The organism is Lacrimispora sp. (genome assembly GCF_032078915.1).
GTDB lineage: Bacteria > Bacillota > Clostridia > Lachnospirales > Lachnospiraceae > Lacrimispora.
Genome location: NZ_DAMAUN010000031.1, coordinates 1 through 57,671 on the forward strand (window position 1 = coordinate 1; position 57,671 = coordinate 57,671).

The 57,671-nt window shown below is 44.4% G+C and carries 52 protein-coding genes, 2 tRNA genes, 1 pseudogene and 1 riboswitch; of the genes and pseudogenes, 42 read left to right on the plus strand and 13 right to left on the minus strand.

The genetic code is table 11. The features are described 5' to 3' along the window. Together RT269_RS13515 and RT269_RS13520 are read right to left on the minus strand one after the other, a co-directional pair. Positions 1-1,175, minus strand: a 1,175-nt coding sequence (locus RT269_RS13515) for an ATP-binding protein (RefSeq protein ID WP_313183341.1), incomplete at its 3' end; no start/stop codon positions are given. A 4-nt stretch (positions 1,176-1,179) separates the two neighbouring features. Next, complete coding sequence (locus RT269_RS13520; RefSeq protein WP_313183342.1) at positions 1,180-1,887, minus strand: LytR/AlgR family response regulator transcription factor; 708 nt, start codon at positions 1,885-1,887, stop codon at positions 1,180-1,182. Between the two features lie 215 nt (positions 1,888-2,102). Here RT269_RS13520 and RT269_RS13525 point away from each other — a divergent pair, with 215 nt between their 5' ends. Next, positions 2,103-3,242, plus strand: coding sequence for a M20/M25/M40 family metallo-hydrolase (locus RT269_RS13525; protein ID WP_313183343.1), 1,140 nt, complete (start codon positions 2,103-2,105; stop codon positions 3,240-3,242). Between the two features lie 120 nt (positions 3,243-3,362). On the opposite strand, the gene rbr is transcribed toward RT269_RS13525, so the two are convergent. From rbr to RT269_RS13550, 5 genes are all read right to left on the minus strand, one after another. Further along, positions 3,363-3,899, minus strand: coding sequence for a rubrerythrin (gene rbr, locus RT269_RS13530; RefSeq protein WP_313183344.1), 537 nt, complete (start codon positions 3,897-3,899; stop codon positions 3,363-3,365). A gap of 89 nt (positions 3,900-3,988) precedes the next feature. Further along, on the minus strand, positions 3,989-4,531 hold the full coding sequence (locus RT269_RS13535; RefSeq protein ID WP_313183345.1) for an NADH peroxidase: 543 nt from the start codon (positions 4,529-4,531) through the stop codon (positions 3,989-3,991). 111 nt (positions 4,532-4,642) lie between these two features. Then, positions 4,643-5,038, minus strand: a complete 396-nt coding sequence (locus tag RT269_RS13540; protein WP_313183347.1) for a Fur family transcriptional regulator — start codon at positions 5,036-5,038, stop codon at positions 4,643-4,645. 97 nt (positions 5,039-5,135) lie between these two features. Next, positions 5,136-6,065 carry a LysR family transcriptional regulator gene (locus tag RT269_RS13545; RefSeq protein WP_313183348.1) on the minus strand — a complete coding sequence of 310 codons (930 nt, stop codon included), beginning with the start codon at positions 6,063-6,065 and terminating at the stop codon, positions 5,136-5,138. Next, complete coding sequence (locus RT269_RS13550) at positions 6,062-6,787, minus strand: phosphatase (protein ID WP_313183349.1); 726 nt, start codon at positions 6,785-6,787, stop codon at positions 6,062-6,064. Before RT269_RS13550 ends, RT269_RS13545 begins: the two co-directional genes overlap by 4 nt. Before the next feature lie 173 nt (positions 6,788-6,960). Here RT269_RS13550 and RT269_RS13555 point away from each other — a divergent pair, with 173 nt between their 5' ends. The 8 genes from RT269_RS13555 (at position 6,961) to RT269_RS13590 (ending at position 15,393) form a co-directional block, all read left to right on the plus strand. Further along, positions 6,961-7,893 (plus strand): S1 RNA-binding domain-containing protein, encoded by a 933-nt coding sequence (locus tag RT269_RS13555; RefSeq protein ID WP_313183350.1) that lies wholly within the window; start codon positions 6,961-6,963, stop codon positions 7,891-7,893. 230 nt (positions 7,894-8,123) lie between these two features. Then, positions 8,124-8,807: a GTP pyrophosphokinase gene (locus RT269_RS13560; protein WP_054790436.1), complete on the plus strand. Its 684-nt coding sequence runs from the start codon at positions 8,124-8,126 to the stop codon at positions 8,805-8,807. 131 nt (positions 8,808-8,938) lie between these two features. Continuing rightward, the gene (locus tag RT269_RS13565) at positions 8,939-10,738 is read left to right on the plus strand and encodes a glycerophosphodiester phosphodiesterase (RefSeq protein ID WP_313183352.1); all 1,800 of its coding nucleotides are present in this window, start codon (positions 8,939-8,941) and stop codon (positions 10,736-10,738) included. A gap of 14 nt (positions 10,739-10,752) precedes the next feature. Next, positions 10,753-11,202, plus strand: coding sequence for a D-aminoacyl-tRNA deacylase (gene dtd / locus RT269_RS13570; RefSeq protein WP_025230377.1), 450 nt, complete (start codon positions 10,753-10,755; stop codon positions 11,200-11,202). 33 nt (positions 11,203-11,235) lie between these two features. Beyond that, entirely contained in the window at positions 11,236-12,630 is a 1,395-nt protein-coding gene (locus RT269_RS13575) for an aminopeptidase (protein ID WP_313183354.1), read from the plus strand. Positions 12,631-12,891: 261 nt separating this feature from the next. Next, positions 12,892-13,986: a trigger factor gene (gene tig, locus RT269_RS13580; protein ID WP_313183357.1), complete on the plus strand. Its 1,095-nt coding sequence runs from the start codon at positions 12,892-12,894 to the stop codon at positions 13,984-13,986. Between the two features lie 28 nt (positions 13,987-14,014). After that, on the plus strand, positions 14,015-14,599 hold the full coding sequence (locus RT269_RS13585) for a xanthine phosphoribosyltransferase (RefSeq protein ID WP_313183359.1): 585 nt from the start codon (positions 14,015-14,017) through the stop codon (positions 14,597-14,599). After that, complete coding sequence (locus RT269_RS13590) at positions 14,596-15,393, plus strand: HAD family hydrolase (protein WP_313183361.1); 798 nt, start codon at positions 14,596-14,598, stop codon at positions 15,391-15,393. The genes RT269_RS13585 and RT269_RS13590 overlap by 4 nt, the downstream gene beginning before the upstream one ends. A gap of 83 nt (positions 15,394-15,476) precedes the next feature. Here RT269_RS13590 and RT269_RS13595 read toward each other — a convergent pair whose 3' ends face one another. Both RT269_RS13595 and RT269_RS13600 read right to left on the minus strand, forming a co-directional pair. After that, on the minus strand, positions 15,477-16,886 hold the full coding sequence (locus RT269_RS13595; RefSeq protein ID WP_313183362.1) for an NAD(P)/FAD-dependent oxidoreductase: 1,410 nt from the start codon (positions 16,884-16,886) through the stop codon (positions 15,477-15,479). 11 nt (positions 16,887-16,897) lie between these two features. Continuing rightward, a riboswitch (purine riboswitch) is annotated at positions 16,898-16,993 on the minus strand. Positions 16,994-17,044: 51 nt separating this feature from the next. Next, positions 17,045-18,697, minus strand: coding sequence for a DUF4091 domain-containing protein (locus RT269_RS13600; protein WP_313183364.1), 1,653 nt, complete (start codon positions 18,695-18,697; stop codon positions 17,045-17,047). A 304-nt stretch (positions 18,698-19,001) separates the two neighbouring features. Here RT269_RS13600 and pth point away from each other — a divergent pair, with 304 nt between their 5' ends. The 5 genes from pth to RT269_RS13625 all read left to right on the plus strand — a co-directional run bounded on the left by pth (position 19,002) and on the right by RT269_RS13625 (position 24,369). Next, a complete protein-coding gene (gene pth / locus RT269_RS13605; RefSeq protein WP_313183366.1) occupies positions 19,002-19,568 on the plus strand; it encodes an aminoacyl-tRNA hydrolase in 567 nt (188 codons plus the stop codon). A 9-nt stretch (positions 19,569-19,577) separates the two neighbouring features. Then, positions 19,578-23,126 carry a transcription-repair coupling factor gene (mfd, locus tag RT269_RS13610; protein WP_313183367.1) on the plus strand — a complete coding sequence of 1,183 codons (3,549 nt, stop codon included), beginning with the start codon at positions 19,578-19,580 and terminating at the stop codon, positions 23,124-23,126. Positions 23,127-23,257: 131 nt separating this feature from the next. Next, a complete protein-coding gene (locus RT269_RS13615) occupies positions 23,258-23,443 on the plus strand; it encodes a hypothetical protein (protein ID WP_313183369.1) in 186 nt (61 codons plus the stop codon). 190 nt (positions 23,444-23,633) lie between these two features. Then, a complete protein-coding gene (spoVT, locus tag RT269_RS13620) occupies positions 23,634-24,182 on the plus strand; it encodes a stage V sporulation protein T (RefSeq protein ID WP_312426211.1) in 549 nt (182 codons plus the stop codon). 43 nt (positions 24,183-24,225) lie between these two features. Then, entirely contained in the window at positions 24,226-24,369 is a 144-nt protein-coding gene (locus RT269_RS13625) for an AE-binding protein (RefSeq protein WP_100306879.1), read from the plus strand. Between the two features lie 133 nt (positions 24,370-24,502). Here the strand turns inward: RT269_RS13625 and RT269_RS13630 are convergent, their stop codons facing one another. After that, positions 24,503-25,483, minus strand: a complete 981-nt coding sequence (locus RT269_RS13630) for a ComEC/Rec2 family competence protein (protein WP_313183371.1) — start codon at positions 25,481-25,483, stop codon at positions 24,503-24,505. A 221-nt stretch (positions 25,484-25,704) separates the two neighbouring features. On the opposite strand from RT269_RS13630, the gene RT269_RS13635 reads away from it, so the two are divergent. The 13 genes and pseudogenes from RT269_RS13635 to RT269_RS13695 all read left to right on the plus strand — a co-directional run bounded on the left by RT269_RS13635 (position 25,705) and on the right by RT269_RS13695 (position 36,077). After that, positions 25,705-26,097: a MazG nucleotide pyrophosphohydrolase domain-containing protein gene (locus tag RT269_RS13635; RefSeq protein ID WP_313183373.1), complete on the plus strand. Its 393-nt coding sequence runs from the start codon at positions 25,705-25,707 to the stop codon at positions 26,095-26,097. Between the two features lie 63 nt (positions 26,098-26,160). After that, positions 26,161-26,463, plus strand: a complete 303-nt coding sequence (locus RT269_RS13640; protein ID WP_268875600.1) for an HU family DNA-binding protein — start codon at positions 26,161-26,163, stop codon at positions 26,461-26,463. A 3-nt stretch (positions 26,464-26,466) separates the two neighbouring features. Continuing rightward, complete coding sequence (locus RT269_RS13645; RefSeq protein WP_100306882.1) at positions 26,467-26,706, plus strand: RNA-binding S4 domain-containing protein; 240 nt, start codon at positions 26,467-26,469, stop codon at positions 26,704-26,706. 89 nt (positions 26,707-26,795) lie between these two features. Continuing rightward, entirely contained in the window at positions 26,796-27,080 is a 285-nt protein-coding gene (yabP, locus tag RT269_RS13650) for a sporulation protein YabP (protein ID WP_054738199.1), read from the plus strand. A 97-nt stretch (positions 27,081-27,177) separates the two neighbouring features. After that, on the plus strand, positions 27,178-27,534 hold the full coding sequence (gene yabQ / locus RT269_RS13655; protein ID WP_313183375.1) for a spore cortex biosynthesis protein YabQ: 357 nt from the start codon (positions 27,178-27,180) through the stop codon (positions 27,532-27,534). A gap of 17 nt (positions 27,535-27,551) precedes the next feature. Then, positions 27,552-27,875: a septum formation initiator family protein gene (locus RT269_RS13660; RefSeq protein ID WP_025230360.1), complete on the plus strand. Its 324-nt coding sequence runs from the start codon at positions 27,552-27,554 to the stop codon at positions 27,873-27,875. A gap of 260 nt (positions 27,876-28,135) precedes the next feature. Then, entirely contained in the window at positions 28,136-29,551 is a 1,416-nt protein-coding gene (locus RT269_RS13665) for a SpoIIE family protein phosphatase (protein WP_331664157.1), read from the plus strand. A 74-nt stretch (positions 29,552-29,625) separates the two neighbouring features. After that, positions 29,626-30,948, plus strand: a pseudogene (gene tilS, locus RT269_RS13670) (tRNA lysidine(34) synthetase TilS); the annotation flags it as partial. 45 nt (positions 30,949-30,993) lie between these two features. After that, entirely contained in the window at positions 30,994-31,521 is a 528-nt protein-coding gene (gene hpt / locus RT269_RS30235) for a hypoxanthine phosphoribosyltransferase (protein ID WP_313183406.1), read from the plus strand. A 12-nt stretch (positions 31,522-31,533) separates the two neighbouring features. Further along, complete coding sequence (gene ftsH, locus RT269_RS13680; RefSeq protein ID WP_313183407.1) at positions 31,534-33,351, plus strand: ATP-dependent zinc metalloprotease FtsH; 1,818 nt, start codon at positions 31,534-31,536, stop codon at positions 33,349-33,351. 372 nt (positions 33,352-33,723) lie between these two features. Then, positions 33,724-35,787 (plus strand): glycoside hydrolase family 13 protein, encoded by a 2,064-nt coding sequence (locus RT269_RS13685; protein WP_313183408.1) that lies wholly within the window; start codon positions 33,724-33,726, stop codon positions 35,785-35,787. A gap of 82 nt (positions 35,788-35,869) precedes the next feature. Then, positions 35,870-35,951: transfer RNA gene (locus RT269_RS13690), tRNA-Tyr, on the plus strand. A 40-nt stretch (positions 35,952-35,991) separates the two neighbouring features. Then, positions 35,992-36,077, plus strand: a tRNA-Leu gene (locus RT269_RS13695). Positions 36,078-36,152: 75 nt separating this feature from the next. Here the strand turns inward: RT269_RS13695 and RT269_RS13700 are convergent. Beyond that, positions 36,153-37,112, minus strand: coding sequence for a LysR family transcriptional regulator (locus RT269_RS13700; protein WP_313183377.1), 960 nt, complete (start codon positions 37,110-37,112; stop codon positions 36,153-36,155). Between the two features lie 147 nt (positions 37,113-37,259). On the opposite strand from RT269_RS13700, the gene RT269_RS13705 reads away from it, so the two are divergent. Next, positions 37,260-38,693, plus strand: coding sequence for an aspartate ammonia-lyase (locus tag RT269_RS13705; protein WP_442913819.1), 1,434 nt, complete (start codon positions 37,260-37,262; stop codon positions 38,691-38,693). Between the two features lie 78 nt (positions 38,694-38,771). Here the strand turns inward: RT269_RS13705 and RT269_RS13710 are convergent, their stop codons facing one another. Both RT269_RS13710 and RT269_RS13715 read right to left on the minus strand, forming a co-directional pair. After that, positions 38,772-40,274 carry a response regulator transcription factor gene (locus RT269_RS13710; protein ID WP_313183379.1) on the minus strand — a complete coding sequence of 501 codons (1,503 nt, stop codon included), beginning with the start codon at positions 40,272-40,274 and terminating at the stop codon, positions 38,772-38,774. Beyond that, a complete protein-coding gene (locus RT269_RS13715) occupies positions 40,264-41,985 on the minus strand; it encodes a sensor histidine kinase (RefSeq protein WP_313183380.1) in 1,722 nt (573 codons plus the stop codon). The genes RT269_RS13710 and RT269_RS13715 overlap by 11 nt, the downstream gene beginning before the upstream one ends. A 256-nt stretch (positions 41,986-42,241) precedes the next feature. Between RT269_RS13715 and RT269_RS13720 the strand changes: the two genes are divergently transcribed. The 14 genes from RT269_RS13720 to RT269_RS13785 all read left to right on the plus strand — a co-directional run bounded on the left by RT269_RS13720 (position 42,242) and on the right by RT269_RS13785 (position 57,604). Then, positions 42,242-43,567: an ABC transporter substrate-binding protein gene (locus RT269_RS13720; protein ID WP_313183381.1), complete on the plus strand. Its 1,326-nt coding sequence runs from the start codon at positions 42,242-42,244 to the stop codon at positions 43,565-43,567. Between the two features lie 66 nt (positions 43,568-43,633). Then, entirely contained in the window at positions 43,634-44,518 is an 885-nt protein-coding gene (locus RT269_RS13725; RefSeq protein ID WP_313183382.1) for a carbohydrate ABC transporter permease, read from the plus strand. 12 nt (positions 44,519-44,530) lie between these two features. After that, entirely contained in the window at positions 44,531-45,370 is an 840-nt protein-coding gene (locus RT269_RS13730) for a carbohydrate ABC transporter permease (RefSeq protein ID WP_313183383.1), read from the plus strand. A 27-nt stretch (positions 45,371-45,397) separates the two neighbouring features. Next, positions 45,398-47,392 (plus strand): alpha-amylase family protein, encoded by a 1,995-nt coding sequence (locus RT269_RS13735; protein WP_313183385.1) that lies wholly within the window; start codon positions 45,398-45,400, stop codon positions 47,390-47,392. Between the two features lie 244 nt (positions 47,393-47,636). Continuing rightward, positions 47,637-48,443 (plus strand): IclR family transcriptional regulator, encoded by an 807-nt coding sequence (locus RT269_RS13740; protein WP_313183387.1) that lies wholly within the window; start codon positions 47,637-47,639, stop codon positions 48,441-48,443. 16 nt (positions 48,444-48,459) lie between these two features. Beyond that, the gene (locus RT269_RS13745) at positions 48,460-49,281 is read left to right on the plus strand and encodes an alpha/beta fold hydrolase (protein ID WP_313183388.1); all 822 of its coding nucleotides are present in this window, start codon (positions 48,460-48,462) and stop codon (positions 49,279-49,281) included. A gap of 12 nt (positions 49,282-49,293) precedes the next feature. After that, entirely contained in the window at positions 49,294-50,073 is a 780-nt protein-coding gene (locus RT269_RS13750) for a 2-keto-4-pentenoate hydratase (protein ID WP_313183390.1), read from the plus strand. A gap of 13 nt (positions 50,074-50,086) precedes the next feature. After that, positions 50,087-50,962, plus strand: coding sequence for an acetaldehyde dehydrogenase (acetylating) (locus tag RT269_RS13755; RefSeq protein WP_288830620.1), 876 nt, complete (start codon positions 50,087-50,089; stop codon positions 50,960-50,962). 1 nt (position 50,963) lies between these two features. After that, positions 50,964-51,977: a 4-hydroxy-2-oxovalerate aldolase gene (gene dmpG, locus RT269_RS13760; RefSeq protein WP_313183391.1), complete on the plus strand. Its 1,014-nt coding sequence runs from the start codon at positions 50,964-50,966 to the stop codon at positions 51,975-51,977. 13 nt (positions 51,978-51,990) lie between these two features. After that, a complete protein-coding gene (locus RT269_RS13765; RefSeq protein ID WP_313183393.1) occupies positions 51,991-52,278 on the plus strand; it encodes a 2Fe-2S iron-sulfur cluster-binding protein in 288 nt (95 codons plus the stop codon). Positions 52,279-52,310: 32 nt separating this feature from the next. Further along, positions 52,311-53,237: a catechol 2,3-dioxygenase gene (locus RT269_RS13770; protein WP_313152630.1), complete on the plus strand. Its 927-nt coding sequence runs from the start codon at positions 52,311-52,313 to the stop codon at positions 53,235-53,237. A 159-nt stretch (positions 53,238-53,396) separates the two neighbouring features. Next, complete coding sequence (locus tag RT269_RS13775; protein ID WP_313183394.1) at positions 53,397-55,367, plus strand: methyl-accepting chemotaxis protein; 1,971 nt, start codon at positions 53,397-53,399, stop codon at positions 55,365-55,367. Between the two features lie 307 nt (positions 55,368-55,674). Next, complete coding sequence (locus RT269_RS13780) at positions 55,675-56,961, plus strand: acyl-CoA thioesterase/bile acid-CoA:amino acid N-acyltransferase family protein (protein ID WP_313183395.1); 1,287 nt, start codon at positions 55,675-55,677, stop codon at positions 56,959-56,961. Between the two features lie 79 nt (positions 56,962-57,040). After that, positions 57,041-57,604, plus strand: a complete 564-nt coding sequence (locus RT269_RS13785) for a MarR family winged helix-turn-helix transcriptional regulator (protein WP_313183396.1) — start codon at positions 57,041-57,043, stop codon at positions 57,602-57,604. Positions 57,605-57,671 lie beyond the last annotated feature (67 nt).

Genomic DNA, 57,671 nt, shown 5'->3' on the forward strand with positions numbered 1-57,671 from the left:
GTGGGAGGAAGGCTGCCGGTCACCATGGCAAGCTGGTTTTCCAGATAATTTTCACACTGGATCATTAAAAAGTGGTTTCGTTTGAATATGGAAAGATTGATCAGCCTTTTTTCGGGATCTCCATACTGGGAAACACATTCGATAGCATTATCAAGAGCATTACCAAAGATGGAACAGATGTCTTTTACATGAAGAAAGGAAATCAGTTTTCCATCGGCCATGCAGGTTAAGGTGATCTTATTTTGGGCGCAGTAGGTACTTTTGGTGGTCAGTACCACATCTAATACCTGATTCCCTGTATTGGCCATAGCCTCTTGGGTAAGAATGGCTTTCTCCATTTCCGATAGGTATTGTTCCCGTTTTTTGGGATCTTTTTCCGCCCGGATGGCAATCATGTAATGCTTTAGATCATGGAATTCCCGTCTTAACAGTTCCATGTTGTCAATAGCCATGCGGTATTGGTCGTACTGACGCTGTAAGACTCCGTTCATTGCATGGTTTTCGCTGCGGACCTGCAGTTCTTTTCTTCTGTTCTGCTGGGCAAATAGCATCAGGAGCCCTCCGAAATCCACCAGGGTCCTTACATAGAGCAGAGAACTGGTGGCACTGGAAAAGGGGGTATTGGGCATGACAAAGCTGATATTGCTGATCAGAAAGGCTCCCAGAGCAATAAAAACAGCGCCAAGAAGCTCCTTCCGTTCCACTTCCATTCCCTCATCCATTGGAATGTGTTCTTTTTCCAGAACATAATATCCCGTATAAATGCAGCCATAGGAAATTACCATGATCAAAACGGAAAGTGTCCTGCTCACCCGTCCGGAGCTTAGGGCCCACCATACATACAGCTGCCACTGGAAAGAGGCAGTAAACTCCGCCAGAACAAAAGCGCGGACGCAAAGGAATCCTGCGTCATAAGGGGAGATCCGGCAGGAGGTATAGATGGAAAAATACATCATCAGGATGGCGGTGATCATTCCAGGAAACCATAAGTACAGCGGAAGTGTGCCGGCGATTAAGTGGAGAAGAAAAAACAAGCCAAGCATGCCCGCAAAAGAAGCGGCCAGCGTCAGTCCCTTAAGCCTTCTTCGGAGCATGAGGATGTAGCTGATGCAGGCACACCATTCGGCAAGAGCAGTAAAGGGGCGGGGCGTATTCATGAGTTCGCCAAAGTTCATCGGTTTAACCTCCTATATATTCAGCCAGGCATTCCATAAATGCTTTTTTCCGGCTCCGGCTGACGGGAATCCGCTCTCCTGAAAACAGCAGCACCTCGCTGGGCAGGCAGCCGGTCACATGTTTTAAATTAACCAGATAGGCATTGTGGCACTTGGTAAATCCAAAGGTTTTTAAGGCCTCTTCCAACCGTTTCATAGGGCCGGAAGCTACAAAGTTTCCTTTGTCCGTATGAATGAGGACATGGTGCAGCTGGCTTTCAATGTAATAGACGGAGTCCGTGCTCAGCCGCATGGTGCCTTCGGGCCTGTCTATACTGATATAGTGTATAGCCTGCCGTTTTAAGATTCTGCCCACAGCTTTATTAAGGATTTGTGAAAAAGAAAGATAGGGCACTGGTTTTAATATATAACCCAGGGCGTCTACCGTATATCCCTCCACTGCAAACTGGGAAGAGGAGGTAATGAAAATAAAGATCACATCCTCATCAAGCTCCCTGATCTTTTGTGCCGTTTTCATGCCATTTAAATATTTCATCTGAATGTCCAGCAAGATGATATCATAGCTGGCAGTATAGTCCGATACAATATCAAGGCCGTCGGTAAAAGCCTGAACTGAAAAGCTGACGGAATGGTCTTTTTCGTACCGGGTAAGGTAGCTTTTCAGCGTTTCTACATATTCTATCTCATCTTCTACAATAGCGATTTTAATCATATCTTTGTCCTCAAACCGGTCATTCATTTCCTACTATAAAAGTATAGCATGAGCATTAAAAAAAATCCAAGGTATTTTACAGGAGCAAGTCTTTGGAAAATAAAGTAGGTGAAAAGGCCGTACATGTGATAAAATATTCTAAGATAAAGGGTTATATGGGAAAAAGAGCGCAATAGGAAGAGTTAATCAATCTATGGAAAAGGAGTAAAGGGAGCATGAATGAACAGCTAAAAGACATGTGGCAGTATATTGAGGATCACAGCGGGGAAGCTTATGATCTGCTTTTAACCCTTGGAAAAATACCGGCACCTTCTAACCATGAGGAAGAAAGAGCCAGGTTCTGCAGGGACTGGCTGGAAAAACAGGGAGCAAAGGGAGTATATATCGATTCTGCATGGAATGTGATATATCCCATAGGCTGTACCGGAGATAATCCGGTGGTCGTGTTTGCAGCACATACGGATATCGTATTCCCGGATACGGAACCCCTTCCGCTGGTGGTGGAAGAAGGAAAGATCAAGGCACCGGGGATCGGTGACGATACGGCGAACCTTTGTGCACTTTTAATGTGTGGAAAGTACATCGCTCAAAAAGAGATCCTGCCTCAAAACGGCGGCATGCTTCTGGCAGCAAATGCCGGGGAAGAGGGGCTTGGAAATCTGAAAGGTTCAAGGCAGATCATAAAGGATTTCGGAAGCCGTATGACAGCGTTTTATTCTCTTGACGGATATATGGATGGAATCATAAATGATGCGGTAGGTTCTAAAAGATATAAGGTGGAGATATTAACGGAGGGAGGCCATTCCTTTGGAAAATTCGGAAACCGGAATGCCATAGCTTACCTGGCGTCTTTGATCAATACCCTTTATAACCTGAAGGTGCCGGAGACAAAGACGAAAACCACTTACAATGTGGGGACGATTTCAGGGGGAACCTCCGTTAATACCATTGCCCAGCAGGCTGAGATGCTTTATGAGTTCCGTTCGGACAGCAGAGAAGACTTGGAATTTATGGACAGGCATTTTCATAGTGTGATCGAAAGTTACAGGGCAAAGATGATAGAAGTAAACACGACTTTGATGGGAGAGCGTCCCTGTACCGGAGTCGTTAATGAGGAACAGGAAAAGAAATTAGTGGAACATGTTTCTGAGGTCATTTATAAACACACGGGGAACAGGCCGAAGAGAAGTCCCGGCTCCACAGACTGCAACATACCCTTATCCATGGGAATCCCAAGCGTATGTTTTGGAGCTGTAAGAGGCGGTTTGGCTCATACGAGACAGGAATGGATCGAAACAGAAAGCTTAAAGGACGGTTACAGGATCGCCTTTGAAGTCATATTATCTTATTTTTAAGCGGAAGGGACCGCTGGGCCCGGATGAAAAAATACGCCTTGACAGGGCTTTTATCAGCCGTTTCAAGGCGTACATTCATGTCTGCTTCAAATCATCTGGCAGCAGCCATAACAGACGGAATTAATAATTTTCCACTTTTCTTTCAAAATAAGCCTTAGGATGAGCACAGGTTGGACAGATTTCCGGAGCTTCCGGTCCTTCATGGATGTAACCGCAGTTGCGGCACTTCCAGCCAAGAGGAGCATCGCCCTTAAAGGTTTTGTCGTTCTTTAAGCTGTCAAGCAGCTTTAAGTAACGTTTTTCATGAGCAGCTTCTACTTTTCCTACGAATTCAAATTTCAGAGCCAGTTCTTGAAAGCCTTCTGCCCTGGCATCCTCTGCCATTTTCTTATACATATCGGTCCACTCGTAATTTTCACCGGCAGCAGCATCTGCTAAGTTTTCTTCCATGGTACCAATGCCATGCAATTCCTTGAACCACATCTTAGCATGCTCTTTTTCCTGGTCAGCAGTTTCTAAGTACAGGGAAGCCATCTGCTCATAGCCTGCCTTTTTGGCAGCAGATGCATAATATGTATACTTGTTTCTTGCCATGGACTCGCCTGCAAAAGCATCCTTTAAGTTCTGTTCTGTTTTTGTTCCCGCATATTTGGACATCGTATAAACCCTCCTGATTTGAATTTTGTATGATCATTACATTGTAATTGGGGAGCGGTTAGTTTCATATGCCGCTCCCTAAAGGTGTATTAACCGAAATATCTTTCTAATAAGCCCTGGAACGCTTTGCCGTGACGAGCCTCATCCTTTGCCATTTCATGTACTGTGTCATGGATTGCATCTAAGTTTAATGCCTTTGCACGTTTTGCAAGATCGAATTTACCGGCAGTTGCGCCATTCTCAGCAGCAACACGTAATTCCAGGTTCTTCTTTGTGCTGGAGGTTACGCATTCGCCTAATAATTCTGCAAATTTAGAAGCATGCTCAGCCTCCTCGAAAGCAGCCTTCTCATAGTATAAGCCGATCTCAGGATAGCCCTCTCTGTGAGCAGCTCTTGACATTGCAAGATACATACCAACCTCAGAACATTCGCCTTCAAAGTTAGCTCTTAAATCCATCATGATGTCTTCTGGAGAACCCTGTGCAACGCCGATTTCATGCTCGCAAGCCCAGGACATATCTCCATCCTGTAACTTGAACTTTTCAGAAGCAGCCTTGCATACTGGACAGACCTCCGGAGCTGTCTCCCCTTCGTGAACGTAACCGCATACAGTACAAACCCATTTCTTCATGATCTCATGTCTCCTTTTTATTTTTAATATTTATAGTTGTTATTGATGGAAATCGATAACAGTAATTATTACTGATATTAATTTACCATAACTTTATCCTGATGTCAAGTGTTATCGAGAATTATTTTCAAAACAATCCTTGCAGGTCCCATAGAAGTAAATCGTGTGACTGTCCACAGTGCCATCCGCATGCTCCTGAGCCATATGGTTAATGTTCTCCATAGGGGCCAGTGGCAGGTCACTGACCTTTCCGCAATGTTTACATACGAAATGGTAGTGGGGCGAAGTGTCCGCATCAAAGCGGTCTGCGCCATCTCCGCATGTCAGCTTTTTGATTTCACCCAGCTCAACCAGAAGGTTTAAGTTGCGGTATACGGTTCCAAGGCTGATGTTGGGATATTCCTCACGGATCAATGTGTATAGTGCATCGGCAGTGGGATGGTCGTGCCTTGCCATTAGACAGGCTTTAATGGATTCCCGTTGACGGCTATACTTTAATGTTTTCATGGCCGCTCCTTTTCTAAAACAATAATTATATTAGTAACTGTTACTATTTAATAATAAAGGATTTCAGCCCTTTTGTCAATCCACAGTTATATTTTAGCTATATGTTTTCCCGAGCGATCCGTATGAACTCTTCCGTGGCCTGGGATAAATATCTGCCTTTGTAGCGGCCGAATGCCAGAACACCGTGGCTGCGCCTGTAATTTAAGGAGAAAAAATGAAGTCCTGCCTTTTTTATCCCGGCATTTGGGCTTCCGGACATGAACATTTTGGGGTAAAAGGTAATTCCCATTCCCTTGGCTGCAAGGGCAAGCACTGTTTCTATATTCTCTGTCTCCAAAAGAATGGAAGGAGTAAGCTGGGAATCTTCAAAGATTTCATCGGCAATGGTACGCACCCGGTTCCCCTTGTTGATGAGAAGGTAAGGGCAGTCCTTTAAAAGCTGTACGTCCGCATTTTCTTCCAGCACCTTTATCATCTCCTCCTGCTGTCCCGGAAAATACCGGTCCAGAATCTGGTCTGGGACCACAAGGAGGATTTCCTCTTCACAAATAGGAACGGTTTCCACATGATCCGCTTTAAAAGGAAGAAGGTCGATCATTAAATCAATGTTTCCATGGATCAGGGCAGTGCTAAGCTCGGAAGAATTTCCCTCTACCAGATGGATCTCAATGTTTGGAAACTTTTCCTTATAAGCGGGAAGGATGGCAGGTAGAAGGAAGCGCCCCCTGGTATGGGAGATTCCGATGGAAAGCTGCCCCGTGGTAAAGTCCTTGATATCGGCAAGCTCCCGATAGGTTTCATCCTTTAGGTCCAGCATCTGCTTTGCCCGGACCTTTAAAGCCCGGCCTGCGTAGGTCAGGGTAAGCGGCATGGTACGGTTGAAAAGCTGGACATCAAACTCCTTTTCCAGATTGGAAATATGGCTGCTTAAAGATTGCTGGGAGATGTACAGCTGCTTGGCAGCACGGGTGATATTTAATTCCTCCGCAACCGCCAGAAAGTATTCCAGGTTCAGGAAGTTGATCATAGATAAGCCTCCAGCTTCGGAATATAGGGAATGAGCTTATTAAGGGAAGTGTTTACAATAAGCTCTTCCGGGAAATTCAATTCTTCAATAAGTTCTAAGGCTCTCACATGGTTTCCCACATCCGCTTCCGTATGGGCGTCGCTGTCAATGATGATGGAAGCCTTATAACGCTTGCAAAGCTCCAGCATGATCCGGTAATTTTCAGCGGCGTTCATTCTTGCGCTTAAGGGATGAAGGGAACTGGAATTAAGCTCCAAAAGGGTATGGTTTTCAGCGGCGGCGGAAACAAGGGTGTCATAATCCACCGGAAAACGGCTGTCATCAGGGTGGCCGATGATGTGGATCAGAGGATTTTCAATGGCTCCGAGATACGCTCTTGTATTTTCAGAGGAAGTTCCGCTTTTGTAGCAGGGTTCATGGAGGCTGGCAATGGAGTAATCCATTTTTTCCAGAAGGCCTTTTCGCAAATCCACACGCCCCGTGTGATCCATAATATTAAGCTCAACGCCCATGAGTATATTTACTCCGTAGATTTTACGGGGGATTACTTTAAAATTTATAAAATAAAACTCGTGGCATGTTCCTGGCATTTTAGGTGCGTGATCCGTAGAGCCCATGAGGGCAAGACCTTTTTCTGAGGCAGATTTAGCCATTTCATATAAAGTGTTGTACGCATGTCCGCTGGCTACGGTGTGGGTATGCAGGTCCATAATGTCGTTCATGATTCTTGTCCTTTCTGTATCTGGCCTGGGGGCATCCCCAGTGGAAAATATTTCATATATATAAATATAACATATTTTTACAGAGAAAACTATAGAAATATCAGGCGGGATGTGATAAATATATAGGTAGATTTTATGCAGTACTGAGTGATTTATGAGCGGAGGAGATATCAATGAGCGAAGAGATGAAGGAAACAGGCGTAAGGGAAGAAGCAGTAGAGACCATGGCTGATTATGCCGCAGAACTGGAAGCATCCTTTAAAAGGGTAAAAGAAGGAGATGTTCTTACAGGGACCGTTATAAGTGTGGATGAGGACAAGGTCACATTGGATCTAAAGTATTTTGCGGAGGGGATCATTGATAAGGAGAATCTAAGCAATGATCCGGAATTTAACTTACTTAGGGAAATCCAGCCTGGGGACGAAATCACGGCAACGGTTATAAACGCCAATGACAGGGAAGGAAACGTGGTCCTTTCCAAAAAACTGGCGGGTGACCAGATGGCCTGGGAAACCCTGGGTGGTTTGTTAAAGGACCGCACCATTGTCAATGTAAAAATCGCTGAGATCGTCAAAGGCGGAGCGGTTGCTTACCTGGAGGGGATCCGGGGATTTATACCGGCTTCCAAGCTTGCGGGGGAATATGTGGAGGACTTAGAGGAATATAATGGAAAGACCATTGAAGTCACAGTCATCACCGCAGACGAGGAAAATAATAAGCTGGTGCTTTCAGGCAAAGAGCCGGCTCTTATGAAACAGAAGGAAGAAACCAACAAAAAGATCGCAAAGTGCGAGGTAGGGTCCATTATGGAGGGAACGGTGGACAATATAAAAGATTACGGTGCGTTTATTAACCTGGAAAACGGGCTTTCCGGCCTTCTTCATATCTCACAGATCAGCACCCAGAGGATCAAGCATCCCGGGGTCGTGTTAAAGGAGGGACAGACGGTAAAGGTGAAGATCATATCCATAGCGGATCATAAGATAAGCTTAAGCATGAAGGCCCTCCAGGATGAAGAGGAAGCGAATGTAGAGGTCTTTGATTACAAGGAAGAAGGTTCAGCATTTACAGGTCTTTCGGCACTCTTAAAGGGATTGAAATTTTAGAAAATCAGGAAAAAGAATATAAAATATCAGGTTTCTATGGTATACTATTCTTGAGGAGCAGGGGCTGCCGGGCGATGGGGCTGCCCCTGTCTCGCTGACTTGCGCGAATAATGAGCCGAAGAAATATGCCTGCTTATTTATTTGGCGAATGCCGCTGAGGCTAAGAAAAACCCGCAAAGCGTGTTTTTTTTAGTTGGAAATGCGGGTGCGAGAGAGAGGGGGAATGTGGAATGAATATTCCCAAATCATTTAATCAGGTCGATCAGTGGAAATCTGTAATGTTTTTGTATGACTCGGCATTAAAGGAAATCAGTACAAAAATCGAAATACTAAATAATGAGTTTGTGCATATCTACAATTACAATCCCATTGAACACATTAAGTCAAGGCTTAAGACCCCTGACAGCATTGTGAAAAAGCTGAAACGGTATGGCTATGACGTGACGATCGACAACATGGTGGAGAAATTAAATGATATTGCAGGGATACGGATTATCTGTTCTTTTACATCGGATATTTACCAGATTGCGGAGATGATAACAAAGCAAAGCGATGTCACGGTTCTTTATGTGAAGGACTATATTAAGTATCCTAAGCCTAACGGTTATAAAAGCTATCATATGGTGATAACCATTCCCATCTATCTGACGGATGGTCCGGTGGACACCAAGGTGGAAATTCAAATCAGGACGATTGCCATGGATTTCTGGGCAAGCCTGGAACATAAGATATATTATAAGTTTGAAGGCAATGCACCTGCGTACTTGCAGCAGGAGCTGAAGGCCTGCGCGGATGTGGTGAATATGCTGGATGGGAAGATGTTTTCCTTAAACCAGGCGATTCTGGAACTGAGTGAGGCTCAGCAGCGGGAGACAGCAGGAGAGGACATGATGGATGAGGATGATTTGACTTAATAAATGCAGCCTTGACGATTCCGCTCGCTGAGGCTGTTTTTTGCGCATATTCATCCGGCGAATACCGCAGCAGCTTAGGGAAACTCCCAAAGCGTATTTCTTAATTCTTTCCGCAAAAAGAAGGTTATGGCATGAGTACATTAACAAAAGACACCTGGAAGATCATAAAGTTCAATCAAAAGAATGCGTTTGTTTTTGAATTGCTGTTTCGGCTGGTCACCACGACCCTGTACCTGCTTCTCTTAAACAAAGGCCTTTTATTTGCGCTGCGCATGGCGGGATACAGCTATCTGACCGCCGGAAACATCGGCTATTTCCTGGCAAAGCCCTGGACGGTCCTTATGATTGTGGTGATGTCGGTTATCGGAATCCTGATTCTTATGCTGGAGACCGGCTGCCTTCTTACGCTGTATGAGGGGGCCTTCTATTCCCGCAAGCTTAAAGTGGGGGAGATCTTAACCGGCGGCTTTTTTAAGCTGGCCCATGAGATCCGCAGAAAAAACTGGCGGCTGGGGCTTCTCATTCTGGCGGATTACGGGCTTGTAAACCTGTATCTTATCTACCGGATGCTGACCCATGTAAAGCCTCTTAATTTTGTTATATCCGAGATTTTGAATAAGCCTGTGGGAAAGGTGTCTGTGGCCCTTTTTGTGGTTTTGCTTCTGGCAGTTGTCATTCCGGGAATCTATGCCATTCACGCCTGCATGGTGGAGCAGAAGAATTTCAGGGATGGGTATTTTAGAAGCTTATGGCTTTTAAGACACCGGATATTAAAGGTTGTAATCCTTTTGACCGTCTATTACGCAGCAGCTGTAATAGGACTTTGGCTTGTCTATGCTTTTTGTGTGCTGATTGCCGCTGTGGGAGTGACCTTGTTTACGGACAACAGTCTGGCCCTGGCCATCCTGCCGGCAGCATGCGGCCGGATCGAACTGGTCCTGATTTTTTTAACCAGTATGTTCCTGGCTGTGGGAAACTGGGGAGCATTGAGCGTCCAGTATTTCGGTTTTACCAGCAGCTTTGCAAAAAGGAGCAAAAGCAGCGATTATTCCGGAAGCAAGTATGGGGATAGGAGGCTTGCGGTCCTGTTCATGGCTGTGGCTGCGGCATTCAGCCTGTTTTCCTTTTATGGAGTAGTGCGGAATGGTTCTGCAATTACCACTGACTTGCTCAGCGTGATTCAGATCACCGCCCACCGGGGCAGCTCAAAGGCAGCCCCTGAAAATACCATGGCCGCCATGGCAAGGGCAGTTGATGACCTGGCGGACTTTGTGGAGATCGATGTCCAGGAGACAAAGGATGGCGTGGTGGTGCTGGGGCATGATATCAGCTTAAAAAGAGTATCAGGAATAAACCGTGTCATAAGCTCCTACACCTTTGAGGAATTACAGCAGCTGGATGTGGGAAAGTGGTTTTCTGCTGATTATGAGGGCGAACGGATCCCTTCGTTAGAGGAAGTCATGGTATTCTGCAAGGGTCGGATCAATATAAATATTGAGATCAAGGATTTAGGAAGCGGCAGTGAGCTTCCGGATAAGGTCAGGGAACTGATTGAGAAATACCAGATGAAGGAACAGTGCGTTGTGACTTCTGTACGCCTGTCCTATTTAAGCAGAATCAAGGAAATGGATCCTGATATCCGCACCGGTTATATTATATCAGCAGCCTATGGAGATTATTATTCCAGCGATTCTATCGACTTTATCAGCCTCCGTTCCAGCTTTGTAAGCGAAAGGCTTGTGGAAGCCGCTCATAAGAAGGGAAAGGCGGTTCATGCCTGGACGGTGAACAACAAAAGCGAAATGGAGCGGATGAAGATGCTGGGAGTGGATAATATTATAACGGATTACCCGGTGCTGGCCAGAGAAATTGTATACCGGGAAGCGGCTACGGAAACCCTTTTGGAATACTTAAGACTGGTATTAAAATAGACAGGAGAATGGATATGAAGATTGTTTTACAGCGGGTTGCCCATGCAAAGGTTACTGTGGATGGGCAGCAGATCGGCGCCATAGGGAAAGGCTTTCTGCTTCTTTTGGGAGTGTCTGATACGGATACGGAAGCCATTGCCGATAAAATGGCAGATAAAATATGCAAGTTAAGGATTTTTCCCGATGAAAATGGGAAAACCAACCTTTCCCTTACAGATGTGGGAGGGGAAATCCTGGTGGTCAGCCAGTTTACCCTTTATGCAGACTGCAGGAAGGGCAACCGCCCAAGCTTTACAAAGGCAGGAGGACCGCAGCTTGCAAACAGCCTCTATGAATACGTGGTGGAGCGGTTAAAGACCTATGGAAACCAGGTAGAGCACGGAAGCTTCGGAGCCGACATGAAGGTAGAGCTTTTAAATGACGGACCGTTTACTCTGGTCCTTGACAGCGATGAAATCTGTTAATTAATTATCATAAGAATATGGAGGAATCACGAAATGGAGAAAACAAAAGGACAACAATTGCAGGAAGAACTGACATTTAAATTTCCGCATATCGCAAAGGAGGCGCCTTATCAGCGTGAAGAGGCGGAGATGTTCTGCGAGGGCTATAAGAGATTTCTGGACAACGGAAAAACTGAACGGGAATGCGTCAGAGAGGCCGTGGCAATGCTTGAGATGCAGGGATACCGTCCCTTTGAAACCGGAAGAAACTATAAGACTGGCGATAAGGTGTACTATGTGAACCGCGGCAAGGCCATCATTGCAACCACCTTCGGCAAAGCGGGAATGGAAGAGGGGCTTCGCATCAACGGCGCTCACATCGATTCCCCAAGGCTTGATTTAAAGCCCAATCCTGTTTTTGAAAAAAATGACCTGGCTTATTTTAAGACCCATTATTACGGCGGAATCAAGAAATACCAGTGGGGAACAGTTCCCTTAGCCATCCACGGGGTGATCATTAAGAAAAACGGTGAGATTGTGGAATTAAACATCGGAGAAAAGGAAGGCGACCCCGTATTCTGCGTGACAGATTTACTTCCCCATCTGGCAAGTGAGCAAAATGACAGAAAATTAAGAGATGGTTTAAAGGGCGAGGAACTGAATGTACTCATTAGCTCCATTCCCTTTATTGATGAGGCGGAGCTTAAGGAGCCTGTGAAGCTTCTGGCATTAAAGCTGCTTAACGACCGCTATGGAATTACAGAAGCGGACTTCTTCCGTGCTGAGATTGAGCTGGTACCTGCCCAGAAGGCCTGTGACGTAGGACTGGATCATAGCCTTATCGGTGCTTACGGACAGGATGACAGGGTATGTGCCTATACGGCTCTGATGGCTGAAATCGATGCCAACATGCCTGAATATACGACGGTCACCGTTCTGGCGGATAAAGAGGAAGTCGGTTCCGAGGGAAATACCGGCTTAGATTCCGATTTTGTGCTTCACTACATTCAGGATCTGGCTGCCATGGCCCAGGTGGATGTAAGAAAGGTGCTTAGAAACTCCATCTGCTTATCCTCCGATGTCAATGCGGCTTATGATCCCACCTTTGGCCAGGTATATGAAGACCGCAATTCCTGCTTTTTAAACAAAGGCTGTGTCCTGACCAAGTACACCGGTGTCCGGGGCAAGTCAGGTTCCAACGATGCCAGTGCGGAGCTTATGGCAAAGATCATCGCCTTGATGGAGCAGGAAGGTATTTACTGGCAGATCGGAGAGCTTGGCGCAGTGGATCAGGGCGGCGGCGGCACCATTGCCAAATATGTGGCTCATATGAATGTGGATGTGGTGGATTTAGGAGTGCCCATTCTTTCCATGCATTCTCCTTTTGAGCTCTCTTCCAAGCTTGATGTATACAATACATACAAGGCATTCCGGGCATTTTACAAATAATGCTCCGTTCAGCGGTTATTGGCAATCCGCTTCGCTGCATGTCAGGTGGAGCTTGTGCTCCGCCTGGCACAAACAAGTCCCCCGCTTAATACGTTTCACATAAGAAACAGGGGATTTACCTGGTTCGGTTAAATATAACGGAATATTGAAATTTTTGTTAATTTCGGGAAAAAGCTTTTTTTACCTTGCCCGATATGGTATAACTGACTGGAAGCACTTTTTTAATCAATTATTAAAAATAGAAAGAAAAAGGATCATATTATGAAGAAAATTTTTAAAGTTTGTATGTGCGGTTTGGTTGCCGCCGCTCTTATTTCCGGATGTTCTAAAAAGCCGGCAGAAAAGCCTGCAGAAACTGAGACGGAAGCAACGGAAAGCTCAGCACAGGAAACTCTTGCTGTTGAGGATTTAACGGGTGTGGATAATGGTACCGTCACCCTGGGAGATTACAAAGGAATTGAAGTGACCAAGGATCCCGTAGAAGTGACCGATGACGAAGTGAACCAGGCGGTTCAAAACGATTTATCCGTAAGTGCAAAGGATGTTGAGGTTGACCGGGCCGTTCAGAAGGACGATGTGGTTAATATTGACTATGTAGGAACCAAGGATGGCGTTGCTTTTGATGGCGGAACAGCTCAGGGCTATGACTTAACAATTGGCTCCGGCCAGTTTATCGAAGGCTTTGAAGACGGCCTTGTAGGTGCGAAAAAGGGGGACAAGGTGTCCTTAAACCTTACGTTTCCTGAAGGCTATCAGAATGCGGATCTGGCAGGAAAGGCTGTGGTATTTGATGTAACAGTCAATACCGTTAAAGAAAAGCAGGTTCCGGAATTAAACGATGCTTTTGTTCAGGAAACTACATCCTTTAAGACAGTAGATGAGTACAAGGAAGACAAGAAACAGACTCTTTTACAGAATAAGAATGATGAAGCAGACCAGAAGGTGAAAAGCGATATTTACACTGCTATCTTAAACGGTTCTAAAGTGGAACCTAAGCAGGAAGCAGTTGATGCCAATTTCAATAACATGATTGCCAGATATACAAACCAGGCAGCAGCTTACGGTATGGACTTTAAAACCTTTGTAGGCGCATTTACCGGAATGGGAGAAGAGGACTTTAAGAATGTCATAAAGACTCAGGCAGAGGCGACTGTAGAACAGAGACTGATCGTAAACGCCATAGCGGAAAAAGAGGGAATCACAATTGCGGATGAAGACCGTAAGGAAGTTGCAGAGCAGATGGGTTATGAAAGCGCTGAAAAGATGATCGAGACCGCAGGCCAGTTTGATGTAGATGATTATATTATGAACAATAAAGTAATGGATTTCCTTACAGAGAACGCAGTTATTAAATAATGAATAATTTACGATTGGGGGAACCTTTATGCAGCTTTTAAAGGACAGAATACGGAAAGATGGAAAGATTAAGTCCGGTGATGTGCTGAAAGTAGACAGTTTTTTAAATCATCAGATGGATATCAAGCTGTTCGTAGAAATTGGAAAGGAATTTAAGAGACGCTTTGCCGATTGTGAGGTCAATAAAATCTTGACCATTGAGGCTTCCGGCATTGGCATAGCCTGTATCGTGGCCCAGTACTTTGATGTACCGGTGGTATTTGCAAAGAAATCCAAGACTAAGAATATAGCAGGTGATGTATATACCACCCCGGTGGAATCCTTTACCCACGGAAAGACCTATGACATCATGGTTTCCAAAGAATTCTTAGGAGCCGGTGACAAGGTATTGCTGATCGATGATTTTTTAGCCAACGGAAAAGCCCTGGAAGGTCTGGCTGCTATTGTAAAGGATTCCGGTGCAAAGCTGGTTGGTGCGGGAATCGTGATTGAAAAGGGCTTCCAGCCCGGTGGAGACCGATTAAGAGCGGAAGGAATCCGGGTAGAGTCCCTGGCCATTGTGGAAAGCATGGATGAAACAACAGGGACCGTATGCTTTCGGGGTGACCGATGAGCGAGAAAAGAAAGGCCTTGTTTTTTGATATTGACGGCACGCTATATTCTGAGGTAAACCGGAATGTGCCTGAGAGCGCTAAAGAGGCAATTGTACAGGCTCGAAAGAATGGTCATCTGGTATTTATCAATTCCGGGCGTACCGCTTGCCTGATCGGTTCCATCAAAGAGCTGATCCAGGTAGATGGCTACTGCTGTGGCTGCGGAACCCGTATTATAGCGGAAGACCAGGTTCTTTTTTCCGCGGCGATCCCTCACGAGCGGGGGATTGAGATCAAGAGCATCATACAGGAATATGACCTGGATGGAGTTTTAGAAGGAACGGAAAGCTGTTATTTTAAAAAGGGAACCTCCCGCCTTCCCCAGGTGGAGAGAATGAAGCAAATCGTGGAACGGGAAGGAAACTTATCGCCCTACGGTTGGGAAGAAGACTGTTACGACTTTGATAAGTTCTGTGTTTTTGCAGACGAAAAAAGTGATTTAAAGGGCTTTTCCCGTGCCTTGGGACTGGACTTTGAGATCATTGACCGGGGCAGTGGATTTTATGAATGCGTTCCCTCCCAGTATTCCAAGGCAACAGCCATTGAACTGGTTTTAAAGCACTATGGGATCGCTCTGGAAGATGCCTATGTGTTTGGTGACAGTACCAATGACTTATCGATGTTTGAGTATGCGAAGAACTGCATTCTTATGGGGCATCACAGCGTGGAGCTGGAGCCTTATGCAACCTTTTATACCAAAAATGTGGAAGACGATGGAGTGGCCTATGCGATGAAGAAGCTTGGACTGGCTTGATCGAATATAAAGAAAAAACAGATGGGAGCATCAGCCGATGCTTCCATCTGTTTTTTATACACTAGTGTAACTCTTCTTTACTCTTATTTCATAGCGGCCAGAATACTTCTGGCTACGCTTAAGCCGTTGGCAGATGCCTGCTGAAGCCCTCTTGTTACAGAAGCACCGTCGCCGATGGCGCGCAGGCCCTCTACGCTGGTTTCAAAGTCAGTGTTGACCACAACCTTATTGGAGTAGAATTTTACCTCTACACCATATAACAGGGTTTCATCACTGGCAATACCTGGAGTCACCTTGTCCAGGGCAAGAAGCATTTCTTTTATGTCAACCATAATGCGGTGAGGAAATACCAGGGATAAATCGCCGGGAACCGCATCCTTTAAGGTGGGGATCAGATTGTTGCGGCATAAGCGCTCCTCTGTGGTACGCCTGCCTCTTTGGAAATCACCAAAGGTCTGCACCAGGATCTTGCCGTCACAGAGCATGTTGCTTAACTGGGCGATCTGCTTGCCGTATTCAATGGGGGTCTTAAAGGGTTTTGTAAAGTTTTTGGATACCAGGATTGCAAAGTTGGTGTTGTTTGTCTTGTATTCCTGGGATTTGTAGGCATGACCATTGACAACCGCCAGCCCGTTTTCATAGTATTCCGTGGCTACCTCGCCGGAAGGATTGGTACAGAAGGTACGGACCTTGTCGTCAAAGGTAGGGGTATGGTAAACAAGCTTTGCTTCATAAAGGTTCTTGTTTAAGAATTCCATGACCTCGTCCCGGACCTCTACCCGGACTCCGATATCTACAGTTCCCACCTTGGTTTCAATTCCGTGGTTTTCACAGATGTGGCTGAACCAGTCAGAGCCTTCCCGCCCGATGGCTGACACGATCTCCGGTGCATAACAGACCTCTTCCTTATCGGTAATGACGCCTGTTGCTTTATTATCTTCGATGATAATATCCTTTACCATCGTGTTAAATGCCATTTCAACTCCCTGAGCCAATAAATGCTCCTGGAGGCGGGTGTAAATTTTATAGCCTTCTTCCGTTCCCAGATGGCGGATGGGACATTCGATCAGCTTTAAGTTGGCTCCTATGGCCTTACGTCGGATTTCCTGGATCTCTTTTTGTTTGTCAACGCCGTAAACATTGGTGTCTGCGCCGAATTTCAAGTAAATGTTGTCTGATTCCTTAAGCAGCTCCACTGTTTTATCATATCCAAGTATTTCAGGGAGGTTTCCGCCAACATCAGGGGATAAGGATAATTTTCCATCGGAAAATGCTCCGGCTCCTGCAAAGCCTGTGGTAATGGAGCATGGCTTGCAGCCTACGCATGTTTTTGTCGTCCGTTTCGGACAGGTCCGGTTTTCGATCCGGCGGCCCTTTTCGATCATAAGAATCTTAAGGTCCGGCTTTTTCTCGATCAGCTCATAGGCGCAGAAAATGCCTGAGGGGCCTGCACCAACGATGATGACGTCGTAATTTTTTGAAACATCCTTCATGAACATCACTCCTTTTTCCTTCTAACCCTTATAGCCAACTATTATGGTAGTTGGTAGAAACGCTCAACCGATTATGAACTTATATAAGCGCAACAGCTTTATTCTATCATAGTGGATACGGAAAATACAAGAGATATCCATTCTTCGGAAGAACTTTTTTATATGTATTTTTTAATCATCCGGTTGATCTTATTTCTCACTCCTATAAAATAGGCGCTTGATTTCGGATAGGAACGGAAGGTGATGGGTTCTGATAAATCTTCCTCCAAAAGCTCAATGACAGCCTCTTTTCCAATATAATGCTCCAGCAGCTTTAATGCCCTGTGATCCTGTTTGGCTTCGTAAAGAACCATAAGGCGTATGGATTCCTCCGGAACACCGTCAGGCCCCGGATAAACCAGGAAGGCATCACCGGAAGGGAAGCTTCCATCACAGTCTGTCACCTCATAAGGGTTTAAGTGGCGGAGGGAAAATGCGGAATTATAGAAATTGAATCCCCAGTGAAGGATTCCCTCGATCCCATATTTATATACCTGAAGGCCGTAAACCCGGTTTCTTGCAGAGGGCATTGCCATGAAACGGTTGGCCACATCCACGCATTGGGCGGTGCAGTAGTAGCTCCATAAATGGGGAACCTTATGGTCTAAAAACGGCTCTATGTGGTCGTTGGCGCAGACCGGACGTTCGATTATGCCAGATTCATAAAAGGAATAATCAGACAGAGCGTCTAACAGTCTGCAGTCCTTTAAATGCTTCATCACGGATTCTCTGGCGCGGGCATAAGATTCCAGATGGTCTTTTTCCGGTTCGTCTGAAATATGAAAAAAGGTTCTTTCAAGGATTTTAAGCCGGTCAAGCTCCTCCTTTAAGGCCGGTAGGAATTGATCCAGGAAAGCGGTGTATATTCCAGTGGAAGGAGTGTCCCAGCCAAAGAGTTTGATATCTTTCCCGTCTTTTTTGACCATGATTTTGGGAGCATGATAAGCACCCCATTGTGTGAACAAATGGGCCATTTCAAAATACTGGATCCCTGCATTCTTACAGATATCCACCCAACGTTCCAGGCGTGAGAAATCGAAGAGGAAACGGTTCTTTTCCTGGATTATGGAAACCAGTTGTATGGTCGTGCGTTCTCCTCCTACTGCAGTATCCAAAGGCGGTGTGAAAATGGGAGTGAGAATCATATTCATTCCTCTCTTTCCATAAAGGGAAATGAATTGTTCCAGAATGCTCCAATGCTCCTCTGAAAAAACGGGAACCTTATAATAATCGGCCAGACAGTCCCCGTGAAACCATTCCGTATGGAAAAGCTCCTGCTCCGGAAGCTGGACAGGAATCACTTCTACAGGGGCGGTCACGGAGGCCGCTTCTTCCTCTTGACTATTGATCAGAGAAAGGGTTACCGGATAAATGCCTCCAGGAATAACGTCTGGAATGGTGATGTCGATCCAAAGGCTCTGCCAGTGCCCTGGCACCAGAACCAGGCTGTCTTCCTCCAGATCCCGGAGAAGATCCGGATAAAGGCCCGGACCATGGTTTAAATAATTACTGTCACGCTTTTCATGGACTGGGTAAGCGGAGGGGACGTTCAGTACTTTACGGACCCGGATGCTGTCTTTTAAAGCAGAGGAAACCCGTACCTTTAATTTTTCTTTTCCCTGGCCTTTAAAAAAGCAGGCACTTTGGAAGGAGAGAGTTTCTCCGCAGAGGCCGTTAAAACGGCAGCATTCCGGTGAGAACACAGGCTCTTCTAAGGGAAATACCTTTTCCAGAGAGCTTAATACCACCATGCGGTAATGAATCTGTTCCATAAGAATCTCCTTTCTGTTTTCAAATCTTCAAACCTCTTAAGGCGGCGCCTTCCTGGTGTTTTAAGCGGTCATTCTTTTGCTATAAAATTATCCTTATTATAACTGGATGTATTTTTCTTTACAACTGTTTAAAAATAAAAAGGCGGTGTTTGCCTTTACATCTTAAGAATGAACTGTTAAAATAAAAAAAGCAGCGTTAGACCCCCCGGTTTTGGGAAATCTAGCGCTTTTCGGGCGTTTGAAACCCCTAAAAAGTCATGAATCGGAACCGTAGTTAATATAGACAATAATAAGGAGAATCATCATGTATATCATCGCAGGATTAGGAAACCCCACCAGGGAATATGAAAAAACCAGACATAATGTAGGGTTTGAAGCTGTGGACGTACTGGCGGACAAACTGGGGGCAAGTGTAACGGAAAAAAAGCACAGGGCATTTTGTGGAACCGGAAGGATCGGGTTTGAAAAGGTTATTTTATCAAAACCACAGACCTTTATGAACCTAAGCGGAGAGAGCATCCGGGCCATGGCGGATTTTTACAAGGTGGAGCCGGACCACATCATTATCATTTGCGATGACATCAACTTAACGGAAGGCCAGTTAAGAATCCGGTCAAAGGGAAGCGCCGGAGGCCATAACGGCTTAAAGAACATCATAAGCCATCTGGGAACCCAGGAATTTTTAAGGATCCGGGTGGGAGTGGGTGAAAAGCCAAAGGAAATGGACCTGGCAGACTATGTTTTAGGCCGTTTTCCCAGGGAGCAGGCAGCGATCATGGACCAGGCGTACAAGGATGCAGCAGAAGCAGCTATTATGGTGGTTACAGAGGGAGCGGATGCAGCGATGAACCATTTTAACAGGAAGAAGTAAGGAGATTTCATGAGTGATCTATTTGAAAAACCATTGAGGGAATTAAAGGATTATGAGGACCTTTCCGGTGATCTGTTAAAAAGAGCCGGACCTGTCATGGCCAGCGGCTGTCTGGATTCCCAAAAGGTTCATCTGATGTATGAATCGGCAAAACAGGAAGGCTTAAGGCTGGTGGTCACTTATGATGACACCAGAGCCAGGGAGATCTATGAGGACCTGCGCTTCTTTGATCCTGATGTTTGGCTGTATCCGGCCAGGGATCTTCTGTTTTTCAGCGCGGATATTCACGGAAACTTACTGACCAAGCAGCGAATGACCGTGTTCCGTCATTTAATGGAGAAATCCTCCGGGTGGGTTGTCACGACCTTTGACGGGCTTATGGACCACCTTCTTCCGCTTGAGTATCTTAAGGAACAGGTGCTGTCTGTGGAAGGCGGTCAGACCATTGATGTGGAAAAATGGAAAAAACGTCTTACAGAGCTGGGATATGAACGTATGGCCCAGGTGGATGGCATGGGGCAGTTCTCCATCAGGGGCGGGATCATTGACGTATTCCCTTTAACCGAGGAGCTGCCGGTGCGTATTGAATTGTGGGATGATGAGGTTGACTCCATCAGAACCTTTGATATTGAAAGCCAGAGATCCATTGAACAGTTAGAGAGCATACGGATCTATCCTGCCACGGAGATGGCTCTGACAGGGAGGCAGATCCAGGAGGGAATCGAAGCCCTTGAAAAGGAATTAAAAAAATACGAGAAGGATTTAAGGGCACAGTCAAAAATCCAGGAATCCGCCAGGATCCGTTCCATTGTATCCGAATTTTTGGAAGGACTTAAGGAAGGGTTCCGGCAGCATGGGCTGGACGGCTATATCCATTACTTCTGCCAGGAGAGCGTGTCTTTTCTGGAGTATTTCCGTGGGGAAAATTCCGTACTTTTCCTGGATGAGCCGGAACGGCTTAAGGAAAAAGGGGAAACCGTTGAGATGGAGTTCAGGGAAAGCATGATACACCGCCTGGAAAACGGTTACCTCCTTCCGGGACAGACCGGCCTTCTTTATACGGCAAAAGAGATGCTGGCCAGGGTCCAGACAAAGACAACGGTTTATTTGACCGGCCTAGAGCAGAAGCTTTCCGGTTTTACAGTAAAAAACCGCTATAGCTTCCAGGTGAAGAATGTAAATACCTATCAGAATGGGTTTGAGCTTTTAATAAAGGATTTAACCAGATGGAAAAAGGAAGGATACCGGGTAATCCTTTTGTCCGCGTCCAGGACCAGGGCCAGCCGTCTGGCAGGAGATCTAAGAGAGTATGATTTACGGGCCTACTGTCCTGATGATGGGGGAGAGGGTCAGGAGGTAAAGCCAGGGGAGATTCTGGTCACCTTTGGAAACCTCCACCGGGGCTTTGAATATTCCATGATAAAATTTATCGTCATAACGGAAGGCGATATGTTTGGCGTGGAAAAAAAGAAGCGGAAACGGAAAAAGACCACCTATGAAGGAACCAAGATTCAAAACTTTTCCGATCTTTCCATCGGAGATTACGTGGTCCATGAGGAACATGGTCTTGGTATTTACCGGGGAATCGAAAAAATCGAGCAGGATGGAGTCATCAAGGATTATTTAAAGGTAGAATATGCGGACAACGGGAATTTATATCTTCCTGCGACAAGGCTTGACGGAATCCAGAAATATGCCGGAGCCGAGGCGAAAAAACCTAAACTGAACCGGCTGGGAGGGGACCAGTGGAACAAGACTAAGACCAGGGTAAAAGGCGCGGTAAAAGAGATTGCTAAGGAACTGGTGCAGCTTTATGCGACCAGGCAGCAGACCCATGGATTTCAGTACGGAGAGGATACGGTCTGGCAGAAGGAATTTGAAGAGATGTTTCCTTATGAGGAAACTGAGGATCAGTGGGATGCCATAGAGGCGACCAAGACGGATATGGAGAGCAGAAAGATCATGGACCGTCTGATCTGCGGGGACGTTGGTTACGGAAAGACGGAAATCGCCCTCAGGGCTGCATTCAAAGCGGCACAGGACGGAAAACAGGTCGTCTACCTGGTTCCGACAACCATCCTTGCCCAGCAGCACTATAATACATTTGCCCAGCGTATGAAGGATTTCCCTGTCAGGGTGGATTTAATGTCCCGTTTCCGGACTCCGGGGCAGATGAAAAAGACCCTGGAGGATTTAAAACGGGGACTGGTGGATATTGTGATCGGGACCCACAGGGTCTTATCAAAGGATGTGCAGTTTAAGGATCTGGGCCTTCTTATTATTGATGAGGAACAGCGTTTCGGCGTAGCCCATAAAGAAAAGATCAAGCAGCTGAAAGAAAATGTTGATGTTCTGACCTTAACGGCCACTCCCATTCCAAGGACTCTCCACATGAGTCTGGTTGGAATCCGTGACATGAGCGTGCTGGAGGAGCCTCCCGTAGACCGTATGCCCATACAGACCTATGTCATGGAGCATAACGATGAAATGGTGCGGGAGGCCATTCACCGGGAGCTTTCCCGCGGAGGACAGGTTTATTATGTATACAACCGGGTAAGCAACATCGACGAGGTGGCAAGCCACATTGCAAGCCTGGTTCCAGAGGCGGCAGTAACCTTTGCCCATGGGCAGATGCACGAGCATGAACTGGAGCGGATCATGTTTGATTTTGTTAACGGGGAAATCGATGTCCTGGTCTGCACCACCATCATTGAGACCGGACTTGATATTGCCAATGCCAACACCATGATCATCCAGGACGCGGACCGCATGGGCCTTTCCCAGCTATATCAGCTTCGTGGACGCGTAGGCCGTTCCAGCCGGACTTCCTATGCATTTCTAATGTATAAGCGGGATAAGCTGCTGAAGGAGGAGGCAGAAAAACGTCTTCAGGCCATCCGTGAATTTACAGAGCTGGGCTCCGGGATCAAGATCGCCATGCGGGATTTAGAGATCCGGGGAGCAGGAAATGTTCTGGGAGCGGAACAGCACGGACACATGGAAGCGGTAGGGTATGACCTTTACTGTAAGCTCTTAAATCAGGCGGTTTTAGAGCTTAAGGGACAGAGGAAGGAAGAAGAAAGCTATGAAACCGTGGTGGACTGTGACATTGATGCATACATCCCCACTTCCTATATTAAGAACGAATATCAGAAACTTGATATTTACAAGCGGATCTCCAGCATTGAGAATGAAGAAGAATATATGGATATGCAGGATGAGCTGATGGATCGTTTCGGTGACATTCCAAAGCCGGTTGATAACCTGCTTAAGGTGGCGGGCTTAAAGGCTCTGGCCCACAGCGCCTATGTGACAGAGGTTAATATCAACCGCCAGGAGGTCCGCCTGACCATGTATAAGAATGCAAGGCTTAAGGTAGAGGGCATTCCGAAGATCATTGATCAGTACCGCGGGGATTTAAAGTTCCAGATGGGAGAAGAACCAAGGCTTACGTATCTTGACAGAAAGAAAAATCAGTCCACCGATGCCATGATCAGCCAGGCAGAGGTGATATTAAAGCAAATGTTGGAATTGTCAGAAAAGAATGAAAAAAAGTGAAAATTGACTTCTAAAATACCGTTGATCTGGTTGATTTTTGTCTTATTTGTGATATAATAATAGTAGAAGAAGGGCTTTTGTCCCAGATGCTTTCTTTGTTCCCATTAATGTTCCGGAGAAAGGTGGTAGCTATGGACGTTTTAGGTATGTATCTTCTACAGAGAGTTTCAAATGAATTGACAATTCAAAAATATGGTTCTTTTGAAAACCATTTTGTAACCCCCGTTCCAGATAATGCGGCTGCAAAGGCAGCCCATGAGGGATATTTGTCATCCTCAAAGCAAGTGATACGCCATGTCAGACAGGGTGACTTCTAAACTGGGAAAACCCCGGCTTCTTCAAGCAATTTACTAAGTCTGATTAAAAAATCAGGGTTCGACTTTTTTTTAACAAGTCGGCCCTGATTTTAAATTTTGGGAAAAATGGCAGACTTAAGTATAATCTGTTGCTTTCGTAGCAAAATAATATCAGTGATATAAAAACGCACAAGATGGAGGAATTTTAATTATGAAAGCAACTGGTATTGTAAGACGAATTGACGACCTGGGACGTGTAGTTATACCGAAAGAAATCAGAAGGACGCTCCGGTTACGAGAAGGGACTCCGCTTGAGATATTTACAGACAGGGAAGGAGAAATCATTTTAAAGAAATATTCTCCGATGGTAGAACTTACTGCTTTTGCTTCTCAATATGCAGAAGCCATGGCTCAAACTACCGGACTTACCGTATGTATCAGCGACAGAGATCAGATCATCGCTGTGGCAGGAGGATCTAAAAAGGAACTTCTGCAGAAAACCATCAGCAAGCAACTGGAGAATCTTATCAATGAACGCACGGTCGTGGTATCCGGAAAGGATGACAAGAGCTTTATTCCTCTGTCAGGGGAAACACTGGAAGGGATAACGGCTCAAGTGGTGGCTCCTATTATCTGTGAGGGTGATGCAATTGGAGCGGTAGCTTTATTGAGCAGAGAACCCAGAGCACGTTTTGGAGATATGGAGACAAAGCTGGCTACAACAGCAGCCGGATTTTTAGGCCGCCAGATGGAAGGCTAGTTATGCCGCTGACAAGCATACATGAATCAGGAGGTGAATAGAAATGAAGGTTTTTGTACCTGAGGAAGATGATTATAACGATGGCGATATCCCGGAAATTGATACGGAACCATACAAAGATGGATTCTACGTTGAACCATTACCGGAATCAGAACGGCCAAGGCGGGATGGTCCCGGGGGAAATTAACCGGACGCTTATGCCATAATCCAGGAGGGGTATGTCTTTAAACATACTTCTCCGTCCGGAGGCACGGACAGTAAAAGAGGTAATGACAAAAAAAGAAACGGCATCAGCCGTTTCTTTTTTAGACGGAAACCGGTTAATAGATGATCTGGTCTCCGTCTTTGATGCAATAATTTACCTTTACTCCCAGCTCTTCCATCCATTTCCTGGTTTCAAGTGTTTTCCAGTCCCCGCTGCCGATTCCGCCGCCGTTGTCGTTATTCCACAGCCAGAGCGGACAGGGCCAGAGGGCGATTTGAGGTTTAATGATGGAATATACATTCTGGTTAACACCGTACTGGCCGTGGTGGGACATCTGAACAATATCGCTTTTTAAATCTTCTGCGCTTCGTTCTGCAGCCAGGAGTTCACCGGCATCGGGTCCCATATCACCCAGCACCAGGATGCTTACGTCATTTAAGAAAAATTTATAAGCAACGGAGCTGTTATTTACGGAGGTGACATCCAGAAGATAAGGATTGTTTAAAACCTTTGCTTTTATCTGGCCTAACTGGATCTCCTGATCCTTCTGTACGGTGTGCAGCTTTTCGGCGGGAAGTGTTGCAAGGGCAGATATCAGACTGTTCACCATACTGTTCCGGGAAGGCTCAACCTTTTCATACCAGGATAAGTCCGCCAGGGAATAATAGACATTATCAATGGTGATCTGGCTGTCCGGGTTATTCAGAATCGAAACAAGTGCCCCTATATGGTCTGAATGAGGATGGGTAATAAACCATCCGGATACATGCCCGCCCTTAGAACGCAGCACTTCCGTTAAATGGGCCGCATCAATGTCCCAACCGCCGTCAATGACCACAAGGGTTCCGTTCTTGTCCTGTAAAATCATGGAAAGCATCTGCCGGTTGTCATAATCGGAAAGCAGGGATAAGCTGCCGCCGTTAAAAATTTTGCTTCCCGGTCCGATATTAAGGGCCGGTCCAAAGCCCATGCTCCGCATCGTCAGCTCCCCTGCTGAAACACTGGGTGTTAAGAGCTCCGTGGTGAATGCGGTAAATACAATGTTTAAAAATAACACGCAAGCTGCTATTTTTTTCCATATGCTGAAATTTTTCATGGTTACCTCCGTTTTCATTTGTATAGTTATTTCATGAAGATTGTCCGTTTGATGAGCCGAAGGCAAATCGAACTTCCTTAAATAATCTCTCTTATTATATAAGAACAGGCACTTTTTTAACAGGGGGGAGAAACAATTGTCAGAAAATCTTCAGAATTAAAAAAAGCATGATCCCATGGACTGCCGTGTCATGATATAATAACGGCAAAAGGAGGCTGATCATGTATACTTTTGAAGATTTAGTAAATATTACAAATAAACTGCGATCCGAAAAAGGCTGTTCCTGGGACAGGGAGCAGACCTATGAGAGTCTGAAAAAATGCCTTAAAGAGGAAAGCGGGGAGGTTCTTAATGCCATCGATCATGAGGATATGGAAAACCTTTGCGAGGAACTGGGAGATATCCTGTTTCTGGTGATGCTTTACAGCCAGATTGCAAAGGAACGGGGAGACTTTTCCACGGATGATGTGGTAAACGGAATCTGTAAAAAAATGATACGCAGACACCCTCATGTTTTTGGCGGAGAAAATGCAGGTTTGCAGCTGGAGGGACAAGCGCTTTGGGAGGCAATAAAAAAGCAGGAGAAAGCCTTACAAAAGTGCGAAAAACCTTGACAAAAACGGGAGAAACAGCTATAAATGATATAGTAATCGTGTTATGCGAAAAATCGTAGCCTGGTGCTACATTCTAGGAGGAAGATATCAATGAACAAAGCAGAGTTAATCGCAGCAGTCGCAGAAAAAGCAGAGCTGTCCAAAAAGGATGCAGAGAAGGCAGTTAAAGCTTTAACAGATGTAATATCTGAAGAACTGGTTAAAGGCGAGAAGATCCAGTTAGTTGGTTTTGGTACATTTGAGGTATCTGAAAGAGCGGCAAGAGAGGGAAGAAATCCAAAGAGCGGCGAAGTTATGAACATCCCTGCTTCCAAAACACCAAAATTTAAAGCTGGAAAGGCTTTAAAGGATATGGTGAACGCTTAATCCATGAGACTGGATAAGTTTCTTAAAGTTTCTCGTCTGATCAAGAGAAGAACCGTAGCGAACGAAGCCTGTGACGCAGGCCGGGTGCTTGTAGGCGGAAAGCCTGCGAAAGCTTCCTTAAACATTAAGGAAGGCGACATCATAGAGATCCATTTTGGGACTAGCTCTGTAAAGGTTGAGGTTCTTGATGTAGCGGAAACGGTTAAAAAGGATGAAGCGAAAGAGCTTTATCGTTATCTCTAGTTCACAGTTTCGATACGTACGATAAATTTCAGTAATATTGGAGCGTGCCTCCTAATATACTTTAGACAGGTATATTAGGAGGTTTTTGTATGGAAGAAAAGGTGAATATCCGTCCTCACAGGCTCACAATAGAAAACAGGGGTTCCGGTATGATGACAGGAATACGGGAAGTGGTGTCCTTTGATGAAAACCAGGTAGTTCTTGATACGGACATGGGACTTTTGACTTTAAAGGGAAAGGGGCTCCACGTCAGCCGCCTGACTCTTGAAAAAGGGGAAGTGGATTTAAACGGCAATATTGAAAGTCTTACCTATTCCTCCAATGAAGCTCTGCGCAGGTCAGGGGAATCCATGATTTCCAGGCTGTTTAAATAAAAAAAGGGAGTTCGATTCGCCTGGTGGTTCATCGAACGGCTGTTTTTCTAAGCCCAGCCGGCGCTTTGCTAAGAAAATTATGCCCAGAAGGAGTCATATGAGCGTTCATATCGTATACGAAGTAAAACTTCTGCTCTACAGCTTTTTAACAGGCGCAGGGCTTATGATAACATATGACCTGCTACGCATATTCCGTATTTTTATTCCTCATTCCTATGTATTTATAGGAATAGAGGACATGATATACTGGATTTATGCGTCCTTAGTCACGTTTTCTCTGCTGTATGAACAGAATGACGGAGGATTAAGAGGGTACGCCGTTGCTGGAGTATTTATAGGAATGTTTTTATATGATAAAATAGTAAGCAGACATTTCATAAAACTCTTGAAACATTTCCGAAAATATCTTAAAATAAAGGTGGATGGTTGTAACCGAAGAAAGAACCGGCATTAAAGGTGATTGGTGATCGTATGGACAAAATGGGAAAATCAAGACGAAAGAGAAAAGATAGGTGGGGCAATCGAATGACGATCATCGGCATTACCTTTGTCGTATTCAGCCTTGCTGTGATTGTTACCATTAAGGGAGTCACGTTAAAAGAGAAGGAGCGGGAATATGAGCTTCGTCTGGAGAATCTTCAGGCCCAGGTGGACAAGGAAGAAGAACGGTCTCAAAAATTAGAGGAATACCGGGTTTATGTCCAGACCAAACAATATATTGAAGAAGTCGCAAAGCAGAAGCTGGGACTTGTTAATCCTGACGAGATTTTACTTAAGCCGTCGCGAAGGCAGTAGTGCCATCCCTCTGCGCCTCATAAAGCGGGGCGGGCCCTATCCAAAGGGCTTGGACAATAAAGGGGAATGCTGTCGTACGATTTTAGATCATGAGTCAGCTGTTTTGACAAATATTTTCCTTCTGCCTGTATATAATGTGGTTTATGAGAAACTGTATTTTAGTTTCTCATAAAAGGTGCTGCTTTTGCACCATCCATCCGATTATGAAAACTTGTTTTCATAATATGGTTTAAAGCATGATACAGGCAGGAGGGATTTTTGTGTTCAGACGTAAGGCGGCACATCATGATATGGCTGATGTGAATGTATATACGGCAAAAAGATTAAACGACATGGCCAGCTCCTTGGGAGAGCTTGCCAAAGCTTGTACAGATGATTTGTCAGCAGAACAGGGACTTACAAAGGAAGACGGCATTGCGGCCCTTGAAACGGCGGCGGCTATGGTATGCGCAGGCTGCAACAAATGCATTGTGTATTCCGGGAAAGAACAGGACAATCAATATTATCTGCAATATCTGGTTCGTGCATTTGAACAAAAAGGGAGTGTGGACTACGGGGACATGCCCCGTTTTTTTCTGGAAACCTGTAAAAGGAAGGATGACTACATGGTCCAGCTGAACCGGGGGCTTGGAAGAGCCACCATGAATCTGGCATGGAAGAACCGTTTTTTAGAAAGCCGCGACGCGGTTATCGTACAATTTAAAGAACTGGCTGTGATTTTAGAGGAGTTTTCTCATCAGGTGGAACATTCTATTGACATAACTCCGGATTGGGAAGAAGAAATAAAGCGGGCTTTCCGCCGCAACCATATTATCATTGAGAAGATGCTCATTTTAGAATACGAGAATCATCAGAGGGAAGCATTTCTGACCATGAGGACCTTGAACGGCCGGTGTGTGACGGTAAAGGAAGCTGCGGAGATCCTGGAAAATGCCATAGAGGAAGGGGAATGGACGGTGGCCCCTGACGGCAGGAATCTGGTGACCAAGCAGGCCGATACCATACGGTTTGTTGAAAAGGGAGAGTACCGGGTCATTTATGGTGTAGCCAAAGCAGTCAAAAGCGGAGAAGAGGTATCCGGAGACAATTATACCTTTGGACAAGTCCAGCCGGGACAGGTCATCATGAGCCTGTCAGACGGCATGGGAAGCGGCAGAGTGGCCGAAGAGGAAAGCAGGCAGGTCATTGAGCTGACTCAAAGGCTTCTTGAGGCCGGATTTTCCACCAGGGCGGCCCTTAAAATGGTCAATACGGTCCTGCTTCTCACCGGGATCTCCCAGCATCCGGCCACCCTGGATTTATGCTGCATTGATTTAAAAACCGGGATCATGGAGGCCATGAAGCTGGGAGCGGCAGCCACCTATATTATCAGTGAAAAGGGAGTAGAGCTTTTGGAAGCAGGTGAGGTACCCATGGGAATCCTGAATCCGGTGGAGCCGGTTCTCCTGTCTAAAAAGCTTTGGGATGATAACCGGATCATCATGGTGAGCGACGGAGTGTTAGACGCTCTTCCGGCAGACGAAAAGGAACTGATGCTGCAGGAATTCATTGCCGGAATGCCAGTAAAAAATCCTCAGGATATGGCTGACAGGATTCTCCTGTTCGCAAGATCCTTCAGCGACAAGGCTGCGGATGATATGACAGTTCTCACTGCAGGAATATGGAAAAGAAAATAATAATTGCAACAGACATGTTTTGTGGGTATATTTATAATATAGAGGGGAGAAAATCAACTAAGGAAGGTGGCTGAATGTACAGAACGATATTAGATTATATCAGACGGAACCGGCTGTTTTCTCCGGGGGACCGCGTCATTGTGGCGCTTTCCGGAGGAGCCGATTCGGTCTGTCTTCTTGTAGTCTTAAACGAGCTTAAGGAAGTGCTGGGGCTGGAATTAAAGGCGGTTCATGTCCATCATGGCTTAAGGGGGAAAGAGGCAGACAGAGACAGCGATTACGCTGGTAAGCTTTCAGAAACGCTGGGAGTGCCTTTTGCCTGTGTCCGGGTGGATGCAGCCCGTTATGCCAGGGAACATGGTATGTCAGTGGAAGAGGCAGGAAGGCATTTGCGTTACCAGATCTTTGAGAAGGAGCGCCTTGACTTTTCAGGGACAAAAATAGCGGTGGCCCATCACAGGGATGATCAGGCCGAGACTATTCTTTATAACCTGTTCCGGGGAACCGGGTTAAAAGGGCTTGGAGGAATGCGCCCGGTGCGGGATAAAATTGTCCGCCCGCTGCTGTCTGTTGGAAGGGAGGAAATTCTTGCATATCTGGCGGAAAAAGGGATATCTTATTGTGAGGACTCTACCAATGCCCAGACGGATTATGTGAGGAATCGCATCAGAAGCCGGATTTTGCCGGAGATCAGAGAAGAAGTCAACAGGCGGGCAGGGGAAAACATCCTTCATGCGGGAGAGATGGCTGCACAGGCAGATGCGTATCTGGAGAAGCAGGCAGAAGGCGTATTAATGGCCTGGGGAGCCGAAGAAACGGATGAGGCCGGAACAATAACGGCGCGGGGAGTTGATGCTAAGGCTCTTTTGGCGGAAGATGATATTATAAAGAACTATGTGGTCCGGATCATGATCCGGTCTGTCAATGAATCCATGAAGGATATTACGATGACTCACGTGGAAAGCGCAGCAGCGCTTCTTTTTGGTTCTTCCGGCAGGCAGGTGGATCTGCCCTGCGGGCTTATTGCTGTGCGTATTTTTGATGAATTGTGGATAAAAAGGAAAAGACAGGAAGGATTGGTGGATAAGGAAAAGGCTGTTTTTCTTCCAGAACTGGATTTTAAGATCTTTCCCTACAAAAAAGGTCAGGAAATTCCCAAAAACGGGTATACGAAATGGTTTGATTATGATAAAATCAAGTGTGCGCTGTCTGTTAGGTATCGAAAAACCGGGGATTACATGACACTGGCCGGAGGCGGCAGAAAGACCGTCAAGGAATTTATGATTCATGAGAAGATACCGAAAGAGGAACGGGAAAAAATACCGCTGGTAGCGGATGGTTCCCATGTCCTCTGGGTAATCGGATACCGGATCAGTGAATATTATAAGATAACAGATGATACCCGTACAGTAATACAAATGCAGTTAGACGGAGGAAAAACAATGGATGATAAGATACGTATATTGTTATCAGAGGAAGAAGTAGCGGCAAGGGTAAAAGAAATAGCAGAAGAGATCAGCAGAGATTATGAGGGAAAACCACTTCATTTGATTTGTATTTTAAAAGGTGGTGTTTTCTTTACCTGTGAGCTTTCAAAACGGATCAATCTGCCTCTTACCATGGATTTCATGTCCGTATCCAGTTACGGCGCCGGAACGGTGTCCAGCGGAATCGTTAAGATCACCAAAGACCTTGATGATCCCATTGAAGGGAAGGATGTATTGATCGTGGAGGATATCATTGATTCCGGCAATACCCTGGCCTATCTGATTGAGGTATTAAAGCAGAGAAATCCAAACAGCATTGAGCTGTGTACCCTTCTTGATAAACCGGAGCGCCGGGTGAAGGATCAGGTAAAGGTGAAATATACCTGTTTTACCGTTCCGGATCAATTTATCATTGGATATGGCCTTGACTACGATCAGATATACAGGAATTTACCATATATTGGAGTTATAGAACAGCAATAAGGAGGCAGCATGTTGAAACAACAGCAACCATTCAGAGGCTTGGGCTTTCTGCTCCTTCTGGTCATCATGCTTTTCTTTGCCAGTAGGCTGCCCCAAAAGAGCGGAATTATTACCAACCAGGAGCTGATGCAGGCAATTGATAATGGGACCATAGTCTCGGCAACCATCAGGCAGAACGATCCGCCCCCAACGGGAAGGATCGAGATGACCATGACTGACAACTCAACAAAACAGGCCAATGTGTCCAATGTCATTGAGATACAGGATCGTTTGGACCGCAATGGGATTACCTATACAGTGGATGCGGTACAAAAGGAAAATTTATTCCTGACGATTACGCTTCCGTTAATCTTAACGGCGGTAGTTTTGGTTTTTCTGTTCATGTTGATGAATGCCAGGGCAGGGGCAGGAAGCGCTAATGCCAAAATGATGAATTTTGGAAGAAGCCGGGCTCATCTTGCAAAGGACGCCAACAAGGTGAACTTCAGCAAGGTAGCAGGACTTGAAGAGGAAAAGGAGGAGCTGGAAGAAGTCGTTGATTTCCTAAAGAATCCTCAGAAGTATACCAGTGTAGGGGCCCGGATCCCCAAGGGAATCCTCCTTGTAGGACCACCCGGAACAGGAAAGACCCTCCTTGCCAAGGCAGTGGCAGGAGAAGCCGGGGTACCGTTTTTCTCCATTTCCGGTTCCGATTTCGTGGAAATGTTTGTAGGTGTCGGCGCTTCCCGCGTGAGAGACCTGTTTGAAGAAGGGAAAAAGCATGCCCCCTGTATAATATTCATCGATGAGATCGATGCGGTAGCCCGCCGCAGAGGTACCGGTATGGGCGGCGGACACGACGAAAGAGAGCAGACCTTAAACCAGCTTCTGGTGGAGATGGATGGCTTCGGGATCAATGAAGGGATCATCGTTATGGCTGCGACAAACCGTGTGGATATCCTGGACCCGGCAATTCTGCGTCCCGGACGCTTTGACCGTAAGGTAGGGGTCGGAAGGCCTGATGTAAAAGGAAGAGAAGAAATCTTAAAGGTTCATTCCAAGGAAAAACCTTTGGGAGAAGATGTGGATTTAAGGAGGATCGCCCAGACGACTGCGGGATTTACCGGTGCGGATCTGGAGAACCTTATGAATGAAGCCGCTATCTATGCGGCCAAACACAACAAGAAATTTATCAACCAGGCTGATGTAGACAGAGCTTTTGTAAAGGTTGGAATCGGAGCCGAGAAAAAGAGCAAGGTAATAACCGAAAAGGAAAAAAGGATTACGGCTTACCACGAAGCAGGCCATGCGATTTTATTCCATCTGCTTCCTGATGAGGGACCGGTGCATACCATTTCCATCATTCCTACGGGAGTCGGTGCTGCCGGATATACCATGCCATTACCGGAAAATGATCATATGTTCAATACCAGGGGCAAGATGCTCCAGGATATCATGGTGGATTTAGGCGGAAGGATCGCAGAGGAGCTCATTTTCGGCGATATCACCACCGGAGCTTCCCAGGATATCAAGCAGGCCACAGCTACGGCCCGGGCCATGGTGACCCAGTACGGAATGTCTGATAAAGTGGGTATGATCAATTATGGCAATGAGGGCGATGAAGTCTTTATCGGCCGTGATCTGGCCCATGCCAAGAGCTATGGCGGCCAGGTGGCCAATACCATTGATAATGAGGTAAAGCGGATCATTGATGAGTGCTATGAAAAGGCAAAGGACATTATCTTGAAACATGAAGAGGTACTCCACGCCTGCTGTAAGCTGCTCATGGAAAAAGAAAAGATCGGCCAGAAGGAATTCGAAAATTTGTTTTCTGCAGTAGCGGAGGGCTAAGTACCTTCTGCAGACTTAAATGAGATAAAAGCGCAGAGTCCGGGAAAATATCTAAGTTTCCACCCCGGAATCTGTGCTTTTTTGTGTTCAGTGCTGGACGAAAGGAAAAATGCATAAAAAATCAAAGGTAAAAAAATGATGTTTGTGCACACTTATTTTCTCAGTCGTGATATAGTAATAATCGTAAACCCCCCCAATACATTATATAGTTTTTGCTACACCCCATAAGAAACGAAATACCTTCTCCGAAAAACGGTCAGCTGCCCCGCTGGCCGTTTTTTATGCTTTTTACTTAAAAAGGCAGGGTTGTATATTTTGATTCAATCGGATAAAATAGAATGTATAGATGACGAGAAAGGAAATGAAAATCATATGTGCTTCCAGGCTGAGGCGTTAAATAGAGATGCATTATTTACTGATGAGACAGAAAGTTTCCGATTCCCGGCAGAGCCCTGTGTGGGAGATGATGTGATTCTGATTTTCCGGACGGCAAAGGACAATGTGGACCAGGTCTGTTATATCCAGGAGGGGTTAAGCGGAGAGACGGCCATGGAAAAGGCGGAGTCTGACGGGCAGTTCGATTATTATAAACATAGATTGACGGCAGGACAGCAGAAGATCAGCTACAGCTTTAAGGTGATTAAAGATAGAGAAGTCTGCTACTATAACCGGCTGGGTGTTTCCGGGGATAATCCGGAAGGGTTTTGCTTTCGCATTGTCCCAGGCTTTTCCACCCCTGACTGGGCCAAAGGAGCCGTCATGTATCAGATTTACGTGGACCGGTTCTGCAACGGTGACGTAACCAATGATGTGGCAGACGGAGAGTATGTATATATTGGCCATCCGGTATCCAAGGTACAGGACTGGGGGAAATATCCCAACCAGATGGATGTGGGATATTTTTACGGCGGCGATTTACAGGGGGTGTGGAATAAGCTGGACTATTTAAAGAGTCTTGGCGTTGATGTAATATATTTTAATCCCATTTTTGTATCACCATCCAATCATAAGTATGACTGTCAGGATTATGATTACATTGATCCTCATTACGGCTTGATCGTTAAGGATGGAGGGCAGCCGGTAGCGGACGATGCAGTGGATAACCGGCTTGCTGAAAAATACATGATCCGTACGACAGATAAGGAGAATTTAGAAGCCAGCAATGAATTTTTTGCCCGGTTTGTTAAAGAGGTGCACAAACGTGGGATGAGGGTCATCCTGGATGGGGTATTTAATCATTGCGGTTCTTTTAATAAATGGCTGGATGGAGAACGGATCTATGAGATGTCCGGAACGTACGAGCCGGGAGCCTATGTGTCAAAGGACAGTCCATACCGGTCGTTTTTTAAATTTTACGATGAAGAAGCCTGGCCTTATAATGGTTCCTACGACGGCTGGTGGGGGCATTCAACCCTTCCAAAGCTTAATTATGAGGACTCCCGGACGTTGTATGAGTATATCCTGCAGATCGCCAGAAAGTGGGTTTCGCCACCCTACAATGTAGATGGATGGCGGCTTGATGTTGCGGCAGATTTGGGACACAGCAGCGAATACAACCATAAGTTCTGGGGAGATTTCCGCAAGGCGGTAAAGGAAGCCAATCCGGAGGCTATTGTGCTTGCGGAGCATTACGGGGACCCGTCCAGCTGGCTCCAGGGGGACCAGTGGGATACGGTCATGAACTATGATGCATTCATGGAGCCGGTGACCTGGTTTTTGACGGGCATGGAAAAGCACAGCGATGAAAGAAACCCCAGTCTGTTTGGGGATGGAGAAAGTTTTTTTAAGTCCATGAATTACCATATGAGCCGCATGATGACAGGTTCCATTCAGGTAGCCATGAATGAGCTGTCAAATCATGACCATTCCCGCTTTATGACCAGAACCAACGGCCGGGTGGGGCGGACTTCCACTCTGGGTCCGGAAGCAGCCTCTCAGGGCATCAACAATGGAATCTTTAAGGAAGCGGTTATGATTCAGATGACCTGGCCCGGCGCCCCTACGATTTATTACGGAGACGAGGCCGGTGTCTGCGGCTGGACGGATCCGGATAACCGGAGAACCTATCCCTGGGGCAGAGAAGATTTAGAACTGATCGAGTTTCACCGGTATATGACCGGGCTTCATCACAGCATACCTGCATTGCGCCTTGGGTCCTTAAAGCAGCTTCTGGCCGGGAGACACCTTATCTCCTATGGGCGTTTCTTAAAGGACAGCATATGCGCCGTGGCGGTCAACAATCTTCCGGAAGAACGGCAGATCGGGATCCCTGTATGGCAGTTGGGAATGGAGGATGGGGAAACCATGTCCCGGTACATGCTGACCTATGAAAACGGGTATAATGTAGGTAAAATTCCTTATGAGGTGAAGGACGGCCAGGTGCTTGTCTCCATGCCGGGAACAAGCTCTGTTTTGCTGGTGGCTGTACGGGATTAGAAATTTTATTTTTCTAAAAAAAACCTTGATTTTTTAATGTCCCTGTGATAAAATAACACTCGCTTGCTTAGTAAAAGAGCATGGGTGGGTTCCCGAGCGGCCAAAGGGGGCAGACTGTAAATCTGTTGTCGACGACTTCGAAGGTTCGAATCCTTCTCCACCCAGTCTGTACCGTTATATGGAATAAAAGCGGTATATGAGAATGCCGGCGTGGCGGAACTGGCAGACGCACAGGACTTAAAATCCTGCGGGACTTACCTCCCGTACCGGTTCGATTCCGGTCGCCGGCATGATGAGAAAAACCTTGTACTCTGATATGGAGTACAAGGTTTTTTGTTGTTTAAAATATGAAAAAACTCAAATAATTAAGCCTTTTCCTCCATTTTATGACTGCTCCCCGCAATCTTTAAGAACTCCTCCATTGCCCGGGTGAAACGTCTTCCCGTTTTCCAATAAAAATATAAGTTCCGATGGCAAATTTCACTTTCGATCTTATAATAAATAACATTTGGATGTGAGAGAACCTGTGCAATCAGTGTGTCGCTGATAAAGGATATTCCCATTCCCGAACAAGTTATATTGTAAGAGGTAAGCTGCTGGTCAAGCTCAAATACAATATTTGGAGTAATGCCATGATCCTGGATAATTTCCATCGCGCGCTTCCTTGTATCGTTCTCAGGCTTCAGCATTATAAATGGTTCCTTTTCAAATAGCTTCAGCGGCACTGGCTTCATTTTTTCTTCTAAAAAAGAGCCGTCAAGAATCATCTGTACCGGAACCTGGTACTGCTCTGCTTTTCGGTTAATTTCAAAGGTTTTCGGTACAGCCAGAAGCAAATGTTCTTCCTTGTAAATACTGTTATCAAATATCACTTTGTCCAGAGAACAATTGTCAATCATCAAATCAATTCTGCCGTTCTGAAGATACGATGCCAGCTCCGCTGTGCTCTCTTCAATCAACTCTATCTTAACCATTGGAAAACGTTTTGTAAATTCGCCCATTAAGGGGGGCAGCACCCATGAAGAAAAAAGGCTGCTTCCACCTAGAATCAGCTCTCCTATTTTTAATTCTCCCCAGTCATTTACAAAATTGTAAAACTCACTTTCAATAAAGAGTATTTCCTCCACGGATTTAATGTATTTTTTCCCGCATTCCGTTAGAGTCAAAGGCTTTGTACTTCTATCAAAAATCGGATATCCAATTTTAAGCTCGATTCTTTTTATTGTTGCGCTCAGCGAAGGCTGCGAAATAAACAGCTTTTTTGCTGCTTTGGAAAAACTTTGTTCTTTGTATACCATGTAGACATAATCCATCCCCTTAAACATTGGAAACCTCCTCCGTTTCATGCTATAACTTTATAATTATACTAATTATAGAAATATACGTATTTGATTATATTATAAATAAATTTTATAATAAATACAATACAAAACGGTATTTTACCGATTACGGAGGATCAGTCATTGGATAGCATAAATAACATATATTATAGAGTCGAAAAGGATTCCATAGGAATGAAGGATGTGCCGGGTAATGTGTATTACGGCGTACAATCAATGCGTGCGGCAGAAAATTTTCATATTACCGGTCTCAACATTCACCCTGAAATCATTAACAGCCTTGCTTACATAAAGAAAGCAGCAGCTATAACGAACCTTGAGATAGGTCTTCTGGACAGAAAGATCGCAGAAGCGATTATTCAGGCATGTGATGAAATTCTGGCCGGACAATTCCGCAAAGACTTCATCGTTGATCCGATTCAGGGCGGAGCAGGAACTTCGCTGAATATGAATGCCAACGAAGTGATAGCTAACCGTGCAATTGAGCTTCTTGGAGGACAAAAAGGTGATTATTCCATTGTGAATCCGAATGATCATGTAAACTGTGGACAGTCCACCAATGATGTCGTTCCCAGTGCCGGAAAGATGACTTCTTTAAGGCTACTTAAAAAACTGAAAATAGAACTTCTCCGGCTGCATCAGGCATTTTGTGAAAAAGCTGACGAATTTGACCATGTCCTGAAGATGGGACGCACCCAGATGCAGGATGCAGTCCCCATTCGGTTAGGTCAGGAATTTAAGGCTTATTCAACAGCAATTATGCGTGACCTCCGCCGCATGGACAAAGCCATGGAAGAAATGTGTACTTTGAATATGGGCGGAACAGCCATAGGGACAGGAATCAATGCTGATGTAAATTATTTGAAACGTATTGTGCCTAATTTAGCGAAGGTTTCAAATATGGAATTAGTGCAGGCTGCAGATTTAATAGATGCAACACAAAATCTCGACTCTTTTGTTGCCGTATCAGGTGCTGTCAAGGCCTGCGCCGTGACATTGTCCAAAATTGCCAATGACCTTCGCCTGATGTCTTCCGGCCCAAGAACAGGTTTTCATGAAATCAACCTTCCTGCTAAGCAAAATGGTTCATCCATCATGCCTGGAAAAGTGAATCCGGTGATTCCTGAAGTTGTGAACCAGGTTGCATTTAATATCATTGGGAATGATGTGACCATCACCATGGCCGTGGAAGCCGGACAATTGGAATTAAACGCATTTGAACCTATCATTTTTTATTGCATGTTCCAGTCCATTGACACTCTTGGTTATGCCGTACAAACATTTGTAGATAACTGTGTATCTGGCATTACGGCTAACGAAGCAAGATGCCGTTTCCTGGTAGATAACAGTGTGGGGATCATCACAGCGATCTGCCCCCATGTAGGGTACCAAAAGGCGGCAGATATTGCTAAGAAAGCCATGTTAAGCGGCAAACCCGTAAGAACCCTGATTCTGCAGGAGAAACTTATATGTGAAGAAGAACTGGACCATATATTAGATCCGGTACATATGACAGAACCAGGGATATCCGGGAAAAATCTATTAAAGAAGAAGCTGGAAGCGTAAATAAAAGATAATTGGACTAAGCAAAAAGCCAAATGGATCTGGCCTTGCTTAGTCCAATTTTTATTCTGATCCTGTATTTTACTTTTTACGCAGTAAATGATCCTTCGGAGAATATCCAAACATTTTTTTAAAACGTTTGCTGTAATAAAAAGCATCTGTATATCCTACCAACTCCGCTATGTCCGATATTTTATATTGATTGGATTCCAATAATTTCTTAGATGCTTCCATGCGTATCATGGTGATATACTGAAGCAGGGATTCATTATTTACTTTTTTAAAGACACTGCCCATATAGGAAGGATTCAATTGAAATAAGTTCGCGAGCCGGGTTACGGTTAATTCCGGATCGGAATAATGTTCTTTAATATATGCAATGATTTTCTTGCTTAAGGAGAGATCGGAAGGGATGGTTTCATTTTCAGTCATGCATAACCGCCCATATGCAAGAATGGTACTTTTCACCTGGCTCAGCCGATATTCTTCATCAATGATCTGGGAGGCAGATTCAGCCGGATTGTGGCTGAATTCTACCTGGCCGCCATAATGGATATGATAAGTGGTAAAAAATTCTGTGACGATTAAGTATAGGTATTTCACATCGTACGTTTCTTCCACCGGCTGAAACAGGCTTTGAATGTAAGCTTCCAGCCCCTTTGGATCCTTGCTGTTTAAATAATATAGGATCGTTTGTCTTACCTTGGATAAATCAGCGGTTCTATTTTCCCAGGTAAGTTCTTCTGTCAGGATAAGCTTTGATTCAGGATTAAAATATCGGTGGTTAAGGGCGTAAAGATTTTTTTTATAATCAGGCAGCCAGGATCCTGTCAATGGGATACAGTCTCCCAGCGCTAAAAATGTGTAGGAACGGCATTCTTGTATATCGTTTTCTAAAACTTCTTTTAACTGCTGCCGTTCCTCTTTCTTATGAAGGAAAAATTGTATGGTATAGGCATAATCCAGTTCCTTAAAATATTCACAGTCCAGTCCATGACAGCGGATCTCAGCTACCAGCTCTGATATAAAATCTTCATTTTCTTCATAGATAAAAGCACCTAAATAAAGGGTGTAATCATAAGCGGATACCTCTGGATATCTGGCAGTTAACTCCTCAATGCTCTGACCGCCATTTAGTACATTGGATAGGAACGTGCATTTTTCAAAGTGGTAATACTTTTGAATTTGTTTCTGTTGTTTTTTTAACAATTCTATTTTTTCTTTGGTATCCTTTAAAACAGCGGTTAAGGTAGAAGCATCTACAGGCTTTAATAAATAATCCATGACTCCGAACCGCATCGCGGAACGTGCATATTCAAAGTCATTATAACCAGATAATAAAATGATTTTGGTGGAAGGGTAATTACGGTATACAGATTCCGCCACTTCAATTCCATTCATACGGGGCATTTTAATATCCAGCAGGATAAGGTCAACCGGATGCTGTCTTAATAACTCAAGAACTTCTATTCCGTTTTCGGCTTCCTCTATAAAATGAATGGCCAGTTCTTCCCGTGGAATGATTTTGATAATTCGTTGTCTGATAAAGTACTCGTCATCTGCAATTATAATATTAAGTGGCATCAGTGGACACCTCCTTTTTTCCAATGGTTATGGTAGAGATACAGCCGCCCTTAGGGTGATTGGCAATGGTAAGCCCATATTCACTGCCGTAATAGAGCTGGATTCTCTGGTGAATATTTTTGATACCAAAATGAGTATTACCTGTAATCCATATGCTTTCATAATCCTCTTCCCGGATTCCGATTCCGTTATCCCGGATGGTGAACAAAATGGAATCGGAAGCTTCCGTTACAAGAATATCTAATTGTCCCTTTCCATTCAGCTCTTTGATTCCGTGATAGATACTGTTTTCCACGATGGGCTGCAATAAGAGCTTGAGGCAGGGATAGCCTGATATTCTGGGATCACAGGTGATATGAAAGTCAAACCGGTTATAGTATCTTACCTTCATGATTCTTAGATAGGCTTCGGTTACCGCCAGTTCCTCCTTAACCGTAATGTGGGTATGACCGTTGCTTAGACCCTGACGGTAAAACGCAGAAAGATTCATGACCAGGTCAATGAGAGTCTCCTTTTCATCTATTTCTGCAAGAGAACAGATATTGTCCAGAGTATTATATAAAAAATGCGGATTTACCTGCTGCTGAAGCAGGTCCAGGGATATTTTATTCTTCATTTTTTCTGAATTCAGTAAATCATTCTTTAACTTTTTCTGAGCAATAATCATGCTGTTGAATTCCTCGAACAGTAGACCGATATCACTATCATGATAGGATTCATTGACTGGAATCCATTCGCCCTCCTTTACCCGCTGGGTATGAGAGATGAGCTGGTAGATCGGAGAGGTAATTGTACGGGATACTTTACGGGAGACATTAAGACAGGCAATAATACAAAGCAGGGCCATAATAATGGATATTCCCAGGGTGGTAAAGGTTGGCTGCAAAAAATAGAGCAGATTGATTTCGTTGACGAGATACCAGTCCAGCTCAGGGAAATGTTCAGAAAATATAATCGTGTTCTTAGTCAGTTTGTAATTGCTCCTGTTGATGTAGTTAAGCTTCTTTACATTCTCATAGCGCCTCATTAATGGAATGGAGCCATCTGAGCTTTGTACATTGCCATCCGGGCCTACAATAAAAAGCCTGCTGAAGCTGCTTGCATTATCCTTATAGATATCGGAAATAGTACTTTCGGGAATGGCGATTTCCACATACCCAAGCATGGTACCTGTGGAGCTGCTGTAAAACGGCATCATGAGAGACAAGACATGTATCTCCATATCACGCTCCTTATTGGAGTATTTTATCTCTGGTATCCAGATTTTCCGGTCTGAGGCAGAAGTATTCCGAAGATTTAACGGATAGGGATATATTTCCGTGGTAGCAATCAGCGCATGTTCCGGTGAGTAGATACTGACAGAATGAATAAAGGGCGTAGACTGGATGATATGATTGATCTCGGTTTTTAAATTCATCTGGTCGATGGCATTAAACTCCTTGTTATTGTTATTGAATTTAGATACAATGGCCTGTACACTTTTATCCGTTATAATGGTTTTGGAATAATTATTAACAGATGCGAGATAATAATCCAGCTGGTTGGAAATATAATCCAGCTGCCGGACAGCAGAATTAGTCTCTAATGCCAGAGTATGTTTATAAAATACGACAGAAGTACTGATCAATAATATTATAATGAATAACAGCAGCGTCCGAAACATAGACCGGAAAAATCTCGAATTAATAGAAGTTATTTTTTGAGCCTTCATATGGTTTCCCTTCTGTATGCAAAGCGTGTTTTGATTTCATGGAAGACTTAAATATAACAGTAATATTAGTACATTTTATCGGTTGTGTCCATATTGAATTTGTGTAATTGGACTATTAAACGGTAGATTTGACAAAGTGATATGTAAAATATACATAAAAACTATAAAACGACCATTCATTGTATGGTGATATTTTTCTATAATGGGATTGTGAAGAAGGATGAAAATATGAAATAAAAAAGGAGGAAACAAATTTATGAAAATAAAAAAAGTAATGGCTCTGACATTAGCAGGCATATTGAGTTTTTCTATGCTGACAGCCTGCGGGTCTAAAACAGACAGTGCAAGCAAGGAGTCAGGTGATGAAAAGGTTACAATCAGACTTTTAACAAGAATGGCAGGAACCTCAACTCAGGTAGGTATTTATAACGATATCATTAATGAATTTAAAAGTAAACATCCAGAAGTAACCATCATTGACGACTCCCAGGGTGATGAATCGGCATTTAATAATATCCTGACAACTGATATTGCTTCAGGAACCATAGCTAACATCTTCCGGATCCAGGGGGTTGCAAATCTATCTGACTATATCGACAACGGCTTATTATTAGATCTTCAGCCATATCTTGATGCAGATAAAGAATGGAGCGGCGGATTTACGGAGGGTTCCCTTTCCTATTATCAGGTACCGGGACATGAAGGCACCTATGCAATTCCAATGGAATCCGGCCTGATTGGTGTTTATTATAATGAAATGCTTTTTAAGGAAGCAGGAATTGAAAAATTCCCGGAGACCTGGGAACAGCTGTTAGATGCAATTGCAAAGTTCAAAGAAAACGGAATTATCCCAATTGCTATGGGAGCCCAGTCAACTTATATGGCGGGTCATTTACATGACCAGATCTTCTACAAATGGATGGGAACAGAAGCAGCAAAATTATTGGGAAACAGAGAGATGAAGTGGACGGATGAGGGCGTCGTAAAGACATTACAGTTTGAAAAAGATTTAATTGATGCAGGTGCCTTTGATCCAAGTGCCGCAGGTATCACAGATAATATTGCTTTAACTCAATTTCAGCAGGGGGAAGCTGCAATGGTGATTACCGGACCTTGGAACATCAGTACATTTACAGATAAATCAGCCACACCTGTGTCAGATCATGTTAAGGTTGCAAAGTTCCCCTATTTTGAAGAAAAACCTGAATTTAAAAATCAGGATATGCAGATCCTGAGTCCTTACATGGTAAGCGGTAAATTAGAAGGAAAAGAATTAGACTTAACGATTGAATTATTAAAAATGTTAACCGGTAAAAAAGCAGCTAAGAGATTTGCAGAAGAAGCGGCTTTCTTAATTCCAAGAACCGATCTGGATTTGGATAAGTCAAAATGTACCGACTTATTTATCCAGAATGTAGAGATTGGAGGAACCTCTGAAGGAATCGGTGTCGACGTATTCGACTTTGATCCTTTGACTTCCATGCAGGATAGAACAAGAAATTCAATTGTAAGCTTATTTACAGGGGCCTCTGCCCAGGATGCGGCAGCAGTAATCCAGGCTGAGATTGATAATGCAAAATAAATGATCTGGAATTTCACAATTCATTTTGAATTATGAAATTCCTTTTCATTATAAGGAGGAATTTCATTGATAACATTAAAAAACAGGAAAGTGAAAGTGTACATAGCATTGTTTTTACTGCCGGCATTGATCGTATATCTTTTATTTCAAATTGTACCTTTAATTCTGGCATTTTACTTTTCACTGGTTGAGTGGAATGGCATCTCGGGTGCGTCTCTTAAATTTGTTGGACTTAAAAATTATATCGATGCATTTCATAACGCGGACTTTTTACTTTCCATTAAAAATATGGTGAAAATGGTATTCTTCAGCGTATTATTCCATACGCCCATTGCTTTATTAACGGCGGTTGCAATTAATACCAAATGCAAAGGATACCGGGCATTTAAAGCTCTCTTTTTTGTACCTACGGTTTTTCCCTTAACTTCCGTCGGTTTGATGTGGTACTTTGTGTTCATGCCCACCGGTTCTCTCAATGCGTTGCTAAAGAGCATCGGTCTGGCCGACCGGGTGGTTCCCTGGCTGGTGGATCCTGCTACTGCTATGAATACTATTGTATTTGTTAATATATGGGCCGGCATCGGCTACTATATGGTCATTCTCCTTGCAGGACTTACGACAATTTCTGATGAGCTGTATGAGGCAGCTTCTATTGACGGAGCTACTGCCGTTCATAAGTTCTTTGAGATTACGGTCCCTATGTTAAAATCTACAATTTCCATGTGCATTTTGATGGATATTATCGGCTCTGTGAAAGTTTTTGACCTGGTATTTGCAATGACCGGCGGAGGACCAAACGGTCTGACGAATCTTCCTACAACATTAATGTACAATGAGGCATTTAAATACAGCCATTATGGACTTGGAAGCGCGATAGGCATTATTATTCTGATCGCCTGCCTGGCAGGAACATTAGGAAGTAATTTTATAATGTCCCGTAAACACGATTAAGGGAGGAACGCTATGAAAAAAACAGAATCAAAGAGCAAGCTTGGTAAAGTCATCATGTACTTATATCTGCTGGTAATGACAGTGGTATTTGCCATGCCGATGGTTTTTACCTTATTATCCTCTGTGAAAACAAAGCTTGAAATCTTCTCAGACCCATTTGCGCTTCCTAAGGTACCGCAGTTTGTCAATTATATCGTAGCCTGGAAAGAAGCCAATATGAGCCGGTATTTCATCAACAGTATCCTGCAGGCCGGTACTACTGTTATTATATTGGCAATCATGGCATCCATGGCGGCATATGTTTTATCCAGGTTCGATTTTAAGGGGAATAAGTTTCTGCTTTTATTCTTTACCGTAGGAATGATGGTTCCCATGCATACGGTCTTGGTACCTGTTGCCTATATCATAGGTGCCCTGAACTTAAAAAACAATATACTGGCCCTGATTCTGATCTACGTATCCTTTAGTCTTCCTTTTAGTATTCTTGTGATGACTAATTTTATGAAAGGCGTCAATCGTTCTCTGGAGGAAGCGGCAGTAATCGACGGTGCAACGTATTTCCAGGTATATAGGCTGGTGATACTCCCGCTTTGTATTCCTGCATTATCTACTATTTCAATCTTTAATTTCTTATCGGCCTGGAATAATATTTTATTCCCGCTGTTGTTTATCAACGATAAAAAATTGAAGCCCATATCCCTGGGGCTGCTGAATTTTAACGGTGAGAGAGGAAGTGATTACGGTCCATTAATGGCAGCTATCGTAATTACGGTAGCATTGCCTCTGATTCTTTACCTGTTATTCCAGGAAAAAGTAGAGGGCGGACTGGCAGCAGGGGCTGTAAAAGAATAAACAATGTTCAGATCAGGAGGATAAGCAATGAACGATTTAAGATTCAGACAGGTTCATCTGGATTTTCACACCAGTGAATATATACCAGAGGTCGGAACAGATTTTAATGGGGAAGAATTTGCCAAAAGACTTGAAAAAGCCAATGTGGATTCCATAACCTGCTTTGCAAGATGTCATCATGGATGGCTGTATTATCCATCCAGAAAACATGCAGACCTCATCCATCCCGGCCTTACCAATCATAATCTGTTAATAGACCAGATTAAGGCCTGCCATGACAGGGGGATCAAAGTGCCGGTTTATACTACGGTACAATGGGACGGCCGCATTATGCGGGAACATCCGGAATGGCTTTCCGTCGATGAGCAGGGGAATTATATCAATACCCAGAATGTGGAAGAGCCTCATTTTTATCATACAATTTGTTTAAACAGCGGTTATCGTAAATTTTTTATAGAGCACCTCCATGATATTATGGATGTGGTAGGAGCGGAAAACATTGACGGATTCTTTATGGACATTTTATTTCAGGTCGATTGCTGCTGTGACCATTGTAAAAAGAAAATGGAGGATCTTCATCTGGACAGCAGGAATAAAGCGGTTAGATTAAAGTATTCTCTGCAGATGTTAGAGGAATTTAAAACAGAAATCACAGCAGTTATTAAAGAGAGAGCTCCTGAAGCCTCTGTTTTCTATAACAGCTCCCATGTAGGGCCGGCATCTAAGGATAATTTTAAGGAGTACAGCCATCTGGAATTGGAATCCCTGCCAAGCGGAGGATGGGGCTATGACCATTTTCCTGCTACCAGCAGATATGCGCGAACCCTGGGAATGGACATGATAGGGATGACCGGAAAATTCCATACTTACTGGGGGGATTTCCATTCCTTAAAGAATCAGGCGGCCCTTGAGCTTGAATGCTTTAACATGCTGGCTATGGGGGCAGGCTGTTCCATCGGAGACCAGCTTCATCCAAGAGGCCGGTTATCGGAAGGGGCCTATGACCTGATTGGAAAGGTATATAAGAGTGTCAGGGAAAAGGAGCCTTACTGCAGGGGGGCGAAGCCGGTTTCGGAGATAGCAGTCCTTACACCGGAAGAATTCTATCCTGAGGGAGAATATAACCTGGGAATCTCTCCTTCTTTAATAGGAGCAGTCAGAATGCTTCAGGAGCTTTCTATTCAGTTTGATGTTATAGACAGTAAGACGCCAATGGATTCCTATCCGTTAATTATTTTACCGGATTGTATTTATTACAATGAAGAGCTGGAAAAAGTGATGAAGAACTATATTGCCAATGGCGGTAGAGTAATCGGTTCTTATGATTCCTGCCTTAACAAATACAGCAAAGATAATATATACGGTATTACATGGAAAGAAGAATCACCGTATTACAGGGAATTTGTGATGCCGAATCAGGTCATTGGAAAAGATTTATATAAAGAAGAGTACGTCATGTACTTAAGAGGGCATAACGTGGATGCAAACGGCGGGGAGGTTTTAATGGATAAAATAGAACCTTATTTTGACCGTTCCGGAAAAACCTTCTGCTCTCACCAGCATGCACCTTCTTCCGGGAAGGTTGGATATCCGGAAGTGATCCGAAATGGCAATGTAATTTATTTTGCGCACCCCATCTTTAAACTGTACCGGAAAAATGCCGCCAATTGGTGCAAGCTAATGCTAAAGGATGCGGTTGCGTTATGCCTGGAACATCAATTAGTGAGTCATAATGGACCCTCTACTATGACAACAGCTTTAAATCATCAGGAACAAGAGAAACGGGATATTCTCCATATCCTTCATTACATTACAGAAAAACGATCTGAGGATATCTTTACGGTAGAAGATGTTATCCCCCTGTATGGTGTGGAATTTAAAATATATACAGGTAATAAGCAGCCGGCAGCCGTTGCACTGGTACCGGGAGAAGCGGTCGTTCCTTTCGTAAGAGACGGACAATACATTACCTTCCGGTTAGATAAAATAGAAGGACATTGTATGGTAAGCATTCAATATTAATTCAGATGCCCCTTTTTGCGTCAGACGCAGAAAGGGGCATTTCTGTTTTCTTGTACAGTAATTAAATTATTACACCTTGTTCTCCATTTGGGAACAAATTTACTCCATATGGGAACAATGATATTGATTTCTATTTTTATTATATGTTAATATGTACACATCAAACAATACAAGGATGCGAAAAGTGAATAAAAGAAGCAAAATGAACAAAAATACATTCTATTTTTATGAGTGAGGTGATTCATTGGAATTTTTAGAAAGTATACAGCAAAACGGGAAACCCTCCCATGTGCAATCTGTAGGCAGAGCATTGCTGTTAATTGAGCTGCTGGCCTATGAAAACAGGGAGATGTCACTTACTGAAATCTCCAAAATTCTGGGCTGGCCTAAAAGTACAGTGCACGGTATGATCTCCACACTAAGGGATTACCACTATATAGATCAGTCTAGCCTCACCGGAGGTTACAAGCTGGGAATTCATTTGTTTGAACTGGGCAATGCCGTTAAGAGATCCTGGGATATCAGTAAGGTTGCAAAAGAATATCTGGTACGGTTAAATTCCAAACTGGACGAAATGGTTCAACTGGCAGTAGAAAGTGACGGAGAGGTGTTATATCTGGATAAGCTGGATTCAAAGCGCATGTTGAGAATCGTTTCAGATGTGGGGATCAGGCTTCCGATGCATTGTAGCGGACTTGGAAAGGTTCTGCTGGCATACAAACCGGAAGTGGAAGTAAAGCGTATCATGAACCAAAAAGGTATGAAATCAATGACTTCCCGTACGATTGTCACTTTACCGGATCTGCGAAAGGAGCTGGAAAAGATCAGAGGTAAAGGTTATGGGATTGATGATCAGGAAATTATGGAAGGGCTGAGATGTGTTGCGGCTCCTATCTTTGATTCCAATGGCCAGGTTTTATATGCGGTCAGCGTATCAGGGCTTTATTACAACATGAGAGGACAGCATTTGGAAGATGTGATTATTGAAGTGAAAAAAGCAGCTCAGGACATTTCCTATGAGATGGGATATAGAGAATCAAAAATAAAATAATAAAAGGAGTGGAAGTATGAATCAGAGACCAGAAATTGCAAATTCAATTAAAACCGGGAGTTATAACACAAATTATCATGATATTGGTGCAGGAAGAACCATCATAATGCTTCATGGATCAGGCCCGGGTGTCTCCGCCTGGGCGAACTGGAATAAAGTATTTCCTCTGTTATCCCCCAAATACCGGGTGCTGGCACCGGATATGGTTGGTTTTGGCTATACGGACCGCCCTGAGGGGATTGTATATGGAATGGATATCTGGGTGAAGCAGACCATTGACTTTATGGATGCACTTCATGTTGAAAAGGCCGACCTGATTGGAAATTCATTTGGCGGGGCGCTTGCACTTGCCATGGCAGTGAAATATCCGGAACGTGTCAATAAGCTGATCCTGATGGGAAGTATGGGAGTAAGCTTCCCGTTGACTTACGGACTTGACCGTGTGTGGGGGTATACCCCGTCCTTTGAAAATATGAAAGAGCTTTTAGATATTTTTGCCTATAACCGCAATATCGTTAACGACGACCTTGCGCAGATGCGTTATGAATCCAGTATGCAGCCGGGATTCCAGGAAAGTTTTTCAGCTATGTTTCCGGCTCCCCGTCAACAGGGTGTGGAAGGAATGGCTTCCAATGAGGTCTACATACGCAGTATCAAAAACGAAACACTGATCATTCACGGAAGAGAGGATCGGGTAATTCCAGTTGAAACTTCCCTGAAATTAATGAATTTAATTGAGAACGCACAGCTTCATATATTTGGAAAGTGCGGTCATTGGACACAGATTGAACGGACGCAGGAATTTTCTGATCTGGTAGATAACTTCTTAAAAGAGTAAGGGAGGGCAGCGATGGCAGAAAATAAAATAAAATTATTTGCGGATATGCTTTATGAGTCTGCAAATAGAAAGGAGTCCATATCTCCGCTGACTGAACTGGATCCGGGTTTAAGTGTGGACGATGCTTATGCCATTCAGCTATGCAATGTAGAGCGTATGGTGGAGGAAGGCCGGATTATATCAGGAAAGAAGATAGGGCTCACATCTGAGGGAATTCAAAAACAGTTGGGGGTAAATGAACCAGACTACGGACATTTATTTAAAAATATGGATTGCACGGATGGCAAAGTAAAGACCTCTGACTTTCTTCAGCCTAAGATAGAGCCGGAGATCGCATTTGTATTAAAGGAAGATCTTTTTGGAAGAGGGGTTACGGCAGAGGATGTGATGAGGGCCACGGATTATGTGACGGGCGCCTTTGAAATCGTAGACAGCCGTATAAAAGACTGGAAAATTAAATTGGCGGACACCATATCAGACAATGCATCTTCCGGCTGCTATGTATTAGGTACGGCCAGATTGTCACTGGAAGAAGTGAATTTGCCTGAAGTTACAATGAAGTTATTTAAAAATGGTGTTTTGGTGAGTGAGGGCAGTGGCGGGGCAGTTTTGGGTGATCCATGTAAAGCTGTTGCCTGGCTTGCAAACCGGCTCTGGTTTTACGGGGTGAAACTAAAGAGAGGGGAAGTCATCTTATCAGGTGCATTTTCAGCAGCGCCGGAAGCCGCTGCCGGAGATAAATTTGAAGTAAGGTTTTCGGATTTTGGGTCAGTGAAAGCGGAATTCATATGAGGGGGGAATGCATTTGGGAAAAGTAAAAGCAGCGGTTATAGGACCTGGAAATATCGGAAGTGATCTGATGTATAAAATTTTTCGGAGCAGCCATATGGAAATGGCTTTGATGACCGGCATTGTGGAATCAGAGGGGATTAAGCGGGCTGCCGCCCATGGAGTCGATGTATCGACTCAGGGAATTGACGCGGTAATAGCAAGGGATGACATTAAAATCGTGTTTGATGCCACAAGTGCAAATGCACATTTCAAACATGCACCATTGTTAAAGGAAGCAGGTAAAATAGCCATTGATTTGACTCCGGCAGCAGTAGGACCTTACTGCGTGCCAAGTGTCAATTTAAAACAACTGGAAAATTCAATGAATATTAATATGGTAACCTGCGGAGGGCAGGCTACTATCCCGATTATTCATGCAATAGAGCGTGTCGCAGGAGCGGAATATGCCGAAATAGTTGCGTGCATTTCCTCAAAAAGTGCCGGGCCGGGAACGAGAGCCAATATGGATGAGTTTACGGAGACTACCAGGAAAGGCATTGAGGCCATTGGCGGAGCAGATTTAGGAAAAGCGATTATAGTCTTAAATCCTGCGGAGCCGCCGCTGATGATGACGGATACCATTATGGTCCGGATTAAGGATAAGGGGGCTGCAATAGAAGATATTACGGCATCCATTCAGAAAATGGTGGATGAGCTTGTGCAATACGTGCCTGGTTATAAGCTGCGCGTTCCGCCGGTACTGGAAGGAGATAAGGTAACAACCATTGTACAGATCGAGGGACAGGGGGATTTCCTGCCCAAGTATTCTGGAAACTTAGACATTATCAATGCTGCGGCTGTGGCCGCCGGTGAGAGAATCGCTGAGAAATTGTTAAAGGGAGGTGCATAGCATGGAAAAACGAAAGGTTCAGATCGTTGATACGACCATGAGAGATGGAAGCCATGCAATGCGGCACAGCTATACTGTGGATCAGGTGAAACGAATCGCTAAAGCACTTGATGAAAGTAAGGTCCCTTTTATTGAGGTCACTCACGGTGACGGGCTGGGGGGCTCCAGTTATACCTATGGTTTTTCCAAGACCGATGAATTTGAACTTTTAGAGGCGGCTGGCGAAGTTATAACGAACAGTAAATTAACTGTGCTGTTGCTGCCGGGTATAGGCACCATTGAGGACCTAAAGAGTGCTAACAGGCATGGAGCGAAGGTAGTTAGAGTCGCCACCCACGTAACGGAGGGGGATGTAAGTGCCCAGCATATCAAAGCGGCAAAGGAATTGGACATGATGGCAGTTGGTTTCCTGATGATGTGCCATATGGCTCCGCCGGAAGTGATTGCCGGGGAAGCGAAAAAGATGGAGAGTTATGGAGCGGATTACATTAATCTTGCGGACTCAGCCGGTTATCTTACTCCCCGGGAAGTAGTAAAAAGAATCGAAGCGGTAAAAGAAGCGGTTAAAATTCCGGTTGGATTCCATGCTCACAACAATTTAGGCATGGCTGTGGCTAATTCATTGGCAGCGGTAGAAGCAGGAGCCTCTTACATAGATGCCACGGTCTGCGGACTGGGTGCCGGTGCCGGAAATACTCAAATTGAAGTGCTGGCAGCCGTTTTGCAGCGGGAGTCATTTGAAACAGGACTTGATTTATATGGACTTATGGATCTGGCAAAGGACGTTGTAAAGCCATTGATGCTAAGACCGCAGGAGATCGATACAGGGTCACTGATGTTAGGCTATACCGGTGTTTATTCCAGCTTTTTATTGCATGTTTATCATGCGGCTGAAAAGTATCACATTGAGCCGAGGGATATTTTGATGGAACTGGGAAAGCGGAAGATGGTCGGAGGCCAGGAAGATATGATCATTGATGTGGCTTATCAGCTTAAAAGGTCCGCAGGCCGGTAAAGGAAGTTTCTATATGAATAATACTTATAGGGTTGAAGTATTGGAAGACTGCGTGGCATTTACCTGTCATGAAGATGAAAAAATATTAGAAGCAATGAAGCGTGCAGGCACAGGACCTTTCAAATACGGCTGCTTTGGGGGCGGCTGCGGAGTTTGTAAGATGAAGATCGTGAGCGGTGATTATAAAGTGGTTAAAAATATGAGCCGTGCACATGTCTCCAAAGAAGAGGAGGAACAAGGCATTGTATTGGTTTGCTGTGTAGTTCCGGCCGGTGATCTTATCATCTCAAAACAAATGTAATTTAAAAATATTAAGAATGAGGAGGTATTTGTATGTCATTAAGTGGAGTTCTCAGACCAGGTTTAATCCAGCTTAGAGTTTTGGATTTGGATGCGACATTAAGGCACTATACTCAGATGTTAGGTCTCAATGAGGTATGCAGAACAGAAGACGGCAGAGTATGCTTAAAAGGCTATGATGAATTTGACCATCATTCTGTTGTTTTGCGCCTGGCAGATACGGCAGGATTTGATTTTGCAGCATTTAAAGTGGAATCGGAAGAATTGCTGGAAAAGCTGGAGAAAAAGGTTGAAGCGTTTGGTTATAAAGTGGATCATGTTCCTGCTGATTCAGATCAGCCGGGTTTTGGACGCAGGATTGGATTTACAATCAGCACGGGTCATCGTTTAGAACTATATTCAGAGGTTGAAAAAGCAGAGCAGATACCGGAAATTATCAATCCCCACATTTGGGTAGATCCGCCAAGAGGTATGAGGTGCCAGAGATTTGATCATATGCTTTTATATGGGCCGAATATCGCAGAGGCAGAGCGTTTCTGTACGGAGGTGCTGGGAATGTATGTTCCTGAGATCTGCAATACGCCTGACGGAAAACGTCTTGCAAGCTGGATTACCGGTTCGAATAAACCCCATGACTTAGCCTTTGTTGAATTTGATCAGCCAGGTAAAATCCATCATGTTGGCTTTTTGCTCCAGGATTGGTGTGACGTGGGAAATGCGGCTGATTGGATGGCACGTTATTCCATCAAGCATGATGTTGGTCCAACACGTCATGCGATCACACGCGGACAGACCATTTACTTTTGGGATCCGTCAGGAAACCGTAACGAAGTATATTCAGGCGGCTACACAGCCTATCCGGATCATCCGCAGCGCCGCTGGGATGCCGGGGAATTAGGAAAAGGATTATTTTACTATGAGGGTGAGATGATTCCAAGCTTCTTGTCAATTATCACCTGATAAAATTGAAGCCGTATCTAATATGTAAAAAGTTGTCTAAATAAATGTAAAACTTTAGTAAAATTCATATAGTTATCTGAAAATTAGCCGATATACCCATTAGGCCGCTATAAATTGTACTGGCAGAGAGGCAAACTGGATATCGGAGGATAACGTAATATGAAAAGGAAATACAAAGGTATAAAAAAAGAACTGGTAACATTCACCATTGGATGTATCATCTGTATTGTATTTGTACTGTCCATAGGCTCCATTTATCAGACCTATCATACGACCCGGAAATCACTGGCCAAGAGTTTAAAGGAAACATCGGAACTGGTTTCCGAAAAAATAACTCAGAAGCTGGAAGAGTATTCCATCATATCCGAGTCAATTGCCCTTTACATGAAGGGAAATGTGCAAAAAGGAGGCAACATCAATATATTTTTACGGATCTCATGTTCCCAGTACGGCCTTAATAACATCGATATCATTTCGTCCGACGGAACCTCTGTTGTCAATGGGAAATCCTATGAGCAGGACAATACATACCTGCAGGCAAAAAGCGGAACTCCCTTTTTATCCGATCCGATCCTTCATAAGAATTCTGCCTCCTTTGAATATGCATACCCCTATGATGATCTGGTGATCATGATTGAGTTCCCTTATTCTGTTTTCCAGGAGATGATTGGGGACACAAAGCTTGGGGATACCGGAAGCACTTATATCTTGAACCGGGAAGGCACGAAAGTAGCCCACGAGGATTTTTCTCTGGTATTATCCCAGCAAAATGATGCAGAGTCTGCAAAAACCAGTCAAGCTGCCTATGGAGAGATTGCAAAGCTGGAAGCTGCAATGGTAAACGGCGAAACCGGCTTCGGATTCTATCGTTGGAACGGAGAAAACCGGTTCGGTTCCTATACCCCTGTGGCTAACACCAATGGCTGGTCGGTGAATGTGACCGCTTCAGAATCTGAATTTATGTCCGGTGTTGTAACCTCTATGTTAAATGCCGTTATTTTGGGAGCTGTCTCTCTGATACTTGCGGTTTTCGTCATGCTTCGGATCACGGACCGGATAACAAAACCCATTGGGCAGGTGGTAAATTCCATTGACCAGTTATCTGCCGGGGATTTGAGCATTGATCTGCATATGGAACGCAGTGATGAAATAGGAGTGATCGGAGAAAAGGTCAATGAAATGGCAGGAAAGTACCGGGATATCATCCACGATATATCCCGGTTTTTACAGGAGGTTTCTTATGGGAACCTGACGGTCCAAAGTAATTGTGAATATCCAGGGGAATTTAATGGCATACGAAATTCCATGGAGATGATCGCTTCCCGTTTAAATGATACCATATTAAATATCCGTTCCTCCGCCGAGGAGGTCAATTCCGGAGCCGGACAGGTTTCCGGCGCTTCCCAGGCGCTTGCGTCCGGAGCCGCCGTGCAGGCAGCAACGGTGGAGGAATTAAATGCTTCCATTGTAAATGTTTCGGAAATGGCAGGAAAGAATTCGGATCATGTACGGAAGGCTTCCAATTATGTAAAGCAATCCGGAGCAAGGGTCAGCGCAGGGAACCGGCATATGCAGAGCCTTCATTCGGCTATGGAAGAGGTAAGCTTATCTTCTGAAAAAATATCCGGTATCACAAAAATGATTGAGGATATCGCATTTCAAACCAACATTCTGGCTTTAAACGCCGCTGTTGAAGCAGCCCGGGCCGGAAGTGCGGGTCAAGGGTTTGCGGTGGTTGCAGGAGAGGTCCGGAACTTATCAGCCAGATCTGCTGATGCGGCAAAACAGACTGCCCAGCTGATCGGGAATACGGTAAAAGCGGTTTCAGAGGGAAAAAGACAGACGGCTGAGACGGCAGGAATCCTTCAGGAGATCGCCGGTAAATCCATTCTTGTAGAACAGGTAATGGAAGAAATTGAATCGGACTCATTGGAACAGGCCAAGGCTATGGAGCAGATCCTGGAAGGACTGTCCCAGGTATCTGCCGTGGTGCAGTCCAATGCAGCAGCAGCGGAGGAAAGCTCGGCTTCCAGTGAAGAACTGGAGGCTCAGGCCCAGGCTTTGAGGCAGGAGGTTGCAAAGTTCCAACTGTTTGAGGAAACTGTTTCTCACAAAGTAACTGAAAATTAAAAAATTAATCCTGATTAACAATCCTCCAGTAGGGATGTTTACAAAAAGGATAATTGTTAAGCATGAAAGCCTAACGATTACCGGTGAATTGTAAATAATCTTTATTAGAGGATTTGTTTTATAGAAAATAAAACCCAATCACAGCATTATCCCGCTTGCCCCTCTTGGATAATTATTGGAAAATAAATTATAGTCAATATATTGACTATAATAAAAACTTAGACTATACTAATACATAGTAAATATATTGACTATGTATTGGAGATGAGAGGTTTAAAGCTTTCCCATCTAATAAGGAGAGACAAACATGAAGATTACCATTGAGCAGCAAGAAGCATTTGTAGATGAAAGAGTACGTATCAAGGTTACCGGTTTAACTCCGAACAGTCAGCTGAGGGCGGACATGAAGATGGAACTGCCGTGGTGCAGCGGCGAGGAATTTTCATCTTATGCTGTCTTTGATGTGAACAATACAGGTGGAGTTGATTTTGATCAAGCGAAACCGGTAGAGGGCACCTACAGAGCCGCGGACAGTATGGGCCTCATCTATTCTTTAAGGAAGTCAAAGTCGGCCGGGAAAAATATAGCAGAAAACATAAGCATAGAAAAACCGATCCTCATGAATCTGGTGTTGGAAACTTCTTCAGAACAGAGGGAAATTCAGCTTGTAAGAAGTTTCAAGGCAAAAGACCTTATGATAAAACCAATCAACGACGGTTTTATAGGGAAACTATTCTACCGGAAAGATTCCTGTGACGAAACGATTTTAATGCTTGGTGGATCCGATGGTCAGATGGAAGGCCTGGCCTTAATGGCCGGCCCGCTGGCATCCAGAGGATTCAATGTTCTGATTGTACCCTATTTCGGCGTTGAAGGACTGCCGGAAAGATTAGAAGAAGTTCATTTGGAATACTTTGAGAAAATTTTCCACTGGTTGGCAAGCAATGAAATAACCAAAGCGAAAGAAATTTACCTTCATGGTACATCGAAAGGCGGCGAATTAGCGCTTTTACTCGCATCGTATTTTCCACAGATTAAGAAAGTGGCCGCAGTGGAACCGCACACCTACTGCTTTCAGGCATTAGACGGAATGATGAGCGGCAAAAATATTTCGTCCTGGTCCTATCAGGGAAAATCCATACCATTCATCAAAGTGGATAATAATATCTTTTTTGAGGATCAGAAAAAGGCTGTTAGCGAAGGAGTGCCGTTTGGATTTGCCAGTACTTATAAAAAGAGCGTTGAAAGAGCAGTCAACAAAGAAGAAGCCAGAATAAAAATAGAGAATTCTGAAGCTGACATTCTGCTGATCTGCGGTGAAAATGATAACATCTGGAACAGTTACGACGCCTGTACAGATATATTGCAAGTTCTGAAGCGTCATAATTATAAGCATTCTGTACGGCTTTTGTCCTATGAAAGCATGGGGCATCCTATGCCGGTTCCCTTTGTGATTCCAATTAGCTTTACCCTCGAAATGCCCATGAACGGCGGCATATTTACTTCTGGCGGAACGGTTGAGGGAAATACAAAGGGACAGTATGATTCGTTTCGAGAAACTATTAAATTTTTTAAGAAACGGTATGAACGTTGATAATTGATTCAATTCGTTGTATACTAAAAGGCAATAAATTGACGATACATTAGAATTTTCGATAAGGATGGTTTCAGCAGTGGACTATAATAAGGAATTACATCTATTACATTTAATGCAGCAGGTTTATTCCAGCTTGATTTCTGTTTCCAATAAACTTCAGACAACAGGAGACAAATACTGTGTTCCTTTGACTTCCAGGCAATACATGACGGTACTGGCCATGCTTCATTTACCCGAGGAAGAGACTACGATTGTCAATATTGCCAATAAATTAGGGGCTACGAAGCAAAACGTTACGCAACTGATCGGAAGCCTTGAAAAGAAGGGCCTGGTTGCGATCGTCCCAAGCAAAAAGGATAGAAGGGCAGTTAATGTACGACTGACAGATTTAGGTCTTGAAACGATGGTAAATTGCGGCAGCAATATGACGGTTGATTTTATGGCCGATGTTTTTAATGGATTTGGCGAGAAAGAGCTGGAAACATTGTGGAATTTACTCATCAGATTGTATCGCTTTGATGGTGCAGAGATGGATGGTTTTGAAGACGACGTTGAAGTTCCTAATACGTTTAGCGACGATGAAATTCGGCTTGCCCTTGAACGATTCTCGTTAAGGCGGAGAAATCAGCCATTATCGTGATAAAAACGAATTCAATTGTATGCTTATGGGAAGGTTGAGGGCATAGGAATCGCCGCAGGATTATGAA

Excerpts from the sequence above, each read along its gene's own strand:
- RT269_RS13765 (WP_313183393.1), top strand. The coding sequence starts at position 51,991 with ATGAATAATACTTATAGGGTTGAAGTATTGGAAGACTGCGTGGCATTT.
- dmpG (WP_313183391.1), top strand. The coding sequence starts at position 50,964 with ATGGAAAAACGAAAGGTTCAGATCGTTGATACGACCATGAGAGATGGA.
- yabQ (WP_313183375.1), top strand. The coding sequence starts at position 27,178 with ATGAGCGTTCATATCGTATACGAAGTAAAACTTCTGCTCTACAGCTTT.
- RT269_RS13715 (WP_313183380.1), bottom strand. The coding sequence starts at position 41,985 with ATGAAGGCTCAAAAAATAACTTCTATTAATTCGAGATTTTTCCGGTCT.
- RT269_RS13630 (WP_313183371.1), bottom strand. The coding sequence starts at position 25,483 with ATGAAAAATTTCAGCATATGGAAAAAAATAGCAGCTTGCGTGTTATTT.
- RT269_RS13535 (WP_313183345.1), bottom strand. The coding sequence starts at position 4,531 with ATGAAGAAATGGGTTTGTACTGTATGCGGTTACGTTCACGAAGGGGAG.
- RT269_RS13595 (WP_313183362.1), bottom strand. The coding sequence starts at position 16,886 with ATGAAGGATGTTTCAAAAAATTACGACGTCATCATCGTTGGTGCAGGC.
- RT269_RS13730 (WP_313183383.1), top strand. The coding sequence starts at position 44,531 with ATGAAAAAAACAGAATCAAAGAGCAAGCTTGGTAAAGTCATCATGTAC.
- tig (WP_313183357.1), top strand. The coding sequence starts at position 12,892 with ATGAAGAAAATTTTTAAAGTTTGTATGTGCGGTTTGGTTGCCGCCGCT.
- spoVT (WP_312426211.1), top strand. The coding sequence starts at position 23,634 with ATGAAAGCAACTGGTATTGTAAGACGAATTGACGACCTGGGACGTGTA.
- RT269_RS13710 (WP_313183379.1), bottom strand. The coding sequence starts at position 40,274 with ATGCCACTTAATATTATAATTGCAGATGACGAGTACTTTATCAGACAA.
- RT269_RS13575 (WP_313183354.1), top strand. The coding sequence starts at position 11,236 with ATGGAGAAAACAAAAGGACAACAATTGCAGGAAGAACTGACATTTAAA.
- mfd (WP_313183367.1), top strand. The coding sequence starts at position 19,578 with ATGAGTGATCTATTTGAAAAACCATTGAGGGAATTAAAGGATTATGAG.
- pth (WP_313183366.1), top strand. The coding sequence starts at position 19,002 with ATGTATATCATCGCAGGATTAGGAAACCCCACCAGGGAATATGAAAAA.
- yabP (WP_054738199.1), top strand. The coding sequence starts at position 26,796 with ATGGAAGAAAAGGTGAATATCCGTCCTCACAGGCTCACAATAGAAAAC.
- RT269_RS13520 (WP_313183342.1), bottom strand. The coding sequence starts at position 1,887 with ATGATTAAAATCGCTATTGTAGAAGATGAGATAGAATATGTAGAAACG.
- RT269_RS13590 (WP_313183361.1), top strand. The coding sequence starts at position 14,596 with ATGAGCGAGAAAAGAAAGGCCTTGTTTTTTGATATTGACGGCACGCTA.
- RT269_RS13625 (WP_100306879.1), top strand. The coding sequence starts at position 24,226 with ATGAAGGTTTTTGTACCTGAGGAAGATGATTATAACGATGGCGATATC.
- RT269_RS13525 (WP_313183343.1), top strand. The coding sequence starts at position 2,103 with ATGAATGAACAGCTAAAAGACATGTGGCAGTATATTGAGGATCACAGC.
- RT269_RS13615 (WP_313183369.1), top strand. The coding sequence starts at position 23,258 with ATGGACGTTTTAGGTATGTATCTTCTACAGAGAGTTTCAAATGAATTG.
- RT269_RS13600 (WP_313183364.1), bottom strand. The coding sequence starts at position 18,697 with ATGGAACAGATTCATTACCGCATGGTGGTATTAAGCTCTCTGGAAAAG.
- RT269_RS13700 (WP_313183377.1), bottom strand. The coding sequence starts at position 37,112 with ATGTTTAAGGGGATGGATTATGTCTACATGGTATACAAAGAACAAAGT.
- RT269_RS13770 (WP_313152630.1), top strand. The coding sequence starts at position 52,311 with ATGTCATTAAGTGGAGTTCTCAGACCAGGTTTAATCCAGCTTAGAGTT.
- RT269_RS13635 (WP_313183373.1), top strand. The coding sequence starts at position 25,705 with ATGTATACTTTTGAAGATTTAGTAAATATTACAAATAAACTGCGATCC.
- RT269_RS13645 (WP_100306882.1), top strand. The coding sequence starts at position 26,467 with ATGAGACTGGATAAGTTTCTTAAAGTTTCTCGTCTGATCAAGAGAAGA.
- dtd (WP_025230377.1), top strand. The coding sequence starts at position 10,753 with ATGAAGATTGTTTTACAGCGGGTTGCCCATGCAAAGGTTACTGTGGAT.
- RT269_RS13555 (WP_313183350.1), top strand. The coding sequence starts at position 6,961 with ATGAGCGAAGAGATGAAGGAAACAGGCGTAAGGGAAGAAGCAGTAGAG.
- RT269_RS13685 (WP_313183408.1), top strand. The coding sequence starts at position 33,724 with ATGTGCTTCCAGGCTGAGGCGTTAAATAGAGATGCATTATTTACTGAT.
- RT269_RS13660 (WP_025230360.1), top strand. The coding sequence starts at position 27,552 with ATGGACAAAATGGGAAAATCAAGACGAAAGAGAAAAGATAGGTGGGGC.
- RT269_RS13540 (WP_313183347.1), bottom strand. The coding sequence starts at position 5,038 with ATGAAAACATTAAAGTATAGCCGTCAACGGGAATCCATTAAAGCCTGT.
- RT269_RS13750 (WP_313183390.1), top strand. The coding sequence starts at position 49,294 with ATGGCAGAAAATAAAATAAAATTATTTGCGGATATGCTTTATGAGTCT.
- RT269_RS13720 (WP_313183381.1), top strand. The coding sequence starts at position 42,242 with ATGAAAATAAAAAAAGTAATGGCTCTGACATTAGCAGGCATATTGAGT.
- hpt (WP_313183406.1), top strand. The coding sequence starts at position 30,994 with ATGGATGATAAGATACGTATATTGTTATCAGAGGAAGAAGTAGCGGCA.
- RT269_RS13565 (WP_313183352.1), top strand. The coding sequence starts at position 8,939 with ATGAGTACATTAACAAAAGACACCTGGAAGATCATAAAGTTCAATCAA.
- RT269_RS13550 (WP_313183349.1), bottom strand. The coding sequence starts at position 6,787 with ATGAACGACATTATGGACCTGCATACCCACACCGTAGCCAGCGGACAT.
- RT269_RS13560 (WP_054790436.1), top strand. The coding sequence starts at position 8,124 with ATGAATATTCCCAAATCATTTAATCAGGTCGATCAGTGGAAATCTGTA.
- RT269_RS13585 (WP_313183359.1), top strand. The coding sequence starts at position 14,015 with ATGCAGCTTTTAAAGGACAGAATACGGAAAGATGGAAAGATTAAGTCC.
- RT269_RS13780 (WP_313183395.1), top strand. The coding sequence starts at position 55,675 with ATGAAGATTACCATTGAGCAGCAAGAAGCATTTGTAGATGAAAGAGTA.
- RT269_RS13545 (WP_313183348.1), bottom strand. The coding sequence starts at position 6,065 with ATGATCAACTTCCTGAACCTGGAATACTTTCTGGCGGTTGCGGAGGAA.
- rbr (WP_313183344.1), bottom strand. The coding sequence starts at position 3,899 with ATGTCCAAATATGCGGGAACAAAAACAGAACAGAACTTAAAGGATGCT.
- RT269_RS13735 (WP_313183385.1), top strand. The coding sequence starts at position 45,398 with ATGAACGATTTAAGATTCAGACAGGTTCATCTGGATTTTCACACCAGT.
- RT269_RS13775 (WP_313183394.1), top strand. The coding sequence starts at position 53,397 with ATGAAAAGGAAATACAAAGGTATAAAAAAAGAACTGGTAACATTCACC.
- RT269_RS13745 (WP_313183388.1), top strand. The coding sequence starts at position 48,460 with ATGAATCAGAGACCAGAAATTGCAAATTCAATTAAAACCGGGAGTTAT.